Source organism: Aliihoeflea sp. 2WW (assembly GCF_000497755.1).
Lineage (GTDB): Bacteria > Pseudomonadota > Alphaproteobacteria > Rhizobiales > Rhizobiaceae > Aliihoeflea.
Genome location: NZ_AYOD01000001.1, coordinates 396,173 through 453,468, shown reverse-complemented (window position 1 = coordinate 453,468; position 57,296 = coordinate 396,173). Strand labels below are relative to the sequence as shown.

General features: G+C 63.6%; 50 protein-coding genes, 2 tRNA genes and 3 pseudogenes (2 of these 55 running past the window's edge). 35 read left to right on the top strand and 20 right to left on the bottom strand.

The window, feature by feature from the left end; all coding sequences use genetic code 11:
* On the top strand, positions 1-1,128 hold the 3' portion of the coding sequence (gene mgtE / locus ALII_RS0102230; protein WP_029660115.1) for a magnesium transporter. Its footprint begins 279 nt before the window's first position; only the last 1,128 of its 1,407 coding nucleotides appear in the window; its start codon lies off the left edge, out of view; the stop codon is at positions 1,126-1,128.
* A gap of 120 nt (positions 1,129-1,248) precedes the next feature.
* Positions 1,249-1,635, top strand: coding sequence for a MerR family DNA-binding transcriptional regulator (locus tag ALII_RS0102225; RefSeq protein ID WP_024585707.1), 387 nt, complete (start codon positions 1,249-1,251; stop codon positions 1,633-1,635).
* Here ALII_RS0102225 and ALII_RS0102220 read toward each other — a convergent pair whose 3' ends face one another.
* Both ALII_RS0102220 and ALII_RS0102215 read right to left on the bottom strand, forming a co-directional pair.
* Complete coding sequence (locus ALII_RS0102220; protein WP_024585706.1) at positions 1,636-2,112, bottom strand: isoprenylcysteine carboxylmethyltransferase family protein; 477 nt, start codon at positions 2,110-2,112, stop codon at positions 1,636-1,638.
* The gene (locus ALII_RS0102215; RefSeq protein ID WP_029660113.1) at positions 2,109-3,098 is read right to left on the bottom strand and encodes a heparan-alpha-glucosaminide N-acetyltransferase; all 990 of its coding nucleotides are present in this window, start codon (positions 3,096-3,098) and stop codon (positions 2,109-2,111) included. Before ALII_RS0102215 ends, ALII_RS0102220 begins: the two co-directional genes overlap by 4 nt.
* Before the next feature lie 73 nt (positions 3,099-3,171).
* Here ALII_RS0102215 and ALII_RS0102210 point away from each other — a divergent pair, with 73 nt between their 5' ends.
* Positions 3,172-4,002 (top strand): aldo/keto reductase, encoded by an 831-nt coding sequence (locus ALII_RS0102210; protein ID WP_024585704.1) that lies wholly within the window; start codon positions 3,172-3,174, stop codon positions 4,000-4,002.
* A gap of 115 nt (positions 4,003-4,117) precedes the next feature.
* Positions 4,118-5,317: an MFS transporter gene (locus tag ALII_RS0102205; protein ID WP_024585703.1), complete on the top strand. Its 1,200-nt coding sequence runs from the start codon at positions 4,118-4,120 to the stop codon at positions 5,315-5,317.
* Here the strand turns inward: ALII_RS0102205 and ALII_RS0102200 are convergent, their stop codons facing one another.
* From ALII_RS0102200 to ALII_RS0102170, 7 genes are all read right to left on the bottom strand, one after another.
* Complete coding sequence (locus tag ALII_RS0102200; RefSeq protein WP_024585702.1) at positions 5,318-6,274, bottom strand: ABC transporter permease; 957 nt, start codon at positions 6,272-6,274, stop codon at positions 5,318-5,320.
* The gene (locus tag ALII_RS0102195; RefSeq protein WP_024585701.1) at positions 6,267-7,280 is read right to left on the bottom strand and encodes an ABC transporter permease; all 1,014 of its coding nucleotides are present in this window, start codon (positions 7,278-7,280) and stop codon (positions 6,267-6,269) included. Before ALII_RS0102195 ends, ALII_RS0102200 begins: the two co-directional genes overlap by 8 nt.
* 99 nt (positions 7,281-7,379) lie before the next feature.
* A complete protein-coding gene (locus ALII_RS0102190; protein WP_024585700.1) occupies positions 7,380-9,086 on the bottom strand; it encodes a peptide ABC transporter substrate-binding protein in 1,707 nt (568 codons plus the stop codon).
* An 88-nt stretch (positions 9,087-9,174) separates the two neighbouring features.
* Positions 9,175-10,218, bottom strand: coding sequence for an oligopeptide/dipeptide ABC transporter ATP-binding protein (locus ALII_RS0102185; protein ID WP_051375740.1), 1,044 nt, complete (start codon positions 10,216-10,218; stop codon positions 9,175-9,177).
* Positions 10,208-11,173: an ABC transporter ATP-binding protein gene (locus ALII_RS0102180; RefSeq protein ID WP_024585698.1), complete on the bottom strand. Its 966-nt coding sequence runs from the start codon at positions 11,171-11,173 to the stop codon at positions 10,208-10,210. Before ALII_RS0102180 ends, ALII_RS0102185 begins: the two co-directional genes overlap by 11 nt.
* Before the next feature lie 181 nt (positions 11,174-11,354).
* Entirely contained in the window at positions 11,355-12,659 is a 1,305-nt protein-coding gene (gene pncB / locus ALII_RS0102175) for a nicotinate phosphoribosyltransferase (RefSeq protein ID WP_024585697.1), read from the bottom strand.
* Positions 12,660-12,732: 73 nt separating this feature from the next.
* On the bottom strand, positions 12,733-13,593 hold the full coding sequence (locus ALII_RS0102170; protein ID WP_024585696.1) for an RNA methyltransferase: 861 nt from the start codon (positions 13,591-13,593) through the stop codon (positions 12,733-12,735).
* Positions 13,594-13,790: 197 nt separating this feature from the next.
* Between ALII_RS0102170 and ALII_RS0102165 the strand changes: the two genes are divergently transcribed.
* From ALII_RS0102165 to ALII_RS20915, 4 genes are all read left to right on the top strand, one after another.
* Positions 13,791-13,875 (top strand) — tRNA-Tyr (locus ALII_RS0102165).
* 34 nt (positions 13,876-13,909) lie between these two features.
* Positions 13,910-13,983, top strand: a tRNA-Gly gene (locus ALII_RS0102160).
* Between the two features lie 126 nt (positions 13,984-14,109).
* Complete coding sequence (locus ALII_RS0102155) at positions 14,110-15,483, top strand: tyrosine-type recombinase/integrase (RefSeq protein WP_029660106.1); 1,374 nt, start codon at positions 14,110-14,112, stop codon at positions 15,481-15,483.
* 157 nt (positions 15,484-15,640) lie between these two features.
* Positions 15,641-16,189: a hypothetical protein gene (locus ALII_RS20915; RefSeq protein ID WP_024585694.1), complete on the top strand. Its 549-nt coding sequence runs from the start codon at positions 15,641-15,643 to the stop codon at positions 16,187-16,189.
* 1,148 nt (positions 16,190-17,337) lie between these two features.
* On the opposite strand, the gene ALII_RS0102140 is transcribed toward ALII_RS20915, so the two are convergent.
* Positions 17,338-18,297 (bottom strand): LysR family transcriptional regulator, encoded by a 960-nt coding sequence (locus ALII_RS0102140; protein ID WP_024585692.1) that lies wholly within the window; start codon positions 18,295-18,297, stop codon positions 17,338-17,340.
* Positions 18,298-18,443: 146 nt separating this feature from the next.
* On the opposite strand from ALII_RS0102140, the gene ALII_RS0102135 reads away from it, so the two are divergent.
* The 10 genes from ALII_RS0102135 (at position 18,444) to ALII_RS0102090 (ending at position 28,641) form a co-directional block, all read left to right on the top strand.
* The gene (locus ALII_RS0102135) at positions 18,444-19,226 is read left to right on the top strand and encodes an ABC transporter substrate-binding protein (protein ID WP_024585691.1); all 783 of its coding nucleotides are present in this window, start codon (positions 18,444-18,446) and stop codon (positions 19,224-19,226) included.
* Between the two features lie 70 nt (positions 19,227-19,296).
* On the top strand, positions 19,297-19,944 hold the full coding sequence (locus tag ALII_RS0102130) for an amino acid ABC transporter permease (RefSeq protein ID WP_024585690.1): 648 nt from the start codon (positions 19,297-19,299) through the stop codon (positions 19,942-19,944).
* A gap of 10 nt (positions 19,945-19,954) precedes the next feature.
* On the top strand, positions 19,955-20,614 hold the full coding sequence (locus ALII_RS0102125; protein ID WP_024585689.1) for an amino acid ABC transporter permease: 660 nt from the start codon (positions 19,955-19,957) through the stop codon (positions 20,612-20,614).
* The gene (locus tag ALII_RS0102120; protein ID WP_024585688.1) at positions 20,611-21,375 is read left to right on the top strand and encodes an amino acid ABC transporter ATP-binding protein; all 765 of its coding nucleotides are present in this window, start codon (positions 20,611-20,613) and stop codon (positions 21,373-21,375) included. The genes ALII_RS0102125 and ALII_RS0102120 overlap by 4 nt, the downstream gene beginning before the upstream one ends.
* A gap of 8 nt (positions 21,376-21,383) precedes the next feature.
* Positions 21,384-23,036, top strand: coding sequence for a N,N-dimethylformamidase beta subunit family domain-containing protein (locus ALII_RS0102115; RefSeq protein ID WP_173401381.1), 1,653 nt, complete (start codon positions 21,384-21,386; stop codon positions 23,034-23,036).
* A complete protein-coding gene (locus tag ALII_RS0102110; RefSeq protein ID WP_024585686.1) occupies positions 23,033-24,418 on the top strand; it encodes an aspartate aminotransferase family protein in 1,386 nt (461 codons plus the stop codon). Before ALII_RS0102115 ends, ALII_RS0102110 begins: the two co-directional genes overlap by 4 nt.
* A gap of 9 nt (positions 24,419-24,427) precedes the next feature.
* Positions 24,428-25,375 (top strand): 3-keto-5-aminohexanoate cleavage protein, encoded by a 948-nt coding sequence (locus ALII_RS0102105; RefSeq protein ID WP_024585685.1) that lies wholly within the window; start codon positions 24,428-24,430, stop codon positions 25,373-25,375.
* Entirely contained in the window at positions 25,375-25,878 is a 504-nt protein-coding gene (locus ALII_RS0102100) for a GNAT family N-acetyltransferase (protein WP_024585684.1), read from the top strand. Before ALII_RS0102105 ends, ALII_RS0102100 begins: the two co-directional genes overlap by 1 nt.
* Entirely contained in the window at positions 25,875-26,915 is a 1,041-nt protein-coding gene (locus ALII_RS0102095; protein WP_024585683.1) for a histone deacetylase family protein, read from the top strand. The genes ALII_RS0102100 and ALII_RS0102095 overlap by 4 nt, the downstream gene beginning before the upstream one ends.
* Positions 26,916-27,270: 355 nt before the next feature.
* The gene (locus tag ALII_RS0102090; RefSeq protein WP_152529502.1) at positions 27,271-28,641 is read left to right on the top strand and encodes a hypothetical protein; all 1,371 of its coding nucleotides are present in this window, start codon (positions 27,271-27,273) and stop codon (positions 28,639-28,641) included.
* Between the two features lie 251 nt (positions 28,642-28,892).
* Here the strand turns inward: ALII_RS0102090 and ALII_RS20910 are convergent.
* Both ALII_RS20910 and ALII_RS23030 read right to left on the bottom strand, forming a co-directional pair.
* Positions 28,893-29,607 (bottom strand): annotated as a pseudogene (locus tag ALII_RS20910) (SOS response-associated peptidase).
* Positions 29,556-29,819 (bottom strand): hypothetical protein, encoded by a 264-nt coding sequence (locus ALII_RS23030; RefSeq protein ID WP_152529501.1) that lies wholly within the window; start codon positions 29,817-29,819, stop codon positions 29,556-29,558. The pseudogene ALII_RS20910 and the gene ALII_RS23030 overlap by 52 nt, the downstream one beginning before the upstream one ends.
* Before the next feature lie 83 nt (positions 29,820-29,902).
* Between ALII_RS23030 and ALII_RS0102080 the strand changes: the two genes are divergently transcribed.
* Complete coding sequence (locus ALII_RS0102080; RefSeq protein WP_051375749.1) at positions 29,903-30,334, top strand: S24 family peptidase; 432 nt, start codon at positions 29,903-29,905, stop codon at positions 30,332-30,334.
* Between the two features lie 3 nt (positions 30,335-30,337).
* Positions 30,338-31,615 carry a Y-family DNA polymerase gene (locus ALII_RS0102075; protein WP_024585680.1) on the top strand — a complete coding sequence of 426 codons (1,278 nt, stop codon included), beginning with the start codon at positions 30,338-30,340 and terminating at the stop codon, positions 31,613-31,615.
* Between the two features lie 284 nt (positions 31,616-31,899).
* Here ALII_RS0102075 and ALII_RS0102070 read toward each other — a convergent pair whose 3' ends face one another.
* The 5 genes from ALII_RS0102070 to ALII_RS0102050 form a co-directional block, all read right to left on the bottom strand.
* Positions 31,900-33,186, bottom strand: coding sequence for an ArgE/DapE family deacylase (locus tag ALII_RS0102070; RefSeq protein WP_024585679.1), 1,287 nt, complete (start codon positions 33,184-33,186; stop codon positions 31,900-31,902).
* A gap of 13 nt (positions 33,187-33,199) precedes the next feature.
* Positions 33,200-34,813 (bottom strand): ABC transporter ATP-binding protein, encoded by a 1,614-nt coding sequence (locus ALII_RS0102065; protein WP_024585678.1) that lies wholly within the window; start codon positions 34,811-34,813, stop codon positions 33,200-33,202.
* Positions 34,810-35,646 carry an ABC transporter permease gene (locus ALII_RS0102060; RefSeq protein WP_024585677.1) on the bottom strand — a complete coding sequence of 279 codons (837 nt, stop codon included), beginning with the start codon at positions 35,644-35,646 and terminating at the stop codon, positions 34,810-34,812. The genes ALII_RS0102065 and ALII_RS0102060 overlap by 4 nt, the downstream gene beginning before the upstream one ends.
* Complete coding sequence (locus tag ALII_RS0102055) at positions 35,643-36,614, bottom strand: ABC transporter permease (protein WP_024585676.1); 972 nt, start codon at positions 36,612-36,614, stop codon at positions 35,643-35,645. Before ALII_RS0102055 ends, ALII_RS0102060 begins: the two co-directional genes overlap by 4 nt.
* 81 nt (positions 36,615-36,695) lie before the next feature.
* A complete protein-coding gene (locus ALII_RS0102050) occupies positions 36,696-38,252 on the bottom strand; it encodes an ABC transporter substrate-binding protein (protein ID WP_244437252.1) in 1,557 nt (518 codons plus the stop codon).
* A gap of 157 nt (positions 38,253-38,409) precedes the next feature.
* Between ALII_RS0102050 and ALII_RS0102045 the strand changes: the two genes are divergently transcribed.
* Together ALII_RS0102045 and ALII_RS0102040 are read left to right on the top strand one after the other, a co-directional pair.
* Complete coding sequence (locus ALII_RS0102045) at positions 38,410-39,207, top strand: IclR family transcriptional regulator (protein WP_024585674.1); 798 nt, start codon at positions 38,410-38,412, stop codon at positions 39,205-39,207.
* 19 nt (positions 39,208-39,226) lie between these two features.
* Complete coding sequence (locus ALII_RS0102040; protein WP_029660103.1) at positions 39,227-40,804, top strand: acetolactate synthase large subunit; 1,578 nt, start codon at positions 39,227-39,229, stop codon at positions 40,802-40,804.
* 149 nt (positions 40,805-40,953) lie between these two features.
* Here the strand turns inward: ALII_RS0102040 and ALII_RS0102035 are convergent, their stop codons facing one another.
* Positions 40,954-41,889: a LysR family transcriptional regulator gene (locus ALII_RS0102035; protein WP_244437249.1), complete on the bottom strand. Its 936-nt coding sequence runs from the start codon at positions 41,887-41,889 to the stop codon at positions 40,954-40,956.
* A gap of 130 nt (positions 41,890-42,019) precedes the next feature.
* Here ALII_RS0102035 and ALII_RS0102030 point away from each other — a divergent pair, with 130 nt between their 5' ends.
* From ALII_RS0102030 to ALII_RS22810, 9 genes and pseudogenes are all read left to right on the top strand, one after another.
* Positions 42,020-42,997 carry a tripartite tricarboxylate transporter substrate binding protein gene (locus ALII_RS0102030; RefSeq protein ID WP_024585671.1) on the top strand — a complete coding sequence of 326 codons (978 nt, stop codon included), beginning with the start codon at positions 42,020-42,022 and terminating at the stop codon, positions 42,995-42,997.
* A gap of 20 nt (positions 42,998-43,017) precedes the next feature.
* Positions 43,018-43,497, top strand: a complete 480-nt coding sequence (locus tag ALII_RS0102025) for a tripartite tricarboxylate transporter TctB family protein (RefSeq protein ID WP_024585670.1) — start codon at positions 43,018-43,020, stop codon at positions 43,495-43,497.
* Positions 43,497-45,017: a tripartite tricarboxylate transporter permease gene (locus tag ALII_RS0102020; protein ID WP_029660102.1), complete on the top strand. Its 1,521-nt coding sequence runs from the start codon at positions 43,497-43,499 to the stop codon at positions 45,015-45,017. Before ALII_RS0102025 ends, ALII_RS0102020 begins: the two co-directional genes overlap by 1 nt.
* A 34-nt stretch (positions 45,018-45,051) precedes the next feature.
* Positions 45,052-46,005 (top strand): 2-hydroxyacid dehydrogenase, encoded by a 954-nt coding sequence (locus tag ALII_RS0102015; RefSeq protein WP_024585668.1) that lies wholly within the window; start codon positions 45,052-45,054, stop codon positions 46,003-46,005.
* A gap of 16 nt (positions 46,006-46,021) precedes the next feature.
* Complete coding sequence (locus ALII_RS0102010; protein ID WP_024585667.1) at positions 46,022-46,954, top strand: NAD(P)-dependent oxidoreductase; 933 nt, start codon at positions 46,022-46,024, stop codon at positions 46,952-46,954.
* Positions 46,955-46,957: 3 nt separating this feature from the next.
* Positions 46,958-47,539, top strand: a complete 582-nt coding sequence (locus tag ALII_RS0102005; RefSeq protein ID WP_024585666.1) for an amino acid synthesis family protein — start codon at positions 46,958-46,960, stop codon at positions 47,537-47,539.
* Positions 47,540-47,597: 58 nt separating this feature from the next.
* Positions 47,598-50,456 (top strand): FAD-binding and (Fe-S)-binding domain-containing protein, encoded by a 2,859-nt coding sequence (locus tag ALII_RS0102000; RefSeq protein WP_024585665.1) that lies wholly within the window; start codon positions 47,598-47,600, stop codon positions 50,454-50,456.
* A gap of 92 nt (positions 50,457-50,548) precedes the next feature.
* Positions 50,549-50,796, top strand: a pseudogene (locus tag ALII_RS21780) (DDE-type integrase/transposase/recombinase); the annotation flags it as partial.
* Positions 50,797-50,921: 125 nt separating this feature from the next.
* Positions 50,922-51,200: pseudogene (locus ALII_RS22810) on the top strand (IS5/IS1182 family transposase); the annotation flags it as partial.
* A gap of 372 nt (positions 51,201-51,572) precedes the next feature.
* Here ALII_RS22810 and ALII_RS0101990 read toward each other — a convergent pair.
* A complete protein-coding gene (locus ALII_RS0101990) occupies positions 51,573-52,433 on the bottom strand; it encodes a fumarylacetoacetate hydrolase family protein (RefSeq protein ID WP_024585663.1) in 861 nt (286 codons plus the stop codon).
* A 213-nt stretch (positions 52,434-52,646) separates the two neighbouring features.
* The gene (locus ALII_RS0101985; RefSeq protein ID WP_161632225.1) at positions 52,647-54,158 is read right to left on the bottom strand and encodes a class I adenylate-forming enzyme family protein; all 1,512 of its coding nucleotides are present in this window, start codon (positions 54,156-54,158) and stop codon (positions 52,647-52,649) included.
* Positions 54,159-54,294: 136 nt separating this feature from the next.
* On the opposite strand from ALII_RS0101985, the gene ALII_RS0101980 reads away from it, so the two are divergent.
* The 4 genes from ALII_RS0101980 to ALII_RS0101965 form a co-directional block, all read left to right on the top strand.
* Positions 54,295-55,440: a CoA transferase gene (locus ALII_RS0101980; protein ID WP_024585661.1), complete on the top strand. Its 1,146-nt coding sequence runs from the start codon at positions 54,295-54,297 to the stop codon at positions 55,438-55,440.
* Positions 55,427-56,224, top strand: a complete 798-nt coding sequence (locus ALII_RS0101975) for an enoyl-CoA hydratase-related protein (protein WP_029660101.1) — start codon at positions 55,427-55,429, stop codon at positions 56,222-56,224. Before ALII_RS0101980 ends, ALII_RS0101975 begins: the two co-directional genes overlap by 14 nt.
* Positions 56,225-56,255: 31 nt before the next feature.
* Entirely contained in the window at positions 56,256-57,194 is a 939-nt protein-coding gene (locus tag ALII_RS0101970) for a hydroxymethylglutaryl-CoA lyase (protein ID WP_024585659.1), read from the top strand.
* A gap of 63 nt (positions 57,195-57,257) precedes the next feature.
* Positions 57,258-57,296, top strand: the start of a protein-coding gene (locus ALII_RS0101965) for an acyl-CoA dehydrogenase family protein (protein WP_029660100.1). It continues 1,140 nt past the right edge of the window; the window shows 39 of its 1,179 coding nt (coding positions 1-39); it begins with the start codon at positions 57,258-57,260; the stop codon falls past the right edge of the window.

Here is a 57,296-nt window from a genome sequence, read left to right as displayed (position 1 = left end):
CTCGACATCGTCGAGCATCTGCCCAACGCGCAGATCGCGCAGGCCGTCCAGGAACTCGATTCGGACGACGCGGTCTACATTCTGGAAGACCTCGACCGCGAGGATCAGGACGAGATTCTCGAGCAGCTTCCGTTCACCGAGCGGATCAGGCTGCGCCGCTCGCTCGACTATCCGGAAGAGACTGCCGGTCGGCGCATGCAGACTGAGTTCGTCGCCGTGCCGCCGTTCTGGACGGTCGGCCAGACGATCGACTATCTGCGCGAGGACAAGAATCTTCCGGATTCGTTTCCGCAAATCTTCGTCGTCGACCCCACCTTCCGGCTGATGGGCGCCGTCGACCTCGACCGCATCCTGCGCTCCCAGCGCACGGTCCGGATCGAGGACGTGATGCACGAGACGCGTCACGCGATCCCGGCGACAATGGACCAGGAAGAGGCAGCGCAGGAATTCGAGCAGTACGATCTTCTCTCCGCTGCCGTCGTCGACGAGAACGAACGCCTCGTCGGCGTGCTGACCATCGACGACGTCGTCGACGTCATCCAGGAAGAGGCCGAGGAAGATCTGCTGCGCATGGGCGGCGTCGGCGACGAGGAACTGTCGGATTCCGTGCGCACCACCTCGCGCTCGCGCGTGCCTTGGCTCCTGATCAATTTGGTCATGGCCTTTCTTGCCGCCTCGGTCATCGGCCTCTTCGACGCCACCATCCAGGAGATTGTCGCGCTCGCCATTCTGATGCCGATCGTCGCCGGCATGGGCGGCAATGCCGCCTCGCAGACCATGACCGTCACCGTGCGCGCGCTCGCGACGCGCGACCTCGACATTTACAATGCCGGCCGCATTATCCGCCGCGAAATGGGCGTCGGCCTCATCAACGGCCTTTTGTTCGCCGTGCTCGTCGGCGGCATCGCCGCATTCTGGTTTTCGAACGACATCGGCCTCGTCATCGCAACCGCAATGCTGATCAACCTTTTCACCGCCGCCGTCGCCGGCATTCTCGTGCCGCTGCTTCTCGACAAGGTCGGCGCCGATCCCGCCGTCGCTTCGGCCGTGTTCGTCACCACCATCACCGACGTCGTTGGCTTCTTCGCCTTCCTCGGGCTTGCAACGTGGTGGTTCGGGCTACTCTAGCCGTCTCGCCCAGGCCGATGCTGCCGGATGCGCCCCATGTCGGTGAGCCGGCGCAATTGACTTTTACGTAAATGCCGTGGCAATCTCGCACAGGTTTCAAGTGCTTGATCGGATGGGCGAATGCGGGAATTCTATACGATCACCGAGCTCACGCGGGAGTTCGGCGTATCGACCCGCACCTTGCGGTTCTACGAGGATGAGGGGCTGGTGCTTCCGGTGCGGCGCGGCCGCACACGGCTCTTCCGCCCCGCCGACCGCCATCTCATCAAGCAGATCATGCGCGGCAAGCGCCTCGGTTTTTCCATCAACGAGATCCGCGAAATCATCCAGATGTATCGCGAGCCGCCCGGAGAGGTTGGTCAGTTGAAGCTGATGATCAAGCGCATCGAGGAAAAGCGCGAGGATTTGCGCCAGAAGCGCCGGGACCTCGAGGAAACGCTGTCGGAACTCGACGGCGCCGAGGAAGCCTGCGTCGAACGCCTCGCCGAGCTCGGCGTCAATACCTGATCAGAACCAGCGCCGTACCCGCTTCGCATAATCGCGATAGGCCTTGCCGAAGCGCCGATCGAGATGGCGCTCCTCAGGGCGGATCGCGATGAGGCTGATGGCGATGCCTGCCGCGAATCCGGCGAGGATGAACCACGCATTGTGTGTGACCAGCGCCAGCCCGATCAGGATGGTCACGCCGCCCAGATAGATCGGATTGCGGCTGATCGCGAACGGCCCGTCCGTCACCAGCCGCTGCGCCGCATGCGTCGGCCTGACCGGCGTTCCGACCTTTCGAAACCGCGTCACCGCCAGGACCGCCAGCGTCGCGCCGCCGACGACGATCAACGCACCGACTCCGGCGAGAAATTCCGCGAACGGCCCGCGCAGCCAGGGCAGCGGCACGCTCGTGCCGAGGATGATCGCGATCGCCGCAGCCGATATGATGATGACCGGCGGCCAGGGAAAGCGCATTGGCGGTTGATCGATCGTCGTCATTCGGCTTCTCCCGGCATGTCCATATCCGTCGCGATCGAGCACTGCGTGGCGATTTCGGTCAGCCATGCCGTCGCGTCCTCGCTCGGTGCGCCAGTGTAAATCTCGCCCGCGCGCGCGTCGCCATCGATTTCAGCGATGACGCAGCCGCAATAGGCTTCGCAGAACGCCCCGTCGCGCGTGTCAACGCACTGCGCCTCGCAGGCCCGCTGGAAGCCGACGCGCGGCTCCTCGGCCTGCGGCGGCACCACCAGCGAGGCGAGGAAGATCAAGCCGATGAGCACCGGCTGGTGCAGAAGATAGACGGCAAGGCTGTGCTGTCCTGCAAACTGCAAGGGCCGCGTCCAGCCGGGCAGGGGCTTGCCCGCCGCCCGCTCCGTCCAGCCTGAAGCGCGCGCGACCTTCGCTGCGGCCATGCCGAGCAGCACGGCGCCGAACCACGGAAACAGCGGTACGAAATCGTTCGAGCGCGGATTGACCGCCGCAAGCCCCGTCCAGGCGAGCGCCATTCCGTTGAAGACATCGCTGCGCCATAACGCCGGCAGTGCAATCACTCCGACCGCAATCAGCACCAGCGCCACCGCAGGAAGGCGCAGGAACAAGAGCCCGACGAGGCTCGCCAGCGCGATATGGTGCAGGATGCCGAAGAAGATGAAGGCGTCGGGCGTCGCGAAATAGGTGACGACCGTGATCGCCGCCGCTGCCCCGCCCACCTGCACCATCCGCCACCAGAACGGCCGCCAGCGCACCCCGCGCACATGCGCGAGCAACAGGCTGAACCCGACGAGGAACAGAAACGACGAGGCGATCGACCGCGCGAAGAGCCGCCACCCGCCGACCGCCGTCATGCCCGGCGTCGCATAGCCGAAGAATTCCAGGTCCCACGCGAAATGATAGATCGCCATCGCGATCAGTGCGCCCCCACGCGCGGCGTCGATCAGTTCGATGCGGGATTTGTTTTTGGGTGGGCTGTGCACTAGTTCGGTCATTGAAGAATCTCGGTGTTACAAGTCGGTAGCATGAAATCGACGGGCACGGCCAAGCATAAGGATGGACGAAGAAGTGCACAAAATCGAAGCGAACGGCGCGCGCATCCCGGCACTCGGTCTCGGCACCTGGACCTTGAAAGGCGAGGACTGCGCCGATCTCGTCGCCCACGCGCTCGACATCGGCTACCGCCATCTAGACACCGCAGGCAGCTACGGCAACGAGGCGGATGTGGGCGAGGGACTGCGTCGCTCGGGCCTCGCGCGCGACGATGTCTTCGTCACCACCAAGGTCTGGTGGACCGATCTGGCGCCCGCCGATTTCCGCCGCTCGGCTGAAGAGAGCCTAGAGAGGCTGAAGCTCGACCAGGTCGACCTCCTGCTCATCCACTGGCCCAACCCGAAGGTCCCGCTCGCCGAGACGATCGAGGCGCTGAACCGCGCCCGCGCCGACGGGCTTGCACGCCATATCGGCGTCTCCAATTTCCCGACCGATCTCCTCGCCGAGGCGCTTTCACTTTCCGATGCACCGCTCGTCGCCAACCAGGTCGAGCATCATCCCTATCTCGACCAGTCGAAGGTCCATGCCGCCTGCCGCAAGGCGGGCATGGCGATGACCTCCTACTGCCCCCTGGCGCGCGGTGGCGACCTGTTCGCCGAGCCCGCCGTCGCGGTCGCGGCAAAGGCGCATGCCAAGACGCCGGGCCAAATCGTCCTGCGCTGGCACGTCCAGCAGGACGGCGTCGTCGCCATCCCGCGCACGACGCGCAAGGAGCGCCTTGCCGAAAATATCGACATCTTCGACTTCGCACTGACCGATACCGAGATGACTGCCATCTCCGCGCTCGGCGTGAAAAACGCCCGCATCTGCGACTTCGATTTCTCGCCGAAATGGGACACCGCCTGAGCCGGCTCGAACCCGGTCTTTGGTCCAGACGAAATTGCGTCACGCCATGACGATTTCCTCATAACCGGACGGTCTGCGCCGCCGCATAGCTCGTCTTCCATCAGGGAGGCAGCGAATGGTCGCGCAGGTCCGTCATCCGATCTGGCTTCCGGCAGCGCGCGCGCCCGGCGCACGCACCTTCGCGATCCTGTTCACGCTGGAATCCTTCGCCCGCGCCTCTGTTGCCAGCGTCATTCCGATCCAGGCCTATGAGCTCCTGCGCAGCAAGCAGGCCGTCTCGCTGACCTATACGCTGGTCGCGCTCCTCGGCCTGTCGGCGACGATCCTGATGCCGCTGGCGATCCAGCGCTTTGCGCGCCGCCGGGTCTACACGGCCGGCGTCCTGCTCCTCGGCCTCGGCTCCCTCTGCCTCGTCACGGGCACGCTGGCGGGCCAGCTCGGCGGCATGCTCGCGCGTGTCATCGGCGCGTCGGCGCTGTCAATCACGCTCAACCTCTACATCATGGACCACATCCGCAAGACGCAGTTCATCCAGTCGGAATCGCTGCGCATGGCCTGGTCCACCATCGCCTGGATGTGCGGGCCGACGCTCGGCGTCACGCTTTATGCGCAGTTTGGCCTGTGGGCAGCACACGGCGTGGTCGCGCTGTTCGCCGCCGTGCTTCTCTGCTTCTTCTGGTATTTCCGCCTGTCCGACAACGTCGCGATCCGCCCCGGCAAGACCAAGCCGGCCAACCCGCTCGCCAATATCGGCCGCTTCGTCGCCCAGCCGCGCCTTCGGCTCGCCTGGTTCATCGCCTTCGGCCGTTCCTGCTTCTGGACGAGCTTTTTCGTCTACGCGCCGCTCCTGATGGTCGTCACAGGGCAGGGCAGCCTTGCCGGCGGGCTGATCGTCTCGGCCGGCAACGCGCTGCTTTTCACGGCGCTCTTCTGGGGCCGGCTCGGCGGCCGCTTCGGCGCACGGCGCACCATGGCCGTGGCGTTCGCCGGCATGGCGGCGGGGCTCACCGTCGCAGCGGTCGCTGGCGAAGCCTCGCCTTGGGTCGCCGGAGCGTTTCTCCTCGTCACCGCCTTCTTCGGCGTCGCGCTCGATGCGCTCGGCTCCGTCGTCTTCATGCGCGCCGTACGTACCCACGAACGCGCCCAGATGACCGCCGTCTACCGCACCTATCTCGACCTGTCCGAGCTGATGCCGCCGCTGGTCTATTCCATCGTGCTCATCTTCTTCGGGCTCGGCGGCGTCTTCGCCTCGCTCGCCATCCTCATGGCCGTCTGCGCGGTGGTGACGTGGCATTACCTTCCACGCCGGATTTGATCATCTCCCGCGGATGCGCGGATCGAGCGCGTCACGAATACCGTCGCCGATATAGTTCACCGAAAGCACCGTCAGCGAAATCGCCAGTCCCGGCCAGATGACGCGCGACGGGTTGATCTGCATGAAGTTGACGCCATCGAAGAGCAACCGCCCCCAGGTCGGATAATCCGACGGAAATCCGAGGCCGAGGAAGCTCAGAGCGGATTCCGTGATGATCGCGGTCGCGATGCCCAGCGTCGCCGACACCATGATCGGCGAGAGCACGTTTGGAAGGATATGCCGCGTGATGATCCTTCGCTCGCGCGTGCCGATGCTCTTGGCCGCCAGCACAAATTCCTGCTCTTTAACCGACAGCACCGCGCCGCGCACGATGCGCGCCGTCTGCATCCAGCTCGTGATGCCGATGACGAAGACGATCAGCATGAAGATGCCGGTTTCGGGCCCGAACGAGCGCCGCAGCGTGTCGCGAAAGAGCATGATGATGACGAGCAGCAGCGGGAGCAGCGGAAGCGCGAGGAAGAGGTCGGTCAGCCGCATCAGCGGCCCTTCGAGCTTCTTGAAATAGCCTGCCAGTACGCCGATCGTCGTGCCGAGCAGCAGCGACAGCATCATCGCCGTCACCCCGACCGAAAGCGACGTGCGCCCCCCGGCCAAAATCTGCGCGAAGGTGTCGCGGCCCAGATTGTCGGTCCCCATCGGATGCGACAGCGATATGCCCGCATTGCGCTCGCGCACGTTCAGCGCCGACGGGTCGACGCCGTGGATATACGGTCCGAACACCACGAGAAAGACGATCGTCAGAAACACGATCGCGCCGATCACGCCGCCCTTGTGCTGGCGGAACTGGCGCCAGACATCGGCCGTTAGCGTGCGCTGCTTGCGCGGTTCGGCGGCGACGGGCGAGCCCGGTGCCGGTGGAATGATCCTCTCGGGCGCCATCGAGACCTGATCAGTCATAGCGAATCCTCGGGTCCAGAATGCCGTAAAGGATGTCGGCGATCAGATTGCACAGGATGATCAGCACCGCAAAGATGAAGGTCAGCGTCTGGACGAGCGGGATGTCCGCGCCCTGGATCGCGATGATCAGGAGCTGGCCGAGCCCGTTCACCCGGAAGATCTGCTCGGTGATGATCGCGCCCGAAAAGATCGTCGGAATGCCGAGCGCGATGACGGTGACGACCGGGATCAGGCTGTTGCGCAGGACGTGGACGAGAAGGACGACCTTTTCCTTCATACCCTTGGCGCGCGCCGTGCGCACATAGTCCTGGTTCAGATTGTCGAGCATTGACGCGCGCACGAAGCGGCTGAGCTGCGCCGCGTTGTAGAGCGCAAGCACCATCACCGGCAGCACCATCTGGCGCACCTGTATCCAGAAGCTGTTCCAATCCGTCACGCGATGCGTCGTGTCGTAGATCGAGGGAAACCAGCCGAGATAGACCGAGAAGACGACGATCAGCACCACGCCGGTGAAGAAGGTCGGAACCGAGAAGCCCACCATCGAGACGAAGGTGCCGATCTGGTCGAACCAGGAATACTGGCGGTAGGCCGAGATGATGCCGACCGGCAGCGCGATCAGGATGCCGACGACATAGGACATGCCGACGACCCAGAGCGTCTGCGGCATACGCTGAATGATCAGGTCGACGACGGGGCTGCGCGTCGCCCAGGAACGTATGCGCAGGCGATCTTCCGAGTTGCCGATCTCGATGCCGAACATCCGCTCGATCAGGTTCAGCGGTTCGGCGATGAAGAACTGTTGCAGCCACTTCAGGTAGCGGATGTGGAACGGCTCGCCGAGGCCGAGCGACATGCGGATCTGCTCGCGCACTTCCGGCGGGATCGTCAGCGGCAGATTGCCGGTCGGATCGTTGGGCGCCAGGTCGAGCAGCGCGAAAATGATGAAGCTGATGACGAACAATGTCGGCACCGCGAACATCAGGCGCCTCAGCGTGTAGTGAAACATATGACCGAACTCCGGCCGTCGCGGTCAGCCGCGCGGCTTTGCCCCATGCCCGCGAACGGGCATCCGCATGGTCACATGCGAATGCCCAGTTCGTTCGGTTTACTCAGCGCGGGTCCAGTCGGCCGCGTTCCAGAGTTCCGAGTCCCACGAATTCATCAGGACGCCGTTCAGCGTCGTCGACTTCGCGGAAACGTCGCCACGGTGGACGAGCGGCAGATGCGCACCCTCATTGGTGAGGATGTCGTTCATCTGGATGGCGAGGGCCTGGCGCTCCTCGAGCGGGGCGGTCTCGCCCATCTTCTTGACCAGCGCGTCATATTCCTCCGAGCAGAAGCGGGGAATGTTGGCGCCGAGCCAACCGTTCTGCGGCTTCGGAGCATCGTCGCAGAGCCATTCGGCCATGTATTTCTCCGGGTCGGTCCCGTCGAAATTGTTGGTGTACATCAGGACGTCCGCATAGAACTTCTGGAACGTGTCGGGGCTTGCCGGATCGCCGCCGAAGAACACGGCCGCGTCGACGTTGCGCAGTTCGGACTCGACGCCGATCTGCTGCCACATGTCCTTGACCAGCGCCTGTGTCGCCTGACGCACGGAATTGGTCGAGGTCGAGTAGAGGATCGACAGGCGAACGCCGTCCTTTTCGCGAATGCCGTCGCCGCCCGGCATCCAGCCGGCTTCGTCGAGCAGGCGGTTGGCCTCCTCGATGTCCTGCGTCAGGCACCAGTCGACGTTCTTCGAGGCATAGGCTTCTGGCGCGGGCAGGATGTTGCAGGTCGGACGGCCGGTCTCGCCGTAGCCGGCCTCGACGATCAACTCGCGGTCGAGGGCGATGGACAATGCGCGGCGCACGGCCGGATCGGACAGGAATGGATGCGGCCCCGCCTCGACGGTCGAACGGTCGGCGCCCTTGTCCGGGCTTGGATCGGTCATGTTGAGGTTGATACGCTCGACCGACGTGCCGAAGGAAGAGATGAGCTCGCCGCGGCCCGCGGCTTCCATCTGCGCCAGGATTTCCGGCTCGACCTGCAGATTCCAGGCATAGTCGAACTCGCCGGTCTCAAGCACCGCGCGCGCTGCCGAGGCCGCGTCGCCGCCGCCCTTGAGCGTCACGGTCGCAAAGGCGGGCTTGGCCGCATCGCGATAGTTCGGGTTGGCTTCGAGCTCGATGACGTCATTGGCCGCAAAGCGCGTCACGACGAACGGACCGGTGCCGATCGGGCCGAAATTGGCATCCGTGCATTCGGGCGCGCGCGCGCCGACGCAGTTTTCGAACTGCGCCTTCTGGATGATCGGCGACTGCGCACCGACGAACGGGCCGTACGGGTAGGGCTTGGCGATCGAGAAATTGACCTTGACCGTGCGCTCGTCGACCGCCTCGACGCTCTCGACGTCGGTGAAGTTCGCGACCTGCTGGCAGCCGCCGTCCTCGGCCATGCAATATTCGGCGGTGAACTTGACGTCTTCCGCCGTCACCGGTGTCCCGTCGGACCACATCAGCCCTTCCGAAAGCACCCAGGTGACCGACTTCAAATCTTCCGACACGCCGCCATTTTCGACCGTCGGAATTTCGTCGACGAGGGCAGGGACCATTTCGCCCGCCTCGTTGAACTTCGCCAGCGGCTCGATGACCAGCGAGGAGCCCTCGACATCCTTCGTGCCGCCCGAAAGGAACGGGTTGAGGATCGAGACCGCCTGCCAGTAGAGGATGTTGAGATGGCCGTCGCTTCCGCGCTCGGCCTGGGCAGCGCCAGCCGTCATGGCAATGGCCGCTGCCGTTCCCGTCAGGAACGTCGTCAGTTTCTTCATTGCATTTCCCCTTGCGATATTATTGATTTTGCTCGGTTTTCGCATCCGCTTTGGCTCCCATCCGCCACGGTGCGACATGCTGAATTTCCTACGTCGCGCTCGACGCTTCTCCTCCTTCGACTCGATGACATGCAGCAAAGCGGCCCGGCTGCACCTCGCGCCAGGCTGGTTCTTCGACCCGGCAGCGGTCGAAGACCTCCGGGCATCGTGTGCAGAATCGGCATCCCGCTGGCGGATTCGCCGGGTCGGGGATGTCGCCGGTCAGGATGATGCGGCGCCGGTTCGCCTCGACCTTCGGATCGGGCACCGGCACGGCCGACAGCAGCGCCTTCGTGTAGGGGTGCTTCGGCGACGCGAATAAGGTCTCGACATCGGCAAGTTCGACGATCTTGCCGAGATACATGACGGCGACGCGGTCCGCGATGTGCTTGACCATGGAAAGGTCGTGGCTGATGAACAGATAGGTCAGGCCGAGCTTGGCCTGCAAATCCTCGAGCAGGTTCACCACCTGCGCCTGGATCGAAACGTCCAGCGCCGCGATCGGCTCGTCGCAGACGATGAATTCCGGATCGAGCGCCAACGCCCGCGCGATGCCGATGCGCTGGCGCTGCCCACCAGAAAATTCATGCGGATACCGGTTGACGTAATCGGGGTTGAGGCCGACCGCATCCAGCAGTTCGCGCACCCGCGCCTTGCGTCCCTTGGCGTCCATCACGCCATGTTCGACCAGCGGTTCGGCAATGATCGCGCCGACCGTCATGCGCGGGTTGAGCGAAGCCTGCGGGTCCTGGAAGATCATCTGCATGCGCGGCCGCTGCCTTCGCAGCGCATCGCCCTCGAGCGAGGCAATGTCGGTGCCGTCGAAGATGATCCTGCCATCACTCGCGCGGTAGAGCCGCAGCAGCGCCCGCCCGGTCGTCGACTTGCCGCAACCGGATTCGCCCACGAGACCCAGCGTCTCGCCCTTCTTGATCTCGAAGGTCAGCCCGTCGACCGCCCGCACCGCGCCCGCCTTGCGCCGCAGGATGCCCTTGTGGATCGGAAAATGGACCTTGAGATTGTCGATCGAAACCAGCGTCTCGTCGCTCGGGACATGATGCGTCGGGCGTGCCATCGCAGTTTCAAGCGACATCGCGCGGGCCTCCGGTTTCAGGGTCCCACCAGCACGCCGCACGATGGTCTCCATCGACCGCGATCAGCGGCGGGTTCTGCCTCAGGCACTTGTCGAACACATGCTTGCAACGCGCGGAAAACGGACAGAATTCCGGCTGGCTCAGTAGGAGCGGCGGTTGGCCGGCGATGGACCGCAGCTTCTCGTGCGCCTCGTGCCGGCCCGGCAGGGAATCGAGCAGCGCGCGCGTATAGGGGTGCTGCGGATCGTCGAACAGATCGTCCACATGGGCATGCTCGACGATCTGCCCGCCATACATGACGACGATGCGATCCGCGATGCCGGCCGCGACGCCGAGATCGTGCGTGATCCAGATGATCGCCATGCCGAGTTTCTGGCGCAGCTCCTTGATCAGCTCGAGGATTTGCGCCTGCACCGTCACGTCGAGCGCGGTCGTCGGCTCGTCCGCGATCAGCACCTTCGGATCGCAGGCCAGTGCGATGGCGATGACCACGCGCTGGCGCATGCCGCCGGAGAACTGGTGCGGATAATCGTCGATGCGCTGGCGGGCAGCCGGAATGCCGACCAGTTCCAGAAGCTCGATCGCCCGTTGCCGCGCCTGCTTCTTCGACAGGCCCATATGCTCGCGCAACGGCTCCATGACCTGGTAGCCGACGGTGAACACCGGGTTGAGCGAGGTCATCGGGTCCTGGAAGACGAAGCCGATCCGCGAGCCACGCACCTGGCGGATCTGCGAAGCCTTGAGCTTGACGAGGTCCTGGCCCTGGAAATTCACCCTGCCGGATGCGATCTCGGCCGGCGGCATCGGCAGGAGTTGCATCAGCGACATCATCGCCACGCTCTTGCCCGAGCCGCTCTCGCCGACCACCGCGAGCAGTTCGCCTTCGTCCAGATGGAAGCTGATGCCGTTGACGGCGTGGACCACACCGTCCTGGGTGTGGAAGTGAGTACGCAAATCGCGAACTTCGAGGACCTGGCTTATCGTATCTACTCACGAAACGGGCTGCGGCGAGCAGCGGCTGCGGGCAATCGAAAAGTCGTCTTGCCCGCATGTGAGCATCGCGGCCGGCGCATTTCAAGCCGCTATTTGAGCAATTTCGCCGGTTGCGCGAATTTTGATCAACAACGTTGATTTATCATACGGTTACCGGCTGTCTTACACGTTCCTTTCCACCGAATACGCGCAGATAGCGCTCGATTTCGGCAGCGTCGCCGGTCGCCTTTTCCGGATTGTCCGAAAGCTTGACGGCCGGCCGGCCGTTGACGGACGTCACCTTGCAGACCAGCGAGATCGCCTTCAGCGCCTCGTTGCGCTCAGGCGCACAGTCGTGGAAATCGTTGGTCAGGTTCGTGCCCCAGCCGAACGCCATGCGCACGCGGCCGTTGAAATGCAAATACGCCCGCTCGATCGTGTCGACGTCGAGCCCGTCCGAAAAGATGATCAGCCGCTCCTTCGGATCGATGCCGTGCTCCTCCCACCAGCGAATGATGCGCTCGCCGCCCTCGATCGCCGGCGCGCTGTCAGGCCGAAAACCGGTCCACTGGCCGACCCAGTCCGGCGCCCCGCGCAGGAAGGATTCGGTGCCGAAGGCGTCGGGCAGGACGATCAGGAGGTTGCCGCCATAATAACTCTGCCAGTCCTGCAGCACGCGATACGGCGCGGTCTTCAGTTCGGCATCCGAATTCGCCATCGCCGCCAGCACCATCGGCAGTTCGTGCGCGTTGGTGCCCAGCGCCTCGAGGTCGGTGTCCATGGCCAGGAGCACGTTCGACGTGCCGGTAAAGGAGGGGCCGATGCCTTCCTTCAAGGCTTCCACGCACCAGCGCTGCCACAGATGGGAATGCCGCCGCCGCGTGCCGAAATCGGAGATGCGCAGGTCCGGATAGGCGCGCAGCCGCTCGACCTTTCCCCACACCCGCGCCTTGGCGCGCGCATAGGTCACGTCGAGCGCGAACCGGCCCATCGATTTCAGCGCCGCGCGCGAGCGCAACTCGTTGATGATCGCCAGCGCCGGGATTTCCCACATCGTCGTGTCGTGCCAGCGGCCGTGAAAGGTCAGCTCGAACTGGCCGTCCTTGCGCGTCAGCTCATATTCCGGCAGCCGGAAATCGGCCAGCCAACGCAGGAAGTCGTGCCGGAAAATCTGGCTCTTCCCATAGAACGTGTTGCCGCCGAGCCAGATCATCTCTTTCTTGGAGAAGCGCAGCGAGCGCGCATGGTCGAGCTGCGCGCGCAACTCCCCCTCGTCGATCTCGTCGGCCAGACGCACGGTCTTCGTCCGGTTGATCAGCGTAAAAGTCGCATCGACATCCGGATAGACGCCCCGGATCATCTGCAGCATGAGGAGCTTGTAGAAGTCCGTGTCGAGCAGGCTGCGGATGATGGGATCGAGCTTCCAGGTGTGGTTGTAGACCCGGCGCGCGATGTCGGTCTTGATCATGATGCGTGTCTTCTTCCCTCAGCGCCTTTCGCGCTCCCGGGGAAGGCCAGCACGAAAGCTGGCCAAACTCAAGTTACCCCGTTTGGCCCAGATGCCGGTGGGCGGCATAAAGCGAGATCGCCGCTGCGTTCGACACGTTGAGCGAACGGATCGCGCCGGGCATGTCCAGCCGGGCGAGGGCGGAAACCGTCTCGCGCGTCTTCTGGCGCAGCCCCTTGCCCTCGGCGCCCAGCACCAGCGCGATGCGTTCCCCGGCAAACGTCTCTTCCAGCACCGCCGGCCCGTCCGAATCAAGCCCGATTGTCTGGAATCCGAGTTCGGCCAGTTCCCCGAGCGCATCGGCGAGGTTTCGCACCTCGATATGGTCGACATGCTCCAGCGCGCCGGAGGCCGATTTCGCCAGCACGCCCGATTCCTGCGGGCTGTGCCGCCCGGTGGTGATCAAGGCGCCGGCCGAGAAAGCGACGGCCGAACGCATGATGGCGCCGACATTGTGCGGGTCCGTCACCTGGTCGAGCACCAGAAGCAGGCGCGTCTCCTTGAGGTCGCCGAGCCGCTTCGGCTTCAGCGGCATTGCTTCGAGCAACGCGCCCTGGTGGACGGCGTCGGAGCCGACCAGCTTGTCGATCTCCCGCGGCTCGACGATCTCGGCCGGGTAGGGCAGGTCCAGCGGCTCGGAAAGTTCAAGCCGCGCCAGCGCATTGCGCGTCACCATCAGACGGGTGATCTTGCGGCGCGGATTGTCCAGCGCCGCGCGAACGGTATGGATGCCGTAAAGCCGCACGGAGCCGTCTTCGGGCTGCGCACCGGGTTCGATCGGCGCGCGCGGCCGGAAGACCGGACCGCCGGCCTTCTCGTCGCGAAACTTGCGGCGCAGCTTTGCGAAATGGGTGTCCCGCGCCGTGCCGGCGGGAGGCGTCTTCTTCTCGCTCATGGCCCTCTATAGCGAGCGCGACGGACCTTGGACATGGGGCGACGCAAGGTCATGGCGAATTTCTGGACAATTGGCGCGGCCGCGGTTGACAGCATTTCGCGCTGCCGCCATAAGGCCCATCGCGGATTTGGCTTGGATTTCGGTCTCGGCAGGGTCTGCAAGCCAAGCCTCGTTGCACGGCTCCGATGTGGTCTGACGGAGGGGTGTCCGAGTGGTTAAAGGAGACGGACTGTAAATCCGTTCGCTATGCGTACGCTGGTTCGAATCCAGCCCCCTCCACCACCGGCCCACATCGAAAGTTGAACCTGCACGTGAGGCGGGTATAGCTCAATGGTAGAGCAGCAGCCTTCCAAGCTGAATACGCGGGTTCGATTCCCGCTACCCGCTCCAAATTTCCTCTCCGAAGGCGCCAGAAAGCCCGGTTTCGCAATGGTTGCGTTCTGGGCCTGCCATTGTCCTGTGTCCTTTTTTGGGATACATTCTGGGGATACATCTGGCAACGGAGGAGTTCGTGTCATGCGGCTTTGCCGGGTAGCAGACCCCGACCGGTACCTGATGCCGCGCAGCGGCATCTATTACTACTGGCGGCGGATACCGTCCCCGGTGGCGCGACTGGATTTCCGGTCCCGCTCCGGCCTGGTGCGAATTTCCCTGAAGACCGACGACCTGTGCATGGCGCGACGGAAGCGCGACGTGCTCGAAGCAGCTGACAATGACTACTGGTCGGCGCTCCTTGTCGAGGAGGGCGGCGAAGGGGAGGCGGCGCTCAGGCAGCACAGGGCGGCCGTCCGCCGCGCCGAGGCGCTGGGATTTGCCTACCGCACGAGCGCCGAGATCGCTTCCGGGCCGTTCGAGGACCTCGTCCGGCGGGTGCTCGCAATCCTGCCAGAGGCGACGCCGCCTGCCGTCGAGGCAGCCGTGCTCGGCCGCGAAGACCGTCCCGAGGCCTCCTGGGACGACGCACTGGAGGTATACAAGACAGAAATCGTCTGGAGCGAGCTAGCGAAGAAAAGCCCAGGCCAGCTCAAACGCTGGGAGACCACGCAGAGGCGTGCCATCGCCAACCTGATGCAGGTGATCGGCGACAAGCCGGTCACGGAGACAACGCGGGAGGACGGCCGCGCATTCTACAAGAACATGCTGGACCGTGTCGCTCCGAAAGACCCGAGCCAGAAACCAGTGTCGGCTTCGACCGGCAACAAGCAGCTCTGCGCCGTCCGCAGGCTCTACTCGGCCTATTTCGAGCACCTGGGTGGCGATCACGGCAGGAGCAACCCGTTCTCTGGCTTCGGTTTCAGCGAAAGCAAATTGCGCACGCGGGACTCGTTTACCTGCGATTGGATCAGGGACCGGATACTCGCACCCGGTGCTCTTGCCGGAATGAACGACGAACTGCGGGCCATCACGCTGGCTCAAGTGGAAACGGGCTGCCGCCCGGGTGAACTCTGCAACATCGCGCCGGAGGACATTCACCTGGACGGGGACGTTCCCTACATCCATATCCGGGCGCGGACCACCCCGGGTGACAAGCGTCAGTTGAAGACCAAACAGTCGGACCGGGAGATCCCGTTGGTAGGAGTCAGCTTGGAGGCGATCCGGCGGCATCCTCGCGGCTTCCCCCGCTACAAGGACAAGGAGAGCACGTACTCGGCGGCCGCCAACAAGTACTTCGCTAAAAACGGTCTAAAGCCGAGCCGCGCGCACACCGTCTATTCGTTCAGACACTCCTTCGACGACCGTTTGCTCGAAAGCGGCGTCGACTTGGAGGTGCGCGCGGTGTTGATGGGTCACAAGATCGAGAGGCCGAGATACGGCAAGAAGGGATCGCTGGCCTTCCGCGAGCGGATCCTCAGCAGGATGGCTTTCGATTTCGACCCGGCGATCGTCTGACGGCGCGTGCTCGGCGCGGACGTCCTCAGCAGCCGGCCGGTCACTGTCCCGTCAAAGGGTCGTGGCAGCGCCGGCACCCCGCAGGCTCAGGCGAGAAGGGATGGCCTTGCATCCTCGCCGACGCCGGCGGCAACTGATCTTCGGAAAGGAGATCGCAATGCGCGTAATGCTAAATCCAGCCGCGGTCAGAGCGTTCCTCGTACCGGGCGCCTTGGCCGGGATGAACGACGAGGCGCGCGGGATCACGCTCGCGCTCGTCGAGACCGGATGCTTCCCCAAGGAAATCTGCGACGTTACGCCGGAAGACCTGTCGCTGGACGACGGCTGCTCCTTTATCTACATCCGGAACGAGCTATTCGCGCCGAGGCGGCGCCGGATTCCGCTCGTCGGGGTCGCGCACGCCGTGTTCACCCGGAATCCGGCCGGTTTTCCGCGCTACCGCGGGAACACCCGTTCCTACTGCGCCCACGCGTCCCGTTGCCTGCGAGAGAACGGTCTTCTGTCCCGCGGCCAGTCGATCGTCGGGCTCAGAGGCGCGATGCATGAGCGCCTGCTCATGAACAAGGTCGGAGGGCCGGTGCGGGAGGCCATACTGGGTTACCGGCACGAGGGCGGATGGGACGAACTGGCACTCGAAGTGCCGCTATGCGAGCGCCGTGAGGCGCTGAGGGCGATCGCCTACGATTTCGACCCATCAATCGTCTGAGCCCGCGCGAGTGTTGCCGAATATGGACTGCTCTGCCACGCTCCGAACTAGTTCATGGAGATGACCACCGCGTCAGTTCCATGGTCGTCTACGCAGGAAGCCGGACCGTCCTTTTCAGCAGCGGCGGGGGCGTTGGGGATAGAAGGGGACTATAGCCTTAGGGGGCTAGATTTCCTAGAACGTGATGGTTTGGTCCTTTGGCAGGCCGGCTCTCCGCTGTCCGAGCCGTGCCCGGATTTGCTGCAAGACGGCCGCCTTCCGCCGCATGGCCGCGAGCTCGGCGTCCAGCCTCTCGTAGATCGGAAGGTAGGCCGCGCCTGCTGGATCCCGGGCAATCGCGAGCGCTACCCGGTCGAGGCAGCATTCAAGCAACTCCGCCGTCACCGGAGGGCAAGAGTGTCCTGAGTTCCGTCGCGGACCTTCTTCCATATCGGACCGAGGTTTCCTGCGCTTCTGGTTTCGGTCATGGCGGACCCGCCGAGACCGCATGCCATCCTGCATCTGCCTAGTCCGCACCGGCGGCTCTGGATGCTTGCGGCCTGGCAAACGAATGTCTCGAAGCGTAAACACGAAGACCGAAAAATTCACGCCGGTCATTCGGCCTATTGAACCAGCAGCGCCTCTGTCATTACGACGATGCCATAAGTCTACCGGGGTCGAGAACGACGCGATTCCTCTAACCAGTCACCTGCGTGGTTCGGAATCCCCGTGACAAGCACATGATGCGCGAATGAGTCACCTTCGAGGGGGCGCCGGAAATGCGTCGCTGACGATTCCAATCTCTATTCGTATTGACGTCAGCCAAGGCGCCGTCACCACCCCAGGCGGGGTCCAGGCCTCGCGAGAGCGGAAGGCATCCCGAAGGATTCGCCGATGACGATGCCCGACGCCCTCTCTTGCCGGGCAAGACCGCAATCAGGCGTCCAACAACCGAGCGTCATCGGTCAGGTGTAGCAGCCGTCGGTGCTGGAACGAGTCCTTGAGCCCAGGAAGAGGCCGAACTTGAATAGCTCGCCGTCGTGGCCCGGTCTTGAGATCGACAGCGTCAGCGATCTACGCTACGAGCTATCTATCCCGAGTGCCGTTGATGCCAGTCACGCACCCCGCTTGTCACTAGACCGCGGTCCTGGCAACGCACCGCATGACGATCAGGCGCCGTAGGTGCGGTCTACGAATGGGGTCTGTTCAATCAGCTCACTCAATCCGCCGATCAGCGCGCGTTCGGCGCGGTTGAGTACCTTCTCCGCGTTCGTCAGCAGGTAGATGTCAATCGCGGGCGAGGCGGCGTACGGGGGAAGGGGCCACAGCAGGCCGTCGGCGACGTCGCGGCGCGCGACATGGAGCGGCAAGGGGCCGATGCCCAATCCTGCCAGGATCATCCGCCGGACCTCCTCCAGGCTCGAAGAGACGCCGACGACGTTGGCGTCGAGCTTTGCCTCGCTGCGCAGAAGCGCCACCGGACGAAGCGCGTCGGAGATGTGGTCGGTCTGGAAAGACACCGAGGATTCGCCCTCCAGGTCCGCCAAGGTGAGGTTCTGGCGCCCGTACAGCCTGTGGCCGGGGCCGCAGAAGAAGCCAAAGAACTCGCGGTAAAAGGCGAGATAGTCGAGTGCGGGATCGCGCTGGCTGACGAGGCATATGCCGAACGAGGCGCGCCGCTCGCGCACCTGTTTGGCGACCTCGACGCTGGGCGCGACGGATAGCGTGATGCTGGCGCGCGGATAGGTGCGATGGAAGTCGCCGAGCGCGCGGTCGAGGAGCGGCGAGACGACATGGCTCGCCAATGCGATAGTGACATGGCCGGTCACGTCATCGCTGACGCCCCGCATCAGAAGCGGAAGCTGCGAAATGGTGCCGAACACCTCGACGCTCTGTTCGTAGAGCAGGCGGCCGACATCCGTAAGTTCGAACCGGGTCGCGTCGCGCTCGACCAGCTTGCGCCCGAGCCTAGCTTCGAGGCGGCGGAGCGCATTGCTCACGCTCGGCTGCTTGAGGTTTAGGCGCTCGGCCGCGCGGGTGATGCTCTTAACCTCCGCAATGACCACGAACGTCCGCAGCAGGTTCCAGTCGAGTTCCCAGATCAGTCGATCGTTTCGTGACGGCAGCATTCTCGAAATCTATCCTGATTATTTCCATTATCTATTTGCGCAATGGATATGACAAGGCAAGGATGCCGTTCGGTTGCGTCGCTGGACGCGTCCCAAGAATGACAATCAATTCGCGCGCCACATCCAGAGGAACAAAGGAAAGCCGAATGAAATCGCTTCTCTCCGGCATCGCCGCCGCCGGCCTGCTGATCGCCTCCGCCTTCGCGGTATCGTCCGCCATGGCCGAAGACCTCGAGGCCATCAAGTCGGCCGGCACCATGAAGATCGCCATGACCGGCCAGTATCCGCCGTTCAATTTTGTCAACGACCAGAACGAGGTCGTCGGCTTCGACGCGTCGGTCGGAATGGAAATCGCCAAGCGCATGGGCGTCGAGGGCGAGATCGTGACGACGGCCTGGGACGGCATCATCGCCGGGCTGCTCGCCAACAAGTTCGACACCATCGTCGGCTCGATGACGATCACGCCCGAACGCGAGAAGGCCGTCGACTTCGTCGGCCCCTATTATCACGCCGGCCGCGCGGTCTTCGTCATGGAAGACGCCGAAGTCCAGGCGCTCGATGACCTGAAGGGCAAGACGCTCGGCGTGACGCTGGGCGAAACGCACGAGAAGTGGGCGCGCGAGCAGGGCGGCTGGGACATCCGCACCTACAAGGGCCTTCCCGAGCTGATGCTGGAACTGAAGGCCGGGCGCGTCGACGCCATCGTAGTCGACAACATTCCGGTGATGGTGGCCATCAAGGAAACCGGCGACAAGATCCGCCGTCTCGACACGCCGGACATCGAAGGCGGCAGCGTCGCCATCGGCATCGCGATCCGTAAGGACAATCCGGAACTCAAGGCAGCCATGCAGGCCGCACTCGACGAGATGATGGAAGACGGCACCTACGAAAAGATCGCCATGGAATGGGTCGGCAGCGACATTCGCTGATCCCGCGCCCATGAGACTTCCGGGCCGATGACCGGCCCGGAAGCTCCCTGATTTGCCCGGAGTTCTCCGCATGGACCTTGCGCTGATGCAGCGCGTCTTCCCGTTCTTCCTGGAAGCCGCCCTGGTCACGATCCAGATTTCAGCCCTGGCGCTTGGGCTCGGCCTCGTGGTCGCAGCCCTTGCCGCTTCGGCGAAGCTGTCGCGTTCGGCGCCGCTGCGGATGATCGGGACGGTCTATGTCAGCGTCTGGCGGGGCACGCCGTGCCTGATCCAGCTCTTCATCCTCTATTTCGGCGGACCGCAGATCGGCATCAATCTCGAGCCTTTCGCCGCAGGCGTTATCGGGCTCGGCATGAACATCGGCGCCTACATGGCCGAATCAATCCGCGGCGCGGTTCTTGCGGTTGATCGCGGCCAAGCGGAAGCGGCGCGCACGATCGGCTTCGGACGGCTCGACACGATGCGCCGGGTGATCCTGCCGCAGGCCGCGCGCCTGATGATCCGGCCGCTTGGCGTCAACGCGGTCGCGCTGGTCAAGGGATCGGCGCTCGTCTCGACGATTTCGGTCATCGAGATGACCTATACAGCGCAGCGCTTCATCGGCTCCACCTACAAGCCGTTCGAGATCTTCGCCGTCGCGGCACTCCTCTACATGATCATCGTCTACGCCGTCGCCCGCACCGTCGATCTGATCGACAAGCGCTACGAAATCGTCTGAGGGGCGGCAGATGCAAGGCTTGGATTTCTCCGTCGTCCTTCCCTATTCGGGCATCCTGTGGATGGGGGTCTGGTGGACGGTCGTGCTCACCGTTTCGTCGGCTGTCGTGAGCTTCATCTTCGGCATCGTCTTCGCTGTCACCCTTCTCTATGCGCCGAAAATCGTCACTTATCCCGTCCGGTCGTTCATCTGGCTGTTCATGGGAACGCCGCTGCTCCTGCAGCTCTTCCTGATCTATTACGGCCTCGTCCAGATCGGCATCGACATCCCGGCACTTGCCGCCGGCATCATCGGGCTCGGCCTGCATTTCGCCGTCTACAATGCCGACATCCTGCGGGCCGGCATCGTCGCGGTCGATCCGGGCCAGGCCGAAGGCGCGCGCAGCATAGGCTTCAGCCGGTTGCAGACGCTGCGATACGTCGTGGTGCCGCAGGCCGTGCGCAACACCGCACCGCCGATCGGCAGCAACATGATCGCGCTCCTGAAGGAATCCTCGCTCGTTTCGGTCATCGGCATCGCCGAACTCGTCCACGCCGCCCAGCTCGGCATCAGCGAGACGTTCCGTCCGTTCGAGTTCTACCTCACAGCGGCGGCGCTCTATTACATCTTGAATCTCGTCCTCGAAGCGGGCCTGCGCCGGGTCGAACGGAAAGTGGAGGTCTCGCGATGACCGATTTGCGGCCGATGGTCGAAGTGAAGGGCGCGCGCAAATCCTTCGGCGCGCTCCAAGTGCTCAAGGGCATCGACCTGTCCGTCGATCGCGGCCAGATCGTCGCAATCATCGGGCCGAGCGGTTCTGGCAAGTCGACCCTGCTGCGCTCGATCAACCATCTCGAAACGTTGAACGCGGGCGAGGTCTGGCTCGACGGGGAGCTGGTCAACCAGCCACTGAAGGGCAGGGCCTTCGAGCGGCACATCAATGCGGTGCGCCAGCAGATGGGGATGGTGTTCCAGCACTTCAATCTGTTCCCGCACCTCAGCGTGCTCGACAACATCACCATGGGACCGATCGTTCTCAAGGGAACGAGCAAGCGCGATGCGCGTGGCTTGGCCGAAGAGCTTCTCGGCAAGGTCGGGCTTGCCGAGAAGATCGACGAATTTCCCTCGCGGCTGTCCGGCGGGCAGAAGCAGCGCGTGGCGATCGCCCGCGCGCTGGCCATGCAGCCCAAGGTCATGCTCTTCGACGAGGCGACCTCGGCGCTCGACCCCGAACTCGTCGACGAGGTCAACGCGGTCATGAGGCAGCTTGCCGCCGAGCACATGACCATGCTGATCGTCACCCATGAAATGCGCTTTGCCGGCGAGGTCGCCGACCGGGTGCTCTTCATGGATGGCGGGGTCGTGGTCGAGGAGGGCGTGCCGCAAGACATGTTCCGCGCGCCGCAGCACGAACGCACCCGCACCTTCCTGCGCAAATATCTCGCCGCCTGATGGACGCCATGAGCAAGAACGACTTTCCCGATTTCGGGCTGACGCCCGAGCAGCGCCGCGAGGCTGTCCTCGGGCACTATTACGAGTATCCCGGCATGGACGGCGAGCGCGGTGAGATCTGGTGCTATACGGATGCCTATTCCTATGCACCGGGCGCGACCGTCCGGCTGCAGGTCAGCTCGACCGCCGAGCGATATCGCATCGAGATCGTGCGTGACGGTGGCGTCGAGACGCCGATCTTGCTGCGCGAGAACCTTTTCTCTCGCTGGCACGAGACGCCGGACCAATGCTCGGTCACCGGCTGCGGGTGGGAGACGTCGTTCGAATTCCCGGTCGATCCGGACTGGCCGTCAGGCGGCTACCGCCTCACGCTGACGGCCGAGGGCCGCGACGGCAGGCCGATCCACTGCCATCACTTCTTCATCGTCCGCCCCTCGCTGGGCCGCAAGCCAGGCCGGGTTTTGCAGGTCGCCGCGACCGGCTCCTGGACCGCCTACAACACCTGGGGCGGATCGAACCACTATCAGGGCATCACCGGCCCGGACCGCAACCAGTATGCGACGACGGTCAGCATCGAGCGTCCGTTCTGCCGGGGCTTCGTCGTCCTGCCGCCGGACGCGCCGCGCGTGCCGCTCGAAATCCATACGCCGGTCGCCACCGCACCGCGCTACCCGCACATGGAGTGGGCCTACGCCAACGGCTATTCCAAGAAATACGCGTCGTCCGGCTGGGCGAGTTATGACAGCCACTTCTTCCGCTGGGCCGAACGGCAGGGCTACGGCGTCGATCTCGTCAGCCAGCACGAACTCCATTTCACGCCGGAAATCCTGGAGGGCTACGATTGCGTCGCCTTTCTCGGCCATGACGAATACTGGACATGGGAAATGCGCGACGCGGTCGATGGCTATGTCGAGCGCGGAGGCAGCGCCGCCCGCTTCGCCGGCAACTTCATGTGGCAGACGCGTCTCGAAGACGGCGGCAAGCGGCAGGTCTGCTACAAATACCGCGCCCGCGCCGAGGACCCGGTGTTCCAGTCGGGCGATCCGACGCGCATGTCGGGCTCGTGGGAAGACGAGGCGATCGGTCGTCCGGGCGCGCTGACTTTCGGGCTCAACGCCACTTCGGGGCTCTATGTCGGCTGGGGTGGATGCGCACCGCGCGGCGCGCGCGGATTTCCCGTCTACCGACCCGAACACTGGGCGTTCGTTGGCACCGGCATCTATTACGGCGACATTCTCGGATCCGAGGGCCACGCCTTCGGCTACGAGGTCGACGGGCTCGACTACGTGATCCGCGGCGGGTTGCCCGAACCGACGCCCGAAAGCGGAGCGCCGGAGGGCCTTCAGGTGCTGGCGCTCGGCATGTCGTCGCTGAAGGAGGAAAGCGCCGACATCGCCGCAGATGACCAGTTCCTTTCCGACGCCGACGCCAAGTTCGTCGCCCGCACGCTCGTCGGCGACGATGGCGAGGCCGCCGTCGACCGCGTCAAGCGCGGCTGCGGCATGATCGTCAATTTCACGCGCGGCCAAGGTGAGGTCTTCCACGCCGGAAGCTGCGAATGGGTCGCGGCGCTCAAGCGCGGCGACGCCATGGTCGAGCGCGTTACCGCAAATGTCCTCGACCGCTACCTCGGGTCCTTTCCACGACAGGCGCATCCATGACCGCTGCCACACCCTTCGCTCTTTCCAACGAACCGCCGCGCCCGGCCTCGCACCTCTTCTACATGACGCGCCTTCGCCGTCCGCTCGTCGACCGGGCGGAAGGCATATATCTGTGGGATACGCAGGGCCGGCGCATGATCGACGGGTCGAGCGGGGCGATGGTGGTCAATGTCGGTCACGGCAACCGCAACGTCATCGACGCCATGAAACAGCAGATGGAGCGCGTGACCTTCGCCTACCGTCTGCATTTCGAAAACGAACCTGCCGAGGAACTTGCGCGCCACATGGCCGAAAAGATGCCGGGCGATCTCGACCGCATTTTCTTCGTCTCGGGCGGGTCCGAAGCGGTCGAATCCGCGATCAAGCTGGCGCGGCAGTGGGCGGTGGTCACCGGACAGGCGAAGCGCTGGAAGGTGATTTCGCGGTTCCCCTCCTATCACGGCGGCACGATGGGCTCTCTTGCCGTGACGGGCGACCTCGCATTGACCGAAACGTTCGCGCCGCAGATTCGCGACATGCCGACCATTCCCGCGCCGCGCGCCTATCGCGACCGCGACAATTTCTCGATGGAGGAGCGCGGGCTTCGCTACGCCGACATGCTGGAGGAAAAGATCCTCGCCGAAGGTCCCGAAAGCGTGCTTGCCTTCATCATGGAGCCGATCGGCGGCGCCGCTACCGCAGCGCTTGTTCCGCCCGACAGCTACTTCCCGCGCATCCGCGAAATCTGCGACAAACATGGCATCCTGCTCATCCACGACGAGGTAATGACCGGGGCAGGGCGCACCGGGCGCTATCTAGGCGGCGACCACTGGAACTGCCGGCCCGACATCGTCACGCTCTCCAAGGGAATAGGTTCCGGCTACGCGCCGCTCGGCGCGATGGCCGCGTCGCGGCGGCTGGTCAAGCCGGTGCTCGACGCCGGCGGCTTCCAGCACGGCTATACCTATGCCGGCAATCCGCTCTCTTGCGCGGCGGGGCTGGCAGTGCTTGACGAAACCGAGCGTCTCGGTTGCGTCGAGAACGCCGCAGCGATGGGCGAGCTACTGAAGAGCGAGCTCGAAGCTCTTTCGACGCGCTATCCGTTCGTCTCGGGCGTGCGTGGCAAAGGATTGTTGATCGGCGCCGACCTTGTCGCGGACCCTGAGACCTTCGCGCCGCTGCCGAAGGTGAAGAGCGCCAACCAGCGCCTGATCGACCTTGCCTACGAACGCGGCATGATCGTCTATTCGCGGCGCATCCGCGGCGACGGCATCGAGGGCGACAATTTCATCCTCGCGCCACCGCTCATCATCACTGCGGCGCAGGTCGGCGAAATGGTCGCGATCCTGGCCGATACACTCGACGCGCTCGCCGCTGAGCTCGATCTTCCCGTCAATCGCTGAAGGCAGACCATGGCTTTGAAGAAGACCAACGGCCGCAAGGTCATCATCACCTGCGCGGTCACCGGCTCGGTCCACACGCCGACCATGTCGCCCTACCTGCCGCTGACGCCCGACCAGATCGCGTCGGATGCGATCGCGGCCGCCGAGGCCGGAGCGTCGATCCTGCATCTTCATGCCCGGGATCCGAAGGATGGGCGCCCGTCCGCCGATCCCAAAATCTTCATGCAGTTTCTACCGCGCATAAAGCAGTCGACGGACGCGGTGATCAATATATCGACGGGCGGATCGTCGCTGATGACGGTGGAAGACCGGCTCGCCGCAGCCCTGCGCGCGAAGCCCGAAATGTCGTCCTTCAACATGGGATCGATGAACTTCGCGCTCTTTCCCGCGCTCGACAAGCAGGCCGAATGGAAGCACGACTGGGAGCCGAAGCTGCTCGAAGCGACGCGCAGCTCGATCTTCCAGAACACCTTCGCCGACATGGAGCACACATTGTCGGCGCTGGGCGAAGGCTGCGGAACGCGGTTCGAGTTCGAATGCTACGATGTCGGGCACCTCTATTCGCTTGCTCATCTGCGCGATCGGGGTCTCGTGAATGGGCACATGTTCGTCCAGTTCGTGTTCGGAGTGCTGGGCGGCATCGGCGCTGATCCCGAGAACCTCACCCACATGAAGCGGATCGCAGACAAGCTTTTCGGCGACGACTACAGCTTCTCGGTGCTGGCGGCGGGCCGCCATCAGATGCCGATGATCACGATGGCGGCGGCCATGGGCGGCAATGTCCGCGTCGGGCTGGAGGACAGCCTTTATGATGGGCGCGGCACGTTGGCGAAATCCAATGCCGACCAGGTGCGCCGCATCCGCGCCGTTCTCGAAGCTCTCTCGCTGGAGATCGCGACGCCCGGTGAGGCACGCGAACTCTTGGGATTGAAGGGCGGCGACCGGGTCGCATTCTGATGGCTGCCCTGATCGCAATCCGCCCGGCGCTCGAAGCGGACGTGGAGGCGATCCATGCCGCGCTCCTGCAACTGGGCGATGCGCTCGGCCAGCGGAAGAAGATCACCGGCACCGCCGAAGACCTGCGTCGCGCCGGCTTCGGTCCCGAGCCGGCCTTCCATGGGTTGATTGCGGAAGCGGAAGGCGTTCTGGCGGGACTGGCGCTGTTCTTCCCTATCTTCTCGACATGGCTCGGGCGGGGCGGCGTTTTCGTTCAGGACCTCTACGTCGCCGGCGAGTTTCGCGGGCGCGGGGTGGGCGAGGCGCTCGTCCGCGCCGTCGCGGCATGGTCGGCAGAGCGCGGCGGCGCCTATCTGCGGCTATCCGTCGACGTCACCAACCTTCGTGCGCAGACCTTCTACGAGCGCGTCGGGATCACATATCGGGAGGACGAGCGGGAGCATGGCGCCTATGGCGATGCATTCCAGAACCTTCTGCGCGCAAATAAACAGGAGCGGCCGTGAAAGCCTATTACGCTGACGAACAGAAGCACCACGATCCCAAGGCGTTCCTTTCGAGCGGTGCGCCCCAGCCGAACCCGGAGCAGCCCGAACGGGTCGAGCGGCTGCTTGCTGGCGCTCGCGCGGCAGGGCTCGAGATCGAGCGCCCGCGCGACCACGGCCTTGGCCCCATCGCCGCGGTCCACACGCCCGAATATCTCGATTTCCTCGAGCACATCTACGCGCGCTGGCAGCACATCGCGGGGGCATCGGCGGAGGTGATCCCCAACATCCACCCGATCGCGCGGGGCGGCAGCTATCCGGCGTCGGCCGTTGGCCAGGCCGGGTACCATATGGCGGATACGGCCTGTCCGATCTCTGCCGAGACGTTTCAGAGCGCGTGCTGGAGTGCCTGGAGCGCGGTCGATGCGGCCGACGCGGTGGCGACGGGGTCGTCGGCCGCCTATGCGCTTTGCCGCCCGCCCGGCCACCACGCCTTCGCGGACGTCGCCGGTGGGTTCTGCTTCTTCAACAATTCGGCGATCGCTGCCCAGCGTCTGCTGGCTGGAGGGGCGGAAAGGGTAGCTATCCTCGACGTCGACCTCCACCACGGCAACGGGACGCAGGGCATCTTCTACGCGCGGTCCGACGTGCTCACCGTCTCGATCCATGCCGACCCGGTGCGCTTTTACCCGTTCTTCTGGGGCCACGCCGACGAAAGGGGCGAGGGGCCGGGGCTGGGCTACAACCTTAACCTGCCGCTGCCGCGCAAGTCCGGCGATGACGAGTTCATGGCCGCGCTGGAGCCGGCACTGCGCCGCATCCGAGCGTTCGCCCCTAGCGCGCTAGTGGTCGCGCTCGGGCTTGACGCGTTCGAGGGAGACCCATTCGGCGGACTTTCAGTGACCACCCCGGGGTTCGCACGGATGGCCGCCGCGATCGCCGGCCCCGGCATGCCGTCGGTCATAGTGCAGGAGGGCGGCTATCTCTGTGACGCGCTCGGCGCCAATCTGACAGCGTTTCTGGGTGCGTACCAATCGTGCATGACTGGCCGCACGTAGCAGTGTTCGCTGCGATGCAAGCCGCCACCTGTAAACGAGCCCATTTCGAGCGTCGAGACGGTCAGGCTGACACGCATGAGTCGGCGTTATGGGCGCCAGAGAGAGTGGCGATGGGGCTTTGTTCCGAGCATTTGCTAGAGAATGCCAAGAGATCAAGCGAGGCACGCGAACTCTGCTGATCGTCTGCTCCGACAGTCTTCAAGCTCCTTCAGCCGCTCCATGGCGGGGGGCGACGTCGCCGGGGAAACAGGCGATGCTTAGCAGTCAGTGCCATTAACGGTCGTTCCCTACTCCTGCATTCCGTTATACTTTTACAATGGCATAGGGCGTGACCGTCTTCCGGGAGGACAACGGCGTGCAGCACACATCCGGAAAAGCCGAGGTCGATAGGTTTTACGAATCCCTTGATGAGAGGGAACGCGCGGCGGTTCTTAAAGGCGACGAGCAACTCGAGGCGGCGGAAGGCACCGACACGGAAATAACTTTCGTAAAGGGCGAAGCACTCCTATCCGTTCATACGTCGGTAAGCGTCGGTACCTTCTCGAAATGGTGCTCTGTACGGTGGGCCTACCATCGGAGCTACGCCTACAAATACATGCGGGTGGCCCGGCGGCTATCCGGCTTTCGGCGGCGCATTGTTGCAGCCCAGGTCGAGAGAGCCACGGTGATGGAACTCGCCTCGAAGCCGGAGAAAGTGGAGGAACTGCTTGCAATTTTCGAAGCAGGCCGGCGCCTGACCTTCGCGAAGGCCAAGGCGATCATAGCAGCCGGCGGTCCGGATCAAGGGCAAGTTGAGGGCGGTGCGGAACAAGGCGGCCCGAAGGGGATTCGGCGCCTCCATGCGGCCAAGCGCAGCCACATTCCGGAATTGGCAGGCCGTCTGGAGGGCATTGTGCGGTCCATCGAGGATGCGCTAGCTGCTCCCCGTGTACAGAAGGGTTCGCTCGCCAGAAAAGTCGTGATGGAAGCGCGTCAGGCACGCGCGGAATTCTTCAACCTGTGTTCTTTCGTCCACGCGCCGGATGCCACTGAAGCGAAGCGCGGCCCGATCGAGTTTCCTGTCGGTAGCCGGTGGCGTCAAGTCACCAACGTGCTCTACGATCTCGGCGGTATCGACTTATGGCCGGCCAAGAAGGACCTTGCGGCTTGGCTGCATGAGATGGTTCTGCCTCCTCTGCGCTGGGCTGCGCGCGCTGAGGAGCCGGCAACGGATCTCGACCAGGTCAGCGACGTCGATGCCGGGCGCTTGGCCGGCGGGCCTACCAAAAAACAGGCGCCTTCCCCCACGAGCGATGAGTATGATCTGTTGATGAGCGATGCGGGCGAGGGGGACGCGTGCGAGATTCTCACCTCGGCGAGCTCTGAGTGGATGCACGCAACGCCGTTGGCTGGCTTCTGGATCGACGCGGAGGGAAGGACGATGGCGGCGATCAACAGCCGCGCCGTGCGTCGCGTGCCACGCGAGGACATCTCCAAAGCGGTGGAATTCCTGGTCTTTCTGCGTCAGCATTTCATTTCCCGGGGAACGTCGCCTGCGGAGACGGATGAAGCATGCCGCCAGACGGCCGACGTCCTGTCGGACCTTATGGTGTGCGGTCGCCGGGTCGAGGAACTGCCTGGACCTTCGTCGCGGCTGCGGGCGCAGGTCGCAACAGCACTAGTATGGCGAGCCAGGCGTGAGAGCGGCCATCCGGTGTCCCAAACGGGCTCCGGCTCAGCTAGGTGAGGTCGGCACGCACCCCCGATCTTGAACAATGGTGGTTGTAGAAACGTTTCTACAGTGGCCGGCGTATGCACGTTGGGTCATCCGACCCTGCAGCACGCGCCGCTTCGCGGACTTGGTGAAAATTGGCTGAGTTAAATCCGCGCGCTGATGATCGACCATGCGAAGCAGCGCGTAGACATATGGCTCTAGCGCGTCGGCGCAATCGTGAAACCGCTCAGGATCGAGCACGGACCGACTGGGCGGTTTGATCTTCATGCAGCGACCTCAACGAGCTGATCGTCTGGCAGGGGCCGTTGCAGCGCCTTCGCTTCATCCCATGGCGCGCGCAGCCAAACGTCGATTTCTTCGGTGGTCGTCAGGAACACCGGCATCGCCTTCGGGTGGATCGGCGCGACGACGGCGTTCGGCTCGGTCGTCAAGAACGCAAAGATGTCGGCTGTCACCATGCCTTCCTTCGCCTTGCGCACGCCGGTCCAATTCGTCCACATGCCCGCAAAGACGAAGAGCGGCTATCTGATCGATGGCGAACCAATGCAGCGGCAGCTTGCCGTCCGGTCCGCGCACGGTGCCGTATTCGGAGAACGATGTCGCAGGCACGACGCATCGGCTCTCGATACCCTGCCACGGTCGCCAGTGCGGCGAGGTCAGGTTGCGAACGTTGGTGGTGCCGAGGTCCGGCTCGATGGCCAACAGCCGCTTGAACTCTTCGTCGTCGATGTCCTTTCCCTTTGCCCGCATCTTCTCGGTGCGCTTTACGGTCGCATCGAAGATCGCCTTCTTTGATGACGGCATTCCCCAGCGCGCTCGAACCAGCTCGCGCTCGCGATCCATGCCTTGCCGCACGATGGGCGCTGGATAGTCCGGATAGACGTCCTGCGGCTCGAGGTTGCCGACGCGGTTCGTCATCGCGCGCGTCAGTTCAAGGATCGCCTGCGGGCCAATTGTGATGTTGTAGAGATTGCACAAGGCGCGCCCCTCCCGTCAGCCATTGGCAGTTGGATGGGGACGGCCTCGCCGAACGCACGGTGCTCGCCGCAATACCATCGCGGCTCCGCGCGCCCGGTCGAAAAGCCGAAGCTGCCCCAGCGTGTGCATCCTGGATGCGTGCACCAGTGCTCGAAAATGCCCGCTGGCGACTGCGGCAGGTGTGGGACGGCCTGTGGTTCATCTGCAATCATCGAGACAACTCCTCCTCGCTTCGACGCAAGGTAAGACACAGGACGGCTAGTCGTGCAAGTTTGTTCGCGTTATGTTCGTGTCCATGCTCAGTCCCGTCCGCATCCCGAACATCATCGACCGCCGCTCCTATCGGCGTGTCAGCATCAATGTCGCGGCCGGGTTTCCATCGCCCGCTGCCGACGATCAGGAGGACACGGTCGATCCGTTCGCATGGGTCGTTCGCCACGAGAGCGCGACGTTCTGGTGGCGGGTTTCGGGTGACAGCCTCGTCGATGAAGGCATCTTCAACGGTGACCTGATCGCGGTGGACAAGGCGGGCAAGGCACGGCCGGGGCGCATCGTTCTGGCGGTGGTGGAAGGCGGGGTCACGGTCAAGGTGATCGAGCGGCGCGATGGCGAGTTGTGGCTGATGCCCCGCTCGCGCAAGCAGAACTATCCGCCGATCCGCATGACCGAGGATTGCGAGATCTGGGGCGTTGTCGCCGGGGTCGTGCGTCGCTATCCGGTCGAATGACCCATGGCCGATCCGTTGGCCCTGATCGACTGTAATAATTTCTACGTCTCCTGCGAGCGCGTCTTCGACCAGAGGCTGGTCGGCGTGCCGGTCGTGGTGCTCTCCAATAATGATGGCTGTGCCGTTGCTCGGTCCGATGAGGCCAAGGCCCTCGGCATCAAGATGGGCGAGCCGCTGCACCTGTTCCGCGACAAGGTCGAGCGCAACGGCATCAAGGTGCTGTCGTCCAATTACACGCTCTACGGCGACATGAGCCGCCGCGTCGTCGGCGCTCTCCATGCTTTCTCACCATCGCTCGAAGTCTATTCGATTGACGAGACCTTCGTCGATCTGTCCGGCTTTGGCGGCCGCATGGTGGGACAGGCGCGGGGCATGCGTCAGGCCGTGCGCCAACTGACAGGCATTCCGACATGCGTCGGCATCGGCCCGACCAAGACACTGGCCAAGCTCGCCAACCATGTCGCGAAGAAGAACCCTGTCTTCGGCGGCGTTTGCGACATGATGGACGCCACGATCCGAGCCATTTGCCTGCCTCACATCGCAGTCGGCGAGGTATGGGGTGTCGGGCGTCGCACCGAGGCCAAGCTGCTTGCGCAGGGTGTGAAGACGGTCGCCGACCTGCGGGACATGCCCATGGCACTTGCGCGCAAAGTAGGCACCGTTGTCCTGGAGCGGACGGTCGCCGAGCTGAATGGCGTGCGCTGTCTCGACGTGGAAGAAGTTGAGCCGCAGCGCAAGGGCATGGCGGTGACCCGGTCACCCGGCACGCCGATCACGGACATCGACACAATGGGCCGAGCGATCACCGCTCAGGCCACCCGCGCTGCCGAGAAGCTGCGTCGCCATGGTCTTGTCGCCGGAACCCTGACCATCTTCTACCACACCAACCCGCATCGACCGGACCGGCCGCAGCGCCATGCCAGCAAGTCGATGGCGCTCAAGCCGATGTCAGCAGACACGTTCGATCTTGTCGAGACAGCAATGCGATGCCTGCGGGCGTCATGGCGGACTGACAGGCTTTACTGCTTCACCAAGGCAGGCGTCATCCTCGATGACCTGCTGCGGCCTGACGAAGCTCCACAGATGTTGTTTGCACCCACTCGTCCCCGCGACGGCCGCCTGATGGACGCCCTAGATCAGGTCAATGACCGCTTCGGCAAAAAGTCGCTCGTGCTGGCCAGCGAAGGGTTCCGCGACAAGAGCTGGCACCTCAAGGCTGAGATGCGGACGCCGCGATATACGACGCGGTTGGCCGAATTGCCAATACTGGAAGTGGCTTAAGGGAGTCCGCTACCGACCCCCAATGGGACGTCCTGCATTTGCAGCATCGATCCCAAGAACTGCCATTTGAGCTTGTGGGATAGCAGCTGCTCGCCATCGTGGCGGGGACCGAGGGAGTGTCCGATCCTCCGCGCTAATCGGAAGCCGTCCGCCGCTCGGCCACAGCGTTGCCAACCGCAGGACGGTGCGCGGCCGTGCAATCGAGCTGGGTGAATCCGCAGCCGAGACAGCGCGAATGTGGCTCAGCCTCGCATACTCAGAGTGCTTTTCTCGGACGCGAAATTTCAATCCAACTCTTCCAGGCCGCACCATTCTGCGACGAACAGGGCCATCGCCGCGGTGATGCGCTTCAGCGACGCGAGGCTGACGCGCTCGTCGAAACCGTGGATGTTCTCCGAGATCGGGCCGTAGCAGAGGGCCGGAATGCGATCGTAGAGCGCATAGACACGGGTATCGAGATAGCCGGGGGTCATGAAGGTCTTAAGCGGCGTACCGGTCGCGGCTTCGTGCGCGCGGCCGAGAACCGCCTCCGCCTCCGAGCCGGGCTCGAGCACGTAGCCTTCCGCGTGGAAGCCGTTGAAGATGATTTCAGGCGGGTTGTTGGCGAGGAAGCTGTCGGCACGCGCGGCTGCTCGCAGGTGATCTTCGATTTCCTTCGCGGCTTCTTCTGCGGTGGTGCCGGGATAAAGCGAGATGCGGCAGTCGATGCGGCACCAGGCCGGCACGGAGGACGCCCAGTCGCCGCCCTCGATCTTGCCGATGTTCAAATTGATCGGATGCGCCTCGTCCTTGAAATGCTCATGGTCGCCCTTGCGCGCGTTCAACTTCGCTTCGAGTTCGCGCAGCGACGCGATCACGCGGTAGGCGGCGTCGATGGCGTTCGAGCCGGACGCCATCTCGCGTACGTGAACGGGCAGCCCGCGCAGTTCGACCTGGAACCAGAGGACGCCGGTATTGGCGCGCACCAGCATTTCTTCTTCCGGCTCGGGGATCAGCACGGCGTCGGCCCTGTAGCCGCGCAGATGCGTCATCAGCGCGCCGTTGCCGGTCGATTCCTCTTCCACGACGGACTGGATATAGACGGTCGCGGCCGGCTGCAGGCCGATGGAGCGCAACGCATCGAGCGCCGCGATATTGGCGATGTGGCCTGCCTTCATGTCGGCGCCACCGCGGCCATAGAGCCAGTCACCTTCGACGGCGGGCTCGAATGGCGGGCGGCTCCACATCTTCGCCGGCCCAGTCGGAACGACGTCGACATGGGCCTGCAGGATGAGCGAGCGGCCTTTTTCCTCGCGCGGCCGGTGGATGCCGACGACGATGGGCGCACGCGAATGCTCAGGCGTGAACGGCGCGCCGCCGGGGTGCCGCGTAATCGCGTCCTCGTCCATCTCGAAGCGCTCCATCGCATAGCCGCGCTCGCGCAACAGCCGGAACACGTGATCCTGGATGGCGTGCTCCTCGCCGCGCAGCGACGGGAAGCGGATCATCTCCTGCGTCCGCGCAACCTGGTCGTCGAACCCGGCCTCCACGGCGGCAATGATCCTGTCGCGCAGGTCGGATGCGAGGGGCATGGATGGTCTCCGTTCAGTTGGCATGGGCGAAGGCGTCGCGGCCTGGAACGGCGGCGAGCAGCTTGCGCGTGTAGTCGTGGGATGGGTTGGCAAAGAGTTCGGTCGTTGACCCAAGTTCGACGATGCGACCGCGCTGCATGACCGCGATCCTGTCGCAAATCTGGGCGGCGACGCGCAGATCGTGCGTGATGAAGAGTATGGCCACGCCGAGGCGGTTCTGGATGTCGCGGATCAGGTCGAGGATCTGCGCCTGCACCGAGACGTCGAGGGCCGACACCGCCTCGTCTGCGATCAGCACTTTTGGGTCGAGCGCGAGCGCGCGTGCGATGCCGATGCGCTGGCGCTGCCCGCCGGAAAATTCGTGCGGATAGCGATCGGCGGCGCCGGGCGTCAGGCCGACGAGATCGAGCAGTTCGCGGGCGCGCGCCATCGCTGCCTTCTTGTCGACGCCTTGCGCGATCGGACCCTCGGCGATGATCCGCCCGACCGACCGGCGCGGGTTCAGCGAGGCGTAGGGGTCCTGGAAGATCATCTGGATGCGCGCCCGGTGCGGGCGAAGCGTGCGCTGCGTCATCGCCTGGATTTCGACGGCCTCCAGCCGGATCGTGCCGTCGTCGGGCTCGATCAGCCGCAGGCAGCATCGCCCGACCGTCGACTTGCCGGAGCCGGATTCGCCGACGAGGCCCAACGTCTCGCCCGGACGGATTTCGAACGAGACGTCATCGACTGCCTTGACCTCGCGCCCCTTGGTGAAGAAGCCGCCGCTCCTGTAGGTCTTGGCCAGGCCATCGACCTTGAGGGCGGGCGCGGCCTGCTCGACAGTGCGCGGTTGCGGCGGCGTGATCGATGGCACGGCTGCGATCAGCTTGCGCGTGTAGTCGTGCTGTGGCGCGCGCAGCACGTCGGCCGTCTTTCCCGTCTCGCAGATTTCACCGTTCTGGAGGACGACGATGCGGTCGGCGATCTCTGCGACGACGCCGAAATCATGGGTGATGAAGAGCACGGCCGTACCGTGGTCGCTGCGCAGCCGGTCGACCAGCTTGAGAATCTGGGCCTGCGTGGTGACGTCGAGCGCCGTGGTCGGTTCGTCGGCGATGAGCAGCTTGGGCTCCAGCGCGAGCGCCATGGCGATCATGACGCGCTGGCGCTGGCCGCCGGATAGCTGGTGCGGGTAGACGCGCACGATGCGCGCCGGATCGGGCAGCCCGACCTCCTCGATGAGGTCGAGCGCGCGCTTCTGGCGGGCGCCCGCATCGAGCGCTCCGTGCGCCTCGAACATTTCGCGGATCTGGTCGCCGATGCGCATCAGCGGGTTGAGCGAGGTCATCGGCTCCTGGAAGATCATCCCGATATGACGGCCGCGCACCTGTCGCATGCCGCGATCGCCGAGCTCCAGAAGCTCGCGGCCGCCGAGCCTGATGCTGCCTCCGGCCACCTTCACCGCCGGTGGCAGGAGTCCCATCACCGCATGGGCCGTCATCGACTTGCCGGAGCCGGATTCACCGACGACGCATAGTGTCTCGCCGGCGGCGATCCCGAAGGACGCGTCCTTCAGCGCGAATGCGCGGTCGGCGACGCTCGGCAGGGAGAGCGAAAGCCGTTCGACCTTGAGGATCGGCTCGCTCATTTGCGGACCTCCTTGCGCAGGCGCGGATTGAGCGCGTCGTTGATGCCTTCGCCGACGAGGTTGAGCGCCAGCACGGTGAGGAAGATCGCAAGGCCCGGAAAGAAGCTGATCCACCACGCGTCGATGATCCGCGAGCGGCCGGCACCGACCATATAGCCCCAGGTCATCAGGTTCGGATCGCCGAGCCCGAGGAAGGAGAGGGAGGATTCGAGCAGGATGGCGGTCGCCACCATCAGCGACGCCATGACGATGATCGGCGCCAGCGTGTTGGGCAGGATCTGCGTGAAGATGATGCGCGGCGTCGACTGGCCGACGGTGATTGCGGCCTGGACGTATTCGCGGGTTCGAAGCGACAGCACCTCGCCGCGGATCAGCCGCGTGACGGGCGGCCAGGAGACGATGGCGATGGCCAGCACGATCGACGGCAGCGACGGTTGCAGGATCGCCACCAGCACGATCGCGAGCGCGAAGCTCGGAATGGTCTGGAAGAATTCGGTGAAGCGCATCACGACGTCGTCGACGATCCCGCCGAAATAACCCGCGACCGCGCCGAGCGGCACGCCGATCAAAAGGGCGGCGACGGTCGAGACGATGCCGATCAGGAGAGACACGCGCGCGCCGTGAACGATGCCGGCCGCGACGTCTCGTCCGAGCGTGTCGGTGCCGAGCAGAAAGTTGCCGTCGAGCGGCGCCCCCATCGGCCGGCCGACCATGCGCCATGGCGATTGCGGGTAGAGCATCGGCGCGAGAACGACGAGCGCGACGAGCAGGACGAGGAGCGCGAGGCCGATCAGGGCGCCACGATTGGCGGCGAAGCGGGAGAACGCATTCATGTCGAGGCCTCGATGCGGGGGTCGACCAGGCGATAGATGATGTCGGTGATGAGATTGAAGACGACCACCATCGCCGACGAGACGAAAAAGACGCCGAGCAGGACCGAATAGTCGCGCTGGGCAAGCGCTTCGAACATCAGCCGGCCGATGCCGGGCCAGGCGAAGACGGTTTCGGTCAGGATCGCGCCGCCGACGAGTTGCCCCGCCTGCAGGCCGGCCAGCGTGACGACCGGCAGAATGGCATTGCGCGCGACGTGACGTCGCGTGATGACGGAAGGCGACAGGCCCTTGGCGTAGGCGGTCTTGACGAAGTCGGCGCCGGCGACTTCCAGCATGGAGGCGCGCATCATGCGGGCATAGATCGCGGTGAAGAACAGGCCGAGCGTCAGCGCTGGCATGACGAGATGGCGGCCGATGTCCAGCGCGCGCTCGAAGCCGATATAGCCGGCGCCGATGGTCTCGAAGCCGACATTGGGCAGCCAGCCGAATTTCAGCGAGAAGACGATCTGGCTCATCAGCGCGATCCAGAACAGCGGCGTCGCATAGAAGACGAGCGCCAGCGTGGTGATCGCGCTGTCGGACCATTTGCCGACGCGCCGTGCGGCGAGCGCACCGAGGACGACACCGAGCACGAGCGAGATGAAGAACGCCGTGCCGGTCAGGAGCAACGTCGCGGGCAGGCGGTCGAGGATCAAGTCGAGCACGGGCTGCTGCTGGCGGTAGCTGAAGCCGAGATCGAAGGTGGCGTAGTTGGAGAGGTAGGTCCACAGCTGCTCGTAGAGCGGCCGGTCGAGCCCGAATTGCTGGCGGAGCTGTTCGAGGAACACTTCATCGCCCGCACCAGCTTCTCCGGCCATCACCTGGGCTGGATCCCCAGGGGCGGCCCGCACGAGAAAGAAGTTCAGGACCGCGATGGCGAAGAGCACGATTACGCCCTTGCCGAGCCGCATTGCGACGAAGCGCATCAAATCCATTTCAAGCCAATCCTCTCATCCGCCGCATTTGCCGTCCGGCCCGATTCGACCGGACGGCAATGATAGATGAGACGCCTATTCCTTCCAGGCGTCGCGGAACCCGTCATTGACGCCGATGGCGGTGGTGACAAGGTTCTTGACGTTGCAGCGGTGGATCGTCGGGTAATCCATTTCGAGGAGCCAGAGCACGGGCAGGTCTTCGGCGAGAAGCTTCTGCATCTGCGAGTAGAGCTCTTGGCGCTCGTCCTCGCTTGGGGTGATGGCAGCGGCTGCGAACAGGCGGTCGGCCTCCTCGTTCGAATAGCCGCCGACATTGGCAAAGGGGCTGCCCTTGATGATGTTTGACGAGATGTAGCTGCGCGCAACGCCGATCGCCGGGTCGCCGAGCTGGTAGAGGAAGTTGAACGTCATGTCGAAGTTCCACTCGCTGGTGCGCTGCGTCCAGCCGGGAACGTCGGTCGTGACGATCTGCATGTCGACGCCGACATCGGCGAGGTTCTGGCGGACCGCCTCGGCCCAGCGCGTCCACGTCTCGCCATAGGGCAGGGCAAGGAACTCGACCGGCTCGCCGTCATAGCCCGACGCTTCGATCAGTTCGCGCGCCTTTTCCGGGTCGTATTCGTAGGTCGGAACGTCGGCGTCGTAGAAGCGCGTCTTCGACGAGATCGGGCCGGTCGGAATTTCGCCGAAGCCGTTCCAGACGACGTCGCGGCCGAATTCGCGGTCGATCGCGTGCATCAGCCCCTGGCGGAACTGCTGGTTGCCCAGAATGCCGTTGCGGTGGTTGATTGTGATCCAGGCGTGCGGGGCGAACATTTCCCAGCCTTTGCTGGTCACGCAGGAATTCTCGAGTTCGGACAGCCGTGGCACGTCGAAGATGTCGACGGCACCGCCGGTCAAGACGTCCACGTCGCCGGTCTCGTAGGCCACCGCGCGCGCGGCCGCATCCGGGATGAAGCGCCAGTAGATTTCGTCGAGATAGGGCCGGCCGTCCATCCAGTAGTCCTCGTTCTTAACGAGGTGGACGTAGGACCCCCGGTTCCACTCCTGGAACTTGAACGGGCCGGTGCCGATCGGCGTGTTGTTCATCGGGTTGGAAGCGAATTCCGTCCCCTCGTAGATGTGCTTGGGAACGATCGGTGCCGAAGCCGTCTCCATCGCCAGCAGGAGCGGACCGAAGGGCTGCTTCAGCGTCAGGCGGACGGTGTTGTCGTCGACCTTCTCGATGGTTTCGACCTGGTTGTTGACGATCGGGCGCCAGCGCGGATGAACCTCGCGCAGGAAGACGTCGAGCGAAAAGACGACGTCGTCGGCCGAGAACGGCTCGCCATCATGCCAGGTGACGTTTTCCTGCAGCTTGAAGGTGTAGACGGTGCCGTCTTCCGAAATTTCCCAGCTCTGGGCGAGCGATGGCTGCGGCTCGAGCGCCTCGTTGAAGCGCAGGAGGGATTCGTAGATGTTGCCAGCGATCATGTTCGTCGGGCCGTTCTGGTTGAGCGCCTGCATCAGCATCGGCGGCTCGGGCGTGACGACCACGCTGATGCTGCCGCCCTCGACCTGCGCCTGGGCTGCAGACGATACGGCAAGCACGAAAGCAGCGACGCCGGCTGCAAGATAGGTGCGCATTCTCATCGGACTCTCCATCGGACCTGATCGCGATTGTTCCCTGTCGCCTGACGCCGTTTCCCGGTCTTGTCAGCCTGACCCCGGGGAGTAGACCAATGGTGGACAAGCGTGTCAATAGATGATATCAAGTGTCATCTAGTGACATTATCACTGTGTGGCACCCATGACTGATATCGCTGTTTCGGAGATGAGGCTGACCGCCAAGCCCGGCGTTCCCGTCGTCAGGGCGCTGGAGCGCGGCATTGCGCTGATGCGGGCGTTTTCGGCCGCCCAGCCGCGCCGGACGCTGACCGAACTGGCGCGGGCCGCCGAACTCGACAAAGGCACCGCGCGCCGTCTCCTGCACACGTTGCAGAGCGCAGGCGTCGTCGACCATGACACGCGCAACGGCTTTTATTCTCTTACTGTCGGGCTGCTCGAAATCGCGTCGGCCGTCGATACCGGCCGTGAGCTGCGCGAGGTCGCGGCTCCCTATCTGGGCGATCTCGCAGACCGGATCGGCGCGACGTCCTTCCTGTGGATTCCGCATGAGGGCATGGGGCTCTGCGTCGAGCGGGTGCGCGCGGCGATCCCCAATGTCGATGCGCCCTGGTTCACGGTCGGCACGCGCACCGCTCTGAATTGCGGCGGCGGGCCGCGCGTGCTTCTGGCCTACATGTCGCCGCAAGACCAGGAACATGCGCTCGCCCAGCCGATGCCGAGGCGCACGCCGCTGAGCCTCACCGATCCCGAAAGCCTGCGGCAGGAAGCGTTGCGCATTCGCGAACAGGGCTACGAGTTCGCCATCGACGATTTCGTGCTCGGACTTGCCGGGCTCGGCGTGCCGATCTTCGGCCATGACGGTCGGTTCGTTGGATCGCTCAGCATTTCCGGACTGACGGCGCCGCTCGTATCGGAACTCGACCGCAATGTCGTGCTGTTGCGCGAGGCTGCACGTGCCATCGGGCGCAAGATCATCTGAAATGGAGGCGCAAGCCGCGATGGACACCAAATCCAACCAGCTCAACGGCGCGGAAAGCCTGGTCGAGACTCTGCTCGGCGCGGGCATCGACACGTGCTTCGCCAATCCCGGCACGTCGGAAATGCACCTCGTCGGCGCGCTCGACCGCTATAGCCGGATGCGTTGCGTGCTCGGGCTGTTCGAAGGGGTCGTGACGGGGGCGGCCGACGGCTACGCCCGCATGACCGGCCGGCCGGCGGCATCGCTCCTCCATCTCGGGCCGGGGTTCGCCAACGGCATTGCCAACCTCCACAATGCACGCAAGGCCGGCACGCCGATGCTCTCCATCGTCGGCGAGCACGCCACCTACCATCGCCAGTACGACGCCCCGCTGTCGAGCGACATCGAAGGCTTGGCGCGGCCCGTCTCGCACTGGGTGCGCACGAGCATGACGGCTTCCGCGCTCGGCAGCGACGTCGCCGCAGCCATCGAGGCATCGGGCGAGGGCGGCGGCAAGGTCGCCACCCTCATCGTCCCGGCCGACGTTGCCTGGAATTCGGGCGGCCAGCCGGTGACCGGCTCCGGCCGGGCCGCGCCTCAAATTCGCACCGACGAAGCCTTGGTCGCTGAGGCGGCCGCTACGCTGCGCAAGGAAGGCGCGGCACTCTTCATCGGCAGTCCGGGCCTGCGCGACCCGGCCCTTTCGGTCGCAGGCCGCATCGCAGAAGTCACCGGCTGCCGCCTGATCGGCCCGACGAGCGCCGCCCGGGCCCGCCGCGGGGCAGGAACGGTGGCGGTCGAGCGCGTGCCCTATGTCGTCGACCAGGCTCTGAACATGCTGTCCGGTATTCGCCACGCGGTCTTCTGCGGCATGACCGAGCCGGTCGCCTTTTTCGCCTATCCGGGAAAGCCGAGTCTCGTTCTGCCGCCGGAGGCTGAAATATTTTCGGTCAGGACCCGAGCTAATGAAGTCGCGACATTCCTCGATGCGCTCGCAGACCACCTTGGAGCGTCGAAACCGGCCTCGGCCCATCGCCTGCTTGGGCGCGGTGAGCGTCAGCCAGGGCGGGGCGGCATGACCCTCGAAGGCCTCGGCGCGTCCATCGCCGCACTCCTCCCCGACGACGCGATTCTCGTCGACGAGTCGATCAGCGCCAGCTTCAAGCTCCTACCGGCTCTGCGACAGACCGCGCCGCACGATCATCTTCAATTAACCGGCGGCTCGATCGGTATCGGATTGCCGCTGGCGACGGGAGCAGCAGTCGCCGCCCCGAACCGCAAGACCGTCTGCCTGCAGGCCGACGGCAGCGCGATGTATACGCTCCAAGCGCTGTGGACGCAGGCGCGTGAACGGGCGAATGTGGTGACCGTGCTTCTGGCCAACGGCACCTATGCGACGCTCCACCGCGAATTCGCCAATGTCGGTTTCGGCGTGCCGGGCCCAAACGCCATCGCCATGATCGATCTCGACAAGCCCGATCTCGACTGGGTTCGGCTTGCCGAAGGCATGGGCGTGCCGGCCAAGGAGGCTGATGACCTCGATGCCTTCAATGTCGCGTTCCAGCATGCACTGTATGAAGACGGTCCTTGCCTGATTGTGGTGAACTACACAGGCTAGGTCGGCTCAAATAGCGCAAAAAAAATGTAAGGTCTTGCCAGATCAGTCTATCTGAGTACCGCGTCGAGTATGCCGATGTCACGATTTCGTCAACTATGATTCAGAGCCAACTTCGCACTCCGGTCGACTTCTACGGCCACGAAGCTTGCCTACTGCAGCTGCTGCGAGAAGTCGCACATTGACTTTGCCAGTTGCGATATCTGTTCCTTGAAGTCCATTAGTCCTGATTTCCGATACATTGCGACATAGGGTATGGACGGAAGTTCTGGCTGGGTTTCGAGCACGGTCAGCTTGCCGTTGTCGACTAGCGGTGCAAAACAGTCGCGCGGCAGATAGGTCACGCCGAGACCGGCCACGGCCATTCCCAGAAGAGCGACAAGGCTGTCGCTGGAAACCTGATTGCGCAGCACCACCGCGTGCGACTTCAGCCATTTGCTGACCCATTGCCCTGACCCCGAACGACTGCCCTGCATAAGGACGGTGAATTCGGCGAGTTCCCCGACCGAGATTTGACGCGCGTGGCCGATTAGGCGCGGGCTGCCCATCCATACGTTCTGGCTGTGTGCCAGCGTCACCGTTTCGATCTGCGGATCGGCGAATGCGTCCGGCACGATGATGAGATCGAGATTGTCCTCCAGGAGACGGTCGTAAAGGTTTCGACCCATGTCGACCTCCGCCGTTATAACGAGGCGGGGATAGATTTCGCGCAAGTGCCCGATGAAACGCGGCAGCCACGTCAAGGCTGTCAGTTCGGTTACGCCTAGCCGTAACTGGCGTGCCGGTGCCTCGCTCCGGCCCGAAAGATTGGTGACCCGCTGGCTGAGTTCCAGCATCTGTTCGGCGAGGATGAAAAGTTCCTCGCCTTTTTCGGTCATCCTTGCGGTGCGCAGCGAGCGATCGAAGAGCGGCGTGCGGGCCGCCAGCTCCAATTCACGTATGCGTTTAGAAATGGTGGACTGCGTGGTGTTGAGCTTTGATGCCGCGCGCTCGAACGTGTCGAGCTTGCCTATCCAATACAACGCTTCGAGCTGCTTGAGGGTGACCAAAATCGGGAACCAAAGAATTGGGGAAGGACATTCCTTCATGGAATGAATTTATATGAAAATATATCGCTTTTAAGAAAATGTCATCAACCGCTATTCCTTCGTACGACCAATGCGGGGAGGCAGCGGTTTGCGAGGTGATGGCCCGCAAGGGTCTTTTTGGGAGGAAGTCATGTTTACGAGACGCAATATTCTGGTTGCCGGAGTCGCACTGGCTGCGATGGCGCCGTTGGCGGCAAGCGCTCAGGACGCTGCCTATCCCGCAAGTTCCATTCGCATTATCGTGCCTTTCGGAGCTGGCGGCGGCACGGACGCCGTTGCACGCATGGTCGCGGCCGGTCTCAACGAACGCCTCGGAATTCCGGTCAACGTCGAAAACCGACCGGGTGCGGGTGGTGTCGTCGGAAGCAACGAGGTTGCCAGAGCGGCCGCTGATGGTTCGGTGATCGGCCTCCTGACATCCTCTCTCGACAGCTACGAAGCGCTGGGACGCGGCGATATCAATTATGAAAGCTTCACCGCCATCTCGCTGGTCAATTTCGACCCGGCGGGCGTGCAGGTGCAGTCTTCCTCGCAGTTCGAGAATTTGGAGCAGGCGGTTGAGGCGATTCGCACCGATCCGCAGGGCTTCACAGCATCTGCCAGCGGTATTGGCGGTCCGTGGCACATCGCATGGATTTCCCTGATGCAGGCGATCGACGTCGACCCGACCTCAGTCGTATTCATCCCCAGCGAAGGCGCAGGGCCATCTCTCAACGAGCTCGTCGCCGGTGCGGTCGATTTTGTGCCGTCGTCAGTTGCCGAAGCCAACGCGTTGATGGATGCGGGCAACGTCCGCTCGCTTGCGATCATGAGCGCCGAGCGCCTCGAAGCGTTTCCGGACGTACCGACGGTCGAGGAGGCAATTGGGATTCCCGTTGTCTCCGGAGTGTGGCGCGGTTTTGCCGGCCCGCAGGGCATGGACCCGCAGACCGTCTCGATCCTGGCTGGGCACATTGAAGACATCTATAACTCGGACGAGTTCAAGCAGCAGATGTCCAATCTCGGTTACGGCATGACGTGGGCGAGTGGCGACGAGTTCACGCAGTTCATGTCGCAGGCTTACGACTCCACGGTCCAGGTTTTGGAAGCCGCCGGCTACGCGCAATAACAGATCGGCGAGGGGACGGCATGAATAAGCCCGACATCTGGATCGGCGCGCTTCTGCTGGGCGTCGCACTCGCGGCGCTCGTTGAAGGCTGGGGCTTTGCCTCGGTCCCGGGCATGGGCTTCGGCGCCTGGACCTTTCCGTCCGTCATTTCCCTCGGTCTTGCCGTCGCAAGCACCGCGCTCATTGTCACGAGCATGGTGGCGAAGCCAGTCGGCGGAGGCGCGGACGAGGTCACGCCCGAAAAGCTCGGCATGCGCGACGTCGCTGGGCTGGTGCTCGTGGCCGTCGCGCCGATCGCCTATATCCTCGCCGCGCCGACCGCCGGCTTCTTCATCTGCGCCAGCGTCATCATGACTGTCCTTTCGCTCTGGTTCTGGGGCGGCTTGATTCGCTGTTTCGTGCTCGCACTCATCGCGGCGGGCGTGCTGGAACTGATCTTCGCAAGGGCGTTCATGGTACCGCTGCCGCGCGGCTGGTTCTCGATCGCGGGCATGATCTGATGATCGATATCCTTGTCAGTTCGGCCGGGCTCGTCTTTACGCCTTATGTCCTCACCGTCATTCTCCTTGCCTCGTGCTTCGGTCTTTTCGTCGGTGCCATTCCTGGGTTGTCGGCGACGATGGCGACGGCGCTGCTGGTGCCGCTGACCTTTGCCATGGACCCGGTGCCGGCACTTGGAGCCATTATCGCGACCAGTGCGATGGCGCTTTTCGCAGGAGATATCCCAGCCGCGCTCCTTCGGATGCCTGGAACGCCTTCCTCGGCCGCCTATGTCGACGACCTCTACAAGATGACGCAGCGCGGGGAGGGTATGAAGGGCCTTGCCGCATGCCTCGTCTTTTCCGCGCTGGGCGGATTATTCGCGACGATCGTCCTGATGATCGGCGCCCCCGTTCTGGCGCGCTTCGCCGCCAATTTCAGTTCCGACGAATATTTCTGGCTTGCCGCGCTCGGGCTGTCCTGCGCCGTGGTCATCTTTGCCGGTTCGCCACTCAAAGGCATGATATCGCTTCTGATCGGCCTGCTGATCGCGTCCGTCGGTACGGATCTGAGCACTGGCAGCATGCGCTATACGTTCGGCTATCCGGAATTGCAGGCCGGCATCGGCTTCGTTCCGGCGCTGATCGGCATGTTCGCCTTGGCCGAAGTGTTTCGCTTCGTCGTCGACCGGAACGTCATCAAGGCGCCCGCTAAACCGGTGGACTTTCATCTGATGAAGCAGGTACGTGATCTGATGCGCGATTACTGGCGCGCGAACGTACGCGGCAGCCTGATTGGAACCATCACCGGCATACTTCCGGGCGCCGGCGGCGGCGTCGCGACGTGGATTTCCTACGCGGTCGCCAAACGCTTCTCGAGCAAGCGCCAGTCCGAGGAGGATAAGAGCCTGAGCGCCGTCGTCGAGGCGTCCTCGGCCAATAATTCCTCGCTCGGCGGTGCCTGGATCCCGACCCTCGTCTTCGGCATTCCCGGCGATGCCATCACCGCGATCGTCATCGGCGTGCTTTTGATGAAGGGCATCCAGCCCGGGCCGCAGGTCTTCACGCAGACCGCAGACATGGCCTATGCGCTGTTCATCATCTTCATTCTCGCCAATCTCCTGATGATTCCGCTTGGCTATCTGGCAATCCGATCGGCCAACAACATCCTGCGCATCCCTCGCGAAGCGCTGATGCCGATCATCGTGCTTCTGGCGATCGTAGGTGCGTTCGCGGTCTCCAACTCCGCGTTCGACATCGGCGTCATGGTCGCACTGGGCGTCCTTGCCTTCTTCATGGACCGCTACGGCTTTCCAATAGCGCCGGCCATTCTTGCCATCGTCCTGGCGCCGATCCTCGAACGCAATCTCCTGATGTCGCTGATGAAGGCCCGCGGAGACCTAATGGGCCTCGTCGACCGGCCGATCGCGATGCTGCTGGCATTCCTGACGCTGCTGCTTCTTGCCGCGCCGGTCTGGTCCTTCGTCCGCAGCCAGATGGTGCTGCGCAAATCGCGACAGTCTGCCAACCCACCGCTGTAATCAGCATTCGCAATCACCGTTCGGAACTGCCTTCATGAAGCCTGTTCTCCTCATCCTCGTTTACCTGTCCGAAGAACATCGCCAACTCGTGGGCGAGCGCTACGACATGATCTATGCCCCCAATGGCGACTTGGGCGCTGACCGCACGAACGGCGCGCGTGAAATCGCGGCGCGTGGCGACGAGATCGAGATCGTGCTGACCAACGGCACCAATGGGCTCTATGCCGATGAGATCGCCGCATTGCCGAAGCTGCGTCTGATCTGCACGGTCGGCGTCGGTTTCGAGAATGTCGACCTGCCTGCGGCGAGCGCGCGTGACATTCCCGTATGCAATGCCGCCGGCACCAATGATGCGGCCGTCGCCGACCATGCGATGGCGATCCTGCTCGCTGCGATCCGCCGCATTCCCTTCCTCAATTCGGGCGTGCGCGAAGGGCTGTGGCGTGACGACATCCCGCGTCCGCCGCACGTCTCTGGCCGCCGCATTGGCATCTTCGGCCTCGGCGCCATCGGCAAGGCTGTGGCAAAGCGCGCGGCAGGCTTCGACATGGAAATCGGCTATCACAGCCGCACGCGCCGCGACGATTGCGGCTTCCAATGGTTCGACGACATCGTCAGCCTGGCGCGCTGGTCCGATTTCCTCATCGTCGCCGCGCCCGGCGGCAAGGATACCTATCACGTCGTCTCGACCGAGGTTCTCGACGCGCTTGGCCCCGACGGCGTCGTGGTAAATATCGCGCGCGGCACCCTGGTCGATACCGCCGCCGTCGCATCCGCACTGGCGGACAAGCGCATCTGGGCCGCCGCGCTCGACGTCTATGAGCACGAGCCGACACCGCCTGCCGAGCTTCTCGGCTTCGAGAACGCGGTGCTGACACCGCACATTGCAGGCATCTCCCCGCAGGCGATCCACGCATCGGTGATGCGTTTCGTGGAGAACGCTGAGGCCTTCTACAGCGGGCGTCCGCTCCTGACGCGCGTGAACTGAACATCAAGGAACAAACATGGACGAGATACGCACGGTCGGGCTGGTCGGCATTGGCAATATCGGCAAGCACTTCGCCACGCGCCTGATGGCGGCGGGCTTTGACGTGATCGGGTTCGACGTCGATCCCGGCGCCGCCGCGGCGCTTGAGAAGGCCGGCGCGAAAACCGTGGACAGCATTGCCGAGCTCGGTGCGTCCGTGGAAACGGTTCTGCTGTCCTTGCCGACCCCGGGCATCGTCAAGGAAGTGATCTTGGGCGAGGGCGGCCTGACGTCGGGCGGCAAGGTGCGGCTGATCGTCGACCTGTCGACCACCGGCCCCGCCGTGACGCGCGAGATCGCCGGCGGTCTGGAAGGTTCGGCTATCCAGTTCATCGGTGCGCCGGTAAGCGGCGGCACCGCCAATGCCGAACAGGGCAAACTCGCCGTCATGGCGGCCGGTCCGCAAGCGGCCTGTGAGCGCATCCGTCCAATACTGGACGTGATCGGTCGCAACATCTTCTATCTGGGCGAGGATCCCAGCCTCGGGCAGACGGTCAAGATCGTCAACAACACCCTTTACGCGACGACGATGATCGCCAGTTGCGAGGCGCTGGTCTACGGGGTCAAGGCGGGCCTTGATCCGCAGACGCTGCTCGACGTCATCAACGTTTCGAGCGGCCGCAGCTTCGCCACGCTGGAACGCATTCCCCAATGTGCGCTCGACGGCAGCTTCCCACTTCGCTTTACGACCGAGCTTTTGCACAAGGACGTGAAGATGTGCATCGACGATGCCGAACGCATCGGCGCACCGATGCAGGTCAACCCTGTCGCCCGCCAGTTTCTCGCCTTCTCCATGACGCAGGGCGGCGGTCGCAAGGACAATGTCGAGGTGCTGCGGCACATCGAGCAATGGGCCGGCGTCGAAGTGCGATCCGGTCCGCAATCATCCGAAAAGAAGAAGGAGGCGTAATTCATGTCCCTCGAAGTCAACGTCCGCAAGTTCGCCGTCAACGTCGAAACGGTGATGCACGAGAACGGCCCCGTGGCCAACCCGCCGCTGCGCATCGGCGCAGCCTATGCGGTTGTCGAAAACCCCTATGCCGGGCGCTATGTCGAAGACCTGACGCCCTTCATGGACGCCCTGAAGCCGCTCGGCAAGGATCTTGCCACACGTCTTGCCGAGGCTCTGGGCGGCCGCGATGCTGTCCAGGCCTATGGCAAGGGCGCGATCGTCGGTGTGGAGGGCGAGCTTGAGCACGGCGCGATCTGGCATGTCGCGGGCGGCTGGTCGATGCGCGACGTCGTCGGCGGCAAGGCTATCGTACCCGCCGCCAAGACCGTTGCCTATACGGGCTATCGCCTGCCCGTGCCACTGTTCCACAAGGAAGCCTCCTATGTGCGCGGCCACTTCAACAGCATGGAAATTGGCGCCATCGATGCGCCCAAGCCGAAGGAGTTGCTCTACGGGCTTGTCATGGCAACGGGATCGCGCGTCAACAACCGCCTTGGCGGCTTGAAGCCGGAAGATATCTCAGTCAATGACGGCCAGCGCTAACGGGCGCTGAGAGATCGGCCCGAAAGGGTCGAACTCTCTTCTTGCTGGATCGCCTGCAATGCATCAACTCACCACGACGACGGATGGCGAACGTCTCGACCGCTTCGCTGACGCTTTGCGCGCGGGCGGTTTTGCGGGCGATATCGACCGCGACAGCGCGCTGCGCGCGGCGATGTCGACTGATAATTCGGTCTATCAGATTGAACCGGACATTATCGTCGCCCCGCACGACGACCGCGATCTCGTGCGTTTGCTCGACATCGCAGAAGAAGATGATTTCAGGTCGATCGCGATCACCGCGCGCGGAGGCGGGACCGGTACCAACGGCCAGAGCCTGAATGCGGGCGTAGTCGTCGATCTGCGTCGCCACATGAACCGCCTCATCGCCTTCGATGCGGAGGAAGGCTGGGCGGATGTCGAACCCGGCATGGTGCTCGACGATCTGAACGAGAAGGTGCGGCCCGCGGGCTGGTTTTTTGCGCCGGAAACCTCGACCTCAACCCGCTGCACGATCGGCGGCATGGTCAGCACGGATGCCTCGGGCAAGGGCTCGCGCATCTATGGTAAGACATCCGACAATATCGATGGCCTCGATATCGCTCGCCCGCAAGGAATCTTGTCGAGCCTGAAGACGCCTCCGGATTGGGCGCATGTGATGCTGGACCAGGCGCGCACAGCCGCCGAGGCCGGCCGTCAGGCCTTCATTGAAAACACGCCGCGCCTCACTCGCCGCTTCACCGGTTACGACCTCGAACGCGCGTGCAACCACGATGGCACGTTCGAATGGTGGCGACTATTTCTTGGCGCCGAAGGCACGCTCGGAATCGTCAGCCGCATTCGCGTCAGGCTGCGCCGGTTGGAACCTGAGAAGCGCTTGGTAGTCGCTGGCTTCGCCACCATGCGCGATGCTCTGGCAGCAGCCGGCCCGCTGATCGAAGCCAATCCGACCGCCGTCGAGGTGATGGACGAGACTGTGCAGGCGATGGCGGGCCGTGCCGGCATTCTCGCAAAACTGCCCGATGCACTCATGGCGCGCCAGGGGCAGGGTATCGCTTACGTCTTCATCGAGTTCAACGGCGACGACGCGGTGGTGTTAGACCGACGGGTAGCGCATGCGCGCTCGACCCTTGCCGCTCTGGCAGGCGCCGGCGCGGTGCACGTTGCATCGGGGCCAGACGAGGTACGCAGCCTATGGGCTGTTCGCTCTGCCTCGGTTGGCCTTCTCGGCAAGGTGGATGGCAACGCGCGGCCCATCGCCTTCGTTGAGGATACGGTCGTGCCGCCAGAAAATCTGCCGGCCTTCCTAGACGATTTTCTGGCGCTTCTGTCAGGCCACGGCCTGACCTATGCGATTTATGGGCACGTCGATGTCGGTTGCCTGCACATCCGTCCGGCTCTCGATGTCGACGCCCAAAAGGACCGCGCCAGGCTTCTGGCCGTTTCCGATAAAGTCTATGCGCTGACCCGCAAGCATGGCGGTATCTTCTGGGGCGAGCATGGCAAAGGCGTGCGAGGAACCTATCTGCGCGACTGGATAGGCGCGCAGGCCTATGGCGCGTTGCAGGGCGTCAAGGCGGCGTTCGATCCGACCGACAGGTACAATCCCGGCAAGCTGGTCAGCAACGGGCCGGATATTATGGGTATCGATACGCCACCGTTTCGCCGCTTCAATGCGCCGGCCGGCGATCCGCTGGCGCTCGCCTTCCGTTGCAACGGCAACGCTCAATGCTTGAGCTACATGGCCGCGACGCCGATGTGTCCGAGTTTCAAGACAAGCTGGGACGTACGCCACAGTCCCAAGGGGCGAGCCGATGCCTTGAGGGGCTGGCACACGGCCCGACAGGCTGGGGCGAACGACCTGCACGAGCGCGAGCAAGCGCTCATGAGCGTTCTCGACACCTGCTTAGGTTGCAAAGCCTGCGCGTCCAGCTGCCCGGTTCAGGTCGATATTCCAACGATGCGGACCGCGTTCTACGCCGACTATTTCAAACGACACCGACGCCCTTTCGCCGATCGCCTTGTCCTCATGGCCGAACGCATGAGCCCTATGATCCAGCGTTTCACGCCGCTGCTCAGACCGTTCTGGCCGATGGCCACGCGACTTGCCGCGCCGCTTGTCGGCATGACAGAACTCGACCTTTCCCTGGCGCGCCATCCCGGTCGTGAGTTTCGCCTGTCCGAAAGCGAACTGGGCCGGCCGTTGCCGTCAGGCACAGTCATTCTGGTGCAGGATTGGTTTACGGCGCTGTTCGACGAAAGAATGCAGCGCGATGCGATCGCCGGCCTCCTGGCGCTGGGCTACGGGCCACGTCTGCTGCCGATGCTGCCGGCCGGAAAGGCGGCCCACAATGCTGGCGACCTTGGCAACTTCGACAAGATGGCGAGAAAGCTTTCGCGTCGTCTCGCGCTCGCTGCGCGCAGCGGGGCACCGCTGCTCACCTTCGAGCCTGCTTTCGGCATGATGTTGCGACAGGAATACCGCAAGGCGGGCATCAAGTTGCCCGAGATCCAGATGGTGCAGGAATTTCTTGCCGGCGAAGTCGGCAAGCGCAGCTTTCCCAAAGTTTTAGGTTCCGCGGTCGGTACCATCCGGCTGCTGTCGCACTGCACTGAGCGCACCGCATCACCGGCAAGCCCGGCGCAATGGCGCGAGGTGTTTGGTGCGATCGGCATCGAACTCGAGACGCCAGAGACGGGGTGCTGCGGCATGGCCGGACTGTTCGGCCATCAAAGACGCCATCAGGACGTGTCGCGAAACCTATTCGCAGCATCGTGGCAGGAACAGATGAACGCCGACCAAGTCACTACGGCGACCGGCTTTTCGTGCCGCTCCCAGGTGGCGCGTCTGACGCCGCACAAACTGCGCCATCCGCTCGGGCTGGTCGCGCAGTTAGTTAACGTCGAGCGAGCCGGATAGCGAACGTGTGAGGACGTACGAGAGCCTCTCCATGAGAAAAGCAGCATGACGTCGATGAAGACGTCTCTTGGCAGTGGGTTCGCGCCGACTTGGTGTGGCGTCGAAAGCCGAAGAGCAAGGTCTTGGTCCATTCCGATCAAGGCTCGCAAGTCACCAGTAGGGACTGGGCGGCGTTCCTGGAGCACCACTACCTTGAGCACTCGATGAGCCGGCGCGGAACTGTCACGACAACGCTGTGGCAGAGAGCTTCTTCAATCTCCTCAAGCGCGAGAGGATCCGGCGTAGAACCTACCGAACACGCGAGGAGGCAAGGCAGGACGTGTTTGACTACGTTGCCTTGATTCCGAATTGGGTATCGAAGCCTTTTCGGAGAGATCTGATGTGGATGCCAGCTACCCGCCGCAAGCACAGCCTAGAGAACCTGCGCTACGAAATCGACCTGACGAATCGGGATGATGACAAGCTTCGCGGCGCCGTTGCCCGTCATCCCTAAGGTTTTCGCTGACGCTGGCTACCAAGGACCGCGCGTCGCCGAAGCCACCTCCATCGCCTTCGAGATCGTCAAGCGAAAGCTCGATCAAGTCGACTTCGCTGTCTGGATGGGGGGGCAAGCGCTTATTCGCCTGGATCAGGCGCAACCGACGCCTCTGGAAGGATGCCGAGGCAACCCTCGTATCCGCGACGGCTTTCCTCTATGTCGCAGCCGTCATGATCCTCGTCAGGCGCATCGCGCGCAACTCATGAGCAGTTCCGGTACGGACTCTTAGTAGTTGGCCGATCGCGAGACAGCGGCGTCCGTCCAGATTGAACGCTTGGGTTGATTGAGCTGCCACGGTTCGTTGGGTCAGTCTGCCCTTCGGCTATACAGGATTATGTGGCGGTCCTGATTCATGCTCATGAAGCCCGACAATTACAGGACTGGGATAGACGTTGCGCATGAAGCCGGGCTCCGGCCACGGAACCATTCGATGCTCTTTTCTTCCGCCAGCTTGTTGAGGGCGGTGGGGTTGCATTGGCGAATGGTCCACCGTTTTCGGCGGCGCCAAGATGACCGCACTGCCCGAGCGTTGCACCGAGCACCACGGAGGTTCGCCACTGACAACCGATACCGCCGGATTAGCCAGTGCCCTTATTTCCAGCAGCGCGCACAATCTGCCTTTGCGTTCCTAGACCCACGATAGCCAATTCCATCGTTGCGCCGGACTTTAGGTAGACCGGCGGTTTTTTGCCCATTCCGACCCCGGGCGGGGTTCCTGTTGTGATAACATCACCAGGGATCAGTTCGATGAACTTGCTGATATAGGAAACCAAGTATGGAACGTCGAAGATCATGGTTTTCGTCGAGCCCGACTGCATCGTCTTGCCGTCCACCTTCAGTTCCATGGGCAGGTTACCGACATCACCGATCTCGTCTCGCGTTACCAGCCACGGCCCGAGAGGACCGAAGGTAGGCGCGCTCTTTCCTTTAAGCCACTGTCCCGTCCCCTCGATTTGCCAAGCACGCTCGGAGATATCGTTGCAAATGCAGAAGCCTGCGACATGCGACATGGCATCCGAATTCTGCACGTTGTGGGCCTTCTTTCCGATCACCAAAGCAAGTTCGATCTCCCAATCGAGTTTTGCCGATCCGGCCGGTGCAACGACATCGTCATTTGGCCCAACGATGCAGTTGGGGGCCTTGGAGAACAGGATCGGCTCGGCCGGGATTGCCATGCCGGATTCTTCCGCGTGGTCCGCGTAGTTCAGGCCAACCGCGATGAAGTTCGTAGGCGTCGAAACGCAGGCCCCGATCCGACCCCCGCGGGGCAGTTCAGGAAGCCGAGTCAAATCAGTCATCCGAATGCGCTCTATCGTTGCGTCATCGAGATGGATGCCCCCGATATCCGGCACAACCCCGGACAAATCCCTGACAATGCCATTGTCATCCAGGATGGCGGGCTTTTCAGAACCTACGTCCCCGTATCTTAGCAATTTCATTTAGTAACCTTTCCCAAGAGGGCTGGCTTGACAGATCTCATCCGCAGTTGCTTCTCCACTGATGGTCTCGCGTCGGAAACGACCTCACTCTTCACCGCTGGGAGGCAGTTGACAGGCAACTTCTGGATGAGTTTTATTTCCGGTTCATTTTTTCGATCGATGGGTGGGCAAGGTGCGTCATCCTGGAATTTTGTGTGCAGTGTGCCTTGGACATTAGGCCCGCTGCCGCAGCTCCGGATGACTGCCATCGGACAATTCGTAGCGGGCGAGCACCGCGTCGCGCACGCGCGACCGGACGATTTTCCCCATCGCGTTGCGCGGCATCTCGTCCAGAACGGCAAAGAGGCGCGGGCGCTTGTAGGGCGTCATCTGGGCGGCCGCCTCCGCAAGATGGTCCAACTCACCCGCGCCGGGCGCAATCAGAACCGCCGTCACCACCTCTCCCCAGTAGGCGGAAGGAAGGCCCACGACTACGAATTCGCAGGTGAGAAGCTTTCTGCCAAGGCTGGCTTCGACTTCTTCCGGGCTGAGCCGATAGCCGCCCGTCTTGATGAGGTCGGATTCCCGCCCCACGAGATGCAGCCGCCCGTGCTTGTCGAGAAAGCCGACATCTCCCGTGCGGTGGAAGGCGTCGGCGGGGTGGGGCGTGAACCCGCCGTCGACCATTAGGCCGGCGAACTGGTGGCGTGCGCGCAGCATAACGGGCCCCACGCGAGTGTCGGCCCCGTCTGCCTCGTTCTCCTCATCCGCGATGGCAATTTCAATGCCGCTGGCCGGCCAGCCGACGCAGGTCGTGCGCGCCGCGGCATCGTCCGCATACCACGCGTCGGTTTCGGATGGCGTCAATATGGTGATGGGATTGAAAGTCTCCGATTTACCGTAGGTAATCCGAACGACAGGACCGAAACACGCACGGACACGTTCGTAAAGCTGCGGAGACAGGGAAGCGGTGCCGCAGAAGATGGTGTGGATCGATTCGATCCGCGTCCCGTCGAGCCGGGTCATCAGCTTGGCGAGGACGGTTGGCGGCGCGAAAAGCTGGCCGACCTGCCCGTTTTTCAGTATGGCTTCCACCTTGTCGACGTCCAAGCCGTCCAGCAGTGTTACCTGCGCGCCTCCATCAAGATAGGCATAGGTGATGAGCGAGGCGCCGTGGGAGAACGGCGTCAGAAGCAGTACGTCCATCCCGGGAGCGGGCGCGACCGGAAGGCTGGCGCGCAACACGATGTTGGCGAGCCAGCGACCCCGATGCGTGTAAACAACTCCCTTCGGACGCCCGGTCGTTCCCGAGGTGAAGATGATCTTGCCATGCGCCTCGGATTCGCCCGAAAAGCCGGCCAGCCCCGTCGTGCAGCCGCTTTCGATATCATCGATCGCGACGATCTCAAGACCGGGGATCGTCTGTCGCAGCGAAGCGAGCCCGTCGATGCGCGCGCGGCTTGTCAGCAGCAGTCTGGTGCCGCAGGTCTCGATGCAGTGGGCCACGTCGTCGGCAACGAGCATGGGGTTGATCGAGGCTTCCGCGATGCCGGCTGCGATTGCCCCGTAGCTGACCCATACGGCCTGGCGGGAGTTTGCAATATAGGTCGCGACCGGAGTGCCCGGGGGCAGGTCTCGCTCCCGCAGAAGATTGGCCAATCCGGCCGCGCGGGAAAACAACTCCTGATAGGACATTGTTCCCTCGTCGTCGGTTACCGCAATGCGCCCAGCAAAGCGCTGCGACAACGACGAAAACTCCTGCCCCCACGCTATCCGGTCCAAATCTCTATCCTCCGATGGTGAGAAAACGTTTTCTTGACATGCCGACAATCCCACAATAGCGTTTCCCTGACAACAGCACGAGGGAAGTGACTTGGGAATCATGCAGCGACCGCAGCCACTTTCAGGAATTACCGTGTACGAACTGGGCCATAGCATCGCCGCACCATATGCGGGGCTGGTTCTTGCTGATCTGGGTGCGCGGGTGGTGAAAGTGGAAAATCCGTCTGGTGGCGACTATGCGCGGGGATGGGGCCCGCCTTTCTGGAACGATGCGGCAACAACGTTTCTCGCTATGAACCGGGGAAAAGAGAGTGTTTCTGTAGATTTTTCTGACCCAACCCAGGCGGAGGGGCTGCGGAGACGGATAGTCGCGGAGGCCGATGCCGTCATCCAGAACCTGCGCCCTGGTATTCTCGATCGCTACGGCCTGAGCCCGCATCGCCTCAGCGATGAAGCGCCCGAGTTGGTCTGGTGCGATATCGGCGCCTTCGGTTCGCAGGGGCCGCTGGCCGGTCGTCCGGGATACGATCCCCTTATGCAGGCCTTTTCGGGTGTGATGAGCGTGACGGGAGAGGGGGGGCGTCCTCCGATCCGCGTCGGGGTCTCGGTCATGGATATGGCCGCGGGAATGTGGGCGGTGATTGCCATACTCACGGCGTTGATCGAGCGCGGCAAAACCGGTCGGGGCGCGCAGGTCTCAACTTCGCTCTACGAGACGGGCCTGGCCTGGATGACGGGGCATCTTGCCGGCTACTGCGCCTCTGGCGAGGTACGCATGCCTTTCGGCTCGGGTGTGGCCGAGATCGTACCATACCAGGCCTTTAGCACCGCCGACGGCTGGCTGATGGTGGCGGCCGGCAACGACAACCTCTTCCGCAAGCTTTGCGGGGCGATCGGCCGGGAAGATCTCGCAGCCGATCCCACCTACGCCACGAATGCGGGCCGCGTCGCCCGTCGGGAAGAGCTCCTGAGCGAAATCGAGGCGAGCGCGCGAGCGCATGACACGCAGACGCTCGCAGCTCTCCTAGATGCGGCCGGCGTTCCCAACGCGCCGATCCAGACCGTGGACCAGGTGATGGACCACCCTCAGACCAAGGCTTTGCGCATGGTCGAGCCGGTGGAGGGCGATACGCTGCCGCTCATGGGCATTCCGATATCGTTCGACGGCTCGCGTCCGCGAAACATGCGTCCCGCGCCGCTTCTGGGGGAAAGCGATAACCGGAGGAGCAGTCATGCTGCAGGATAGCTATGAAACGATCACGTTGGAGTGGCGCGACGCGCATGTGCTGATCGTCACGCTCGACCGTGCCGATGTCTCAAATGCCATGAACACGCAGATGGGGTATGACCTCATGCACGTGTTCGAGACGCTGGCGCTGGACCCGCAAGGCGCGCGTGCAGTGGTTCTGACCGGGCGCGGAGAGAAGGCGTTCTGCGGGGGGGGCGATCTCAAGCAGCGTCGGGGCATGAGCGACGACGAATGGGGCGCGCAGCATCTCGTGTTCGAACGCATGCTTCGCGCGCTCCTCTTCTGCCCGCTTCCCGTCCTCGCCTCGGTCAACGGGGCGGCGTTCGCAGGCGGGTGCGAGATCGCGGCTGCCTGCGACTTCATCTACGCAGCCCCGCAGGCCCGCTTCGCGCTGACGGAGGTCACGCTCGGGATCATGCCCGGCGCGGGTGGAACGCAGAACCTGCCGCGCGCGATCGGCGAACGCCGTGCCAAGGAGCTCATTCTCACGGGCAGGCCTTTTTCGGCGGAGGAAGCGCTCGACTGGGGGTTCGTCAACAGGATCGTCGAACGCGATGACCTGCTGGAGGAAACCGTGGCGGTTGCGCGGCATATCGCCGGTAACGCGCCGCTGTCGGTGCGCCAGGCCAAGCAGTCGATCGCAAGAGGCCTTCAGATGTCACTCGCCGATGGGCTGGCCTTCGAAATCGAGGCCTACAATCGGCTGGTGTCGACAAAGGACCGGCGCGAGGGCGTGCTGGCCTACAACGAAAAGCGCCGGCCGGTCTTCGAAGGGCGCTAGGCGTTGCCGGTGCAATATCAGGGAGGAAGAGATGACTGAACGTGCCTATGTCCGCGAGGTCGGCCTGCGCGACGGTTTGCAGATGGTTAAGACGGTGCTGTCTTCAGACCGCAAGCTCGAATGGTGCTGCGGCGCGCTCGACGCAGGAATCAGCGAAATCGAGCTGACTTCCTTCGTGCCGGCGAAAATAGTCCCTCAGTTCGCCGACAGTGATGAGGTGTTCCGGCGGGCGAACGAGACGAGGACGAACGGCACGCTGTCCGCGCTCGTTCCCAACTTGAGGGGCGCCCAGCGAGGAATGGAACTGGGCGTCGGAAAGCTGAACTACGTTCTATCGGCGTCGGAAGAACACAACATGGCGAATGTGCGTCGGTCCACCGACGAGTCGATAGCCGATTTCGGTCGCATCGTCCAATTGCGCGATGCCGCCACGGGCGTTGGTGTGCGGCTTGGCGCAGGGATTGCGACCTCTTTCGGCTGTACCATCTCGGGCGCCGTTTCCGAGCAGAGGGTCGTCGCGATCGCCGAGCGACTGGCTGCCCTTGGCGCCGACGAAATCATCGTGGCGGATACAGTCGGCTATGGCGACCCCGCCCAAGTAAAGCGCCTAATGAGCGCGGTCGTGCGCGCCGTCGCGCCACTGCCGGTCGCGGCGCACTTCCATGACACGCGAGGGCTTGGCTTGGCCAATGTCGCTGCCGCGCTGGACGCAGGCGTCCGCGCCTTCGACGCGTCGCTCGGCGGGCTCGGCGGCTGCCCGTTCGCGCCCGGCGCAACGGGCAATATCGATACCGAAGATACCGTCTTCATGCTCGAGGCCATGGGCTTTGATACCGGCATCGACATCGAGAGGCTGATTGCGTTGCGCGCCAAGGTGGAACGCTGGCTGCCCGGGGAGAAGATGGGAGGCGCCATTGCGCGCGCCGGCGTTCCCAAGACCTTCCGCATGCCAGTGGAAAAGGCGGCCTGATCCTGAAATCTCTGCGAGGGAGGAATAGTCGTGAGTACTGCAAACCAGGCCTTAGCCAGGGAAATTGAAGAGAACGAAGTCTTTGTCACCCTAGGCGAGGAC

Coding starts and splice junctions, on each gene's coding strand:
- ALII_RS0102015 (WP_024585668.1), top strand. CDS start 45,052: ATGAAGCCTGTTCTCCTCATCCTCGTTTACCTGTCCGAAGAACATCGC.
- ALII_RS0102070 (WP_024585679.1), bottom strand. CDS start 33,186: ATGCCCCTCGCATCCGACCTGCGCGACAGGATCATTGCCGCCGTGGAG.
- ALII_RS0102100 (WP_024585684.1), top strand. CDS start 25,375: ATGGCTGCCCTGATCGCAATCCGCCCGGCGCTCGAAGCGGACGTGGAG.
- ALII_RS0102200 (WP_024585702.1), bottom strand. CDS start 6,274: ATGACTGATCAGGTCTCGATGGCGCCCGAGAGGATCATTCCACCGGCA.
- ALII_RS0102010 (WP_024585667.1), top strand. CDS start 46,022: ATGGACGAGATACGCACGGTCGGGCTGGTCGGCATTGGCAATATCGGC.
- ALII_RS0102190 (WP_024585700.1), bottom strand. CDS start 9,086: ATGAAGAAACTGACGACGTTCCTGACGGGAACGGCAGCGGCCATTGCC.
- ALII_RS23030 (WP_152529501.1), bottom strand. CDS start 29,819: ATGATTGCAGATGAACCACAGGCCGTCCCACACCTGCCGCAGTCGCCA.
- ALII_RS0102000 (WP_024585665.1), top strand. CDS start 47,598: ATGCATCAACTCACCACGACGACGGATGGCGAACGTCTCGACCGCTTC.
- ALII_RS0102030 (WP_024585671.1), top strand. CDS start 42,020: ATGTTTACGAGACGCAATATTCTGGTTGCCGGAGTCGCACTGGCTGCG.
- ALII_RS0102205 (WP_024585703.1), top strand. CDS start 4,118: ATGGTCGCGCAGGTCCGTCATCCGATCTGGCTTCCGGCAGCGCGCGCG.
- ALII_RS0102060 (WP_024585677.1), bottom strand. CDS start 35,646: ATGAATGCGTTCTCCCGCTTCGCCGCCAATCGTGGCGCCCTGATCGGC.
- ALII_RS0102050 (WP_244437252.1), bottom strand. CDS start 38,252: ATGAGAATGCGCACCTATCTTGCAGCCGGCGTCGCTGCTTTCGTGCTT.
- ALII_RS0102220 (WP_024585706.1), bottom strand. CDS start 2,112: ATGACGACGATCGATCAACCGCCAATGCGCTTTCCCTGGCCGCCGGTC.
- ALII_RS0102125 (WP_024585689.1), top strand. CDS start 19,955: ATGCAAGGCTTGGATTTCTCCGTCGTCCTTCCCTATTCGGGCATCCTG.
- ALII_RS0102135 (WP_024585691.1), top strand. CDS start 18,444: ATGAAATCGCTTCTCTCCGGCATCGCCGCCGCCGGCCTGCTGATCGCC.
- ALII_RS0102130 (WP_024585690.1), top strand. CDS start 19,297: ATGGACCTTGCGCTGATGCAGCGCGTCTTCCCGTTCTTCCTGGAAGCC.
- ALII_RS0102215 (WP_029660113.1), bottom strand. CDS start 3,098: ATGACCGAACTAGTGCACAGCCCACCCAAAAACAAATCCCGCATCGAA.
- ALII_RS0102075 (WP_024585680.1), top strand. CDS start 30,338: ATGGCCGATCCGTTGGCCCTGATCGACTGTAATAATTTCTACGTCTCC.
- ALII_RS0102140 (WP_024585692.1), bottom strand. CDS start 18,297: ATGCTGCCGTCACGAAACGATCGACTGATCTGGGAACTCGACTGGAAC.
- ALII_RS0102110 (WP_024585686.1), top strand. CDS start 23,033: ATGACCGCTGCCACACCCTTCGCTCTTTCCAACGAACCGCCGCGCCCG.
- ALII_RS0102225 (WP_024585707.1), top strand. CDS start 1,249: ATGCGGGAATTCTATACGATCACCGAGCTCACGCGGGAGTTCGGCGTA.
- ALII_RS0102040 (WP_029660103.1), top strand. CDS start 39,227: ATGGACACCAAATCCAACCAGCTCAACGGCGCGGAAAGCCTGGTCGAG.
- pncB (WP_024585697.1), bottom strand. CDS start 12,659: ATGATCAAGACCGACATCGCGCGCCGGGTCTACAACCACACCTGGAAG.
- ALII_RS0102115 (WP_173401381.1), top strand. CDS start 21,384: ATGAGCAAGAACGACTTTCCCGATTTCGGGCTGACGCCCGAGCAGCGC.
- ALII_RS0101970 (WP_024585659.1), top strand. CDS start 56,256: ATGACTGAACGTGCCTATGTCCGCGAGGTCGGCCTGCGCGACGGTTTG.
- ALII_RS0102035 (WP_244437249.1), bottom strand. CDS start 41,889: ATGAAGGAATGTCCTTCCCCAATTCTTTGGTTCCCGATTTTGGTCACC.
- ALII_RS0101990 (WP_024585663.1), bottom strand. CDS start 52,433: ATGAAATTGCTAAGATACGGGGACGTAGGTTCTGAAAAGCCCGCCATC.
- ALII_RS0102155 (WP_029660106.1), top strand. CDS start 14,110: ATGCGGCTTTGCCGGGTAGCAGACCCCGACCGGTACCTGATGCCGCGC.
- ALII_RS0102005 (WP_024585666.1), top strand. CDS start 46,958: ATGTCCCTCGAAGTCAACGTCCGCAAGTTCGCCGTCAACGTCGAAACG.
- ALII_RS0101980 (WP_024585661.1), top strand. CDS start 54,295: ATGCAGCGACCGCAGCCACTTTCAGGAATTACCGTGTACGAACTGGGC.
- ALII_RS0102045 (WP_024585674.1), top strand. CDS start 38,410: ATGACTGATATCGCTGTTTCGGAGATGAGGCTGACCGCCAAGCCCGGC.
- ALII_RS0102080 (WP_051375749.1), top strand. CDS start 29,903: ATGCTCAGTCCCGTCCGCATCCCGAACATCATCGACCGCCGCTCCTAT.
- ALII_RS20915 (WP_024585694.1), top strand. CDS start 15,641: ATGCGCGTAATGCTAAATCCAGCCGCGGTCAGAGCGTTCCTCGTACCG.
- ALII_RS0102105 (WP_024585685.1), top strand. CDS start 24,428: ATGGCTTTGAAGAAGACCAACGGCCGCAAGGTCATCATCACCTGCGCG.
- ALII_RS0102025 (WP_024585670.1), top strand. CDS start 43,018: ATGAATAAGCCCGACATCTGGATCGGCGCGCTTCTGCTGGGCGTCGCA.
- ALII_RS0102185 (WP_051375740.1), bottom strand. CDS start 10,218: ATGTCGCTTGAAACTGCGATGGCACGCCCGACGCATCATGTCCCGAGC.
- ALII_RS0101975 (WP_029660101.1), top strand. CDS start 55,427: ATGCTGCAGGATAGCTATGAAACGATCACGTTGGAGTGGCGCGACGCG.
- ALII_RS0102195 (WP_024585701.1), bottom strand. CDS start 7,280: ATGTTTCACTACACGCTGAGGCGCCTGATGTTCGCGGTGCCGACATTG.
- ALII_RS0102065 (WP_024585678.1), bottom strand. CDS start 34,813: ATGAGCGAGCCGATCCTCAAGGTCGAACGGCTTTCGCTCTCCCTGCCG.
- ALII_RS0102170 (WP_024585696.1), bottom strand. CDS start 13,593: ATGAGCGAGAAGAAGACGCCTCCCGCCGGCACGGCGCGGGACACCCAT.
- ALII_RS0102020 (WP_029660102.1), top strand. CDS start 43,497: ATGATCGATATCCTTGTCAGTTCGGCCGGGCTCGTCTTTACGCCTTAT.
- ALII_RS0102120 (WP_024585688.1), top strand. CDS start 20,611: ATGACCGATTTGCGGCCGATGGTCGAAGTGAAGGGCGCGCGCAAATCC.